Origin of the sequence: Streptomyces sp. NPDC058086 (genome assembly GCF_042885015.1) — a bacterium.
Classification (GTDB): domain Bacteria; phylum Actinomycetota; class Actinomycetes; order Streptomycetales; family Streptomycetaceae; genus Streptomyces.
Genome location: NZ_JBHVST010000062.1, coordinates 1 through 57,271, shown reverse-complemented (window position 1 = coordinate 57,271; position 57,271 = coordinate 1). Strand labels below are relative to the sequence as shown.

The 57,271-nt window shown below is 70.6% G+C and carries 48 protein-coding genes and 1 pseudogene; 19 read left to right on the top strand and 30 right to left on the bottom strand.

What is annotated here, in order from left to right:
• Window positions 1–665: 665 nt before the first annotated feature.
• From ACFVWD_RS36440 to ACFVWD_RS36430, 3 genes are all read left to right on the top strand, one after another.
• Window positions 666–1,631 (top strand): zinc-binding dehydrogenase, encoded by a 966-nt coding sequence (locus ACFVWD_RS36440; protein ID WP_168511106.1) that lies wholly within the window; start codon window positions 666–668, stop codon window positions 1,629–1,631.
• Between the two features lie 169 nt (window positions 1,632–1,800).
• Window positions 1,801–2,010: a helix-turn-helix domain-containing protein gene (locus ACFVWD_RS36435; protein WP_389602339.1), complete on the top strand. Its 210-nt coding sequence runs from the start codon at window positions 1,801–1,803 to the stop codon at window positions 2,008–2,010.
• Window positions 2,010–2,576, top strand: coding sequence for a Clp protease N-terminal domain-containing protein (locus ACFVWD_RS36430; protein ID WP_389602338.1), 567 nt, complete (start codon window positions 2,010–2,012; stop codon window positions 2,574–2,576). The genes ACFVWD_RS36435 and ACFVWD_RS36430 overlap by 1 nt, the downstream gene beginning before the upstream one ends.
• Before the next feature lie 92 nt (window positions 2,577–2,668).
• On the opposite strand, the gene ACFVWD_RS36425 is transcribed toward ACFVWD_RS36430, so the two are convergent.
• Window positions 2,669–3,718: a helix-turn-helix transcriptional regulator gene (locus tag ACFVWD_RS36425; protein ID WP_389602337.1), complete on the bottom strand. Its 1,050-nt coding sequence runs from the start codon at window positions 3,716–3,718 to the stop codon at window positions 2,669–2,671.
• Between the two features lies 1 nt (window position 3,719).
• Window positions 3,720–4,595, bottom strand: coding sequence for a DUF4097 domain-containing protein (locus ACFVWD_RS36420; protein ID WP_389602336.1), 876 nt, complete (start codon window positions 4,593–4,595; stop codon window positions 3,720–3,722).
• 231 nt (window positions 4,596–4,826) lie between these two features.
• Here ACFVWD_RS36420 and ACFVWD_RS36415 point away from each other — a divergent pair, with 231 nt between their 5' ends.
• A complete protein-coding gene (locus ACFVWD_RS36415) occupies window positions 4,827–5,654 on the top strand; it encodes a hypothetical protein (RefSeq protein WP_389602335.1) in 828 nt (275 codons plus the stop codon).
• Between the two features lie 27 nt (window positions 5,655–5,681).
• Here ACFVWD_RS36415 and ACFVWD_RS36410 read toward each other — a convergent pair whose 3' ends face one another.
• The 6 genes from ACFVWD_RS36410 to ACFVWD_RS36385 all read right to left on the bottom strand — a co-directional run bounded on the left by ACFVWD_RS36410 (window position 5,682) and on the right by ACFVWD_RS36385 (window position 13,276).
• A complete protein-coding gene (locus tag ACFVWD_RS36410) occupies window positions 5,682–5,864 on the bottom strand; it encodes a DUF6104 family protein (protein ID WP_005312030.1) in 183 nt (60 codons plus the stop codon).
• Between the two features lie 177 nt (window positions 5,865–6,041).
• On the bottom strand, window positions 6,042–9,878 hold the full coding sequence (locus ACFVWD_RS36405) for a multifunctional oxoglutarate decarboxylase/oxoglutarate dehydrogenase thiamine pyrophosphate-binding subunit/dihydrolipoyllysine-residue succinyltransferase subunit (RefSeq protein WP_389602334.1): 3,837 nt from the start codon (window positions 9,876–9,878) through the stop codon (window positions 6,042–6,044).
• A gap of 282 nt (window positions 9,879–10,160) precedes the next feature.
• The gene (locus ACFVWD_RS36400) at window positions 10,161–11,303 is read right to left on the bottom strand and encodes an ATP-binding protein (RefSeq protein ID WP_389602333.1); all 1,143 of its coding nucleotides are present in this window, start codon (window positions 11,301–11,303) and stop codon (window positions 10,161–10,163) included.
• 47 nt (window positions 11,304–11,350) lie between these two features.
• Complete coding sequence (locus ACFVWD_RS36395) at window positions 11,351–12,088, bottom strand: response regulator transcription factor (protein ID WP_266431556.1); 738 nt, start codon at window positions 12,086–12,088, stop codon at window positions 11,351–11,353.
• Between the two features lie 113 nt (window positions 12,089–12,201).
• Window positions 12,202–12,879, bottom strand: a complete 678-nt coding sequence (locus ACFVWD_RS36390) for a spermidine synthase (protein WP_389602352.1) — start codon at window positions 12,877–12,879, stop codon at window positions 12,202–12,204.
• A gap of 55 nt (window positions 12,880–12,934) precedes the next feature.
• On the bottom strand, window positions 12,935–13,276 hold the full coding sequence (locus tag ACFVWD_RS36385) for a glycoside hydrolase family 3 C-terminal domain-containing protein (protein ID WP_389602332.1): 342 nt from the start codon (window positions 13,274–13,276) through the stop codon (window positions 12,935–12,937).
• A 201-nt stretch (window positions 13,277–13,477) separates the two neighbouring features.
• Between ACFVWD_RS36385 and ACFVWD_RS36380 the strand changes: the two are divergent.
• The 3 genes and pseudogenes from ACFVWD_RS36380 to ACFVWD_RS36370 form a co-directional block, all read left to right on the top strand.
• A pseudogene (locus ACFVWD_RS36380) lies at window positions 13,478–13,858 on the top strand (IS200/IS605 family accessory protein TnpB-related protein); the annotation flags it as partial.
• 266 nt (window positions 13,859–14,124) lie between these two features.
• A complete protein-coding gene (locus ACFVWD_RS36375; RefSeq protein ID WP_389602331.1) occupies window positions 14,125–14,781 on the top strand; it encodes a TetR family transcriptional regulator C-terminal domain-containing protein in 657 nt (218 codons plus the stop codon).
• A 144-nt stretch (window positions 14,782–14,925) separates the two neighbouring features.
• Window positions 14,926–15,852 (top strand): rhomboid-like protein, encoded by a 927-nt coding sequence (locus ACFVWD_RS36370; RefSeq protein WP_389602330.1) that lies wholly within the window; start codon window positions 14,926–14,928, stop codon window positions 15,850–15,852.
• 37 nt (window positions 15,853–15,889) lie between these two features.
• Here ACFVWD_RS36370 and ACFVWD_RS36365 read toward each other — a convergent pair whose 3' ends face one another.
• Window positions 15,890–16,702 carry a sulfatase-like hydrolase/transferase gene (locus ACFVWD_RS36365; protein ID WP_389602329.1) on the bottom strand — a complete coding sequence of 271 codons (813 nt, stop codon included), beginning with the start codon at window positions 16,700–16,702 and terminating at the stop codon, window positions 15,890–15,892.
• Window positions 16,703–17,075: 373 nt separating this feature from the next.
• On the opposite strand from ACFVWD_RS36365, the gene lon reads away from it, so the two are divergent.
• Complete coding sequence (gene lon / locus ACFVWD_RS36360) at window positions 17,076–19,493, top strand: endopeptidase La (protein WP_389602328.1); 2,418 nt, start codon at window positions 17,076–17,078, stop codon at window positions 19,491–19,493.
• A gap of 82 nt (window positions 19,494–19,575) precedes the next feature.
• On the opposite strand, the gene ACFVWD_RS36355 is transcribed toward lon, so the two are convergent.
• Window positions 19,576–19,740, bottom strand: coding sequence for a hypothetical protein (locus tag ACFVWD_RS36355; RefSeq protein WP_389602327.1), 165 nt, complete (start codon window positions 19,738–19,740; stop codon window positions 19,576–19,578).
• A 264-nt stretch (window positions 19,741–20,004) separates the two neighbouring features.
• Between ACFVWD_RS36355 and ACFVWD_RS36350 the strand changes: the two genes are divergently transcribed.
• Together ACFVWD_RS36350 and ACFVWD_RS36345 are read left to right on the top strand one after the other, a co-directional pair.
• Window positions 20,005–20,523 (top strand): MarR family winged helix-turn-helix transcriptional regulator, encoded by a 519-nt coding sequence (locus tag ACFVWD_RS36350; RefSeq protein ID WP_168495465.1) that lies wholly within the window; start codon window positions 20,005–20,007, stop codon window positions 20,521–20,523.
• 12 nt (window positions 20,524–20,535) lie between these two features.
• The gene (locus ACFVWD_RS36345; RefSeq protein WP_389602326.1) at window positions 20,536–20,967 is read left to right on the top strand and encodes a MarR family winged helix-turn-helix transcriptional regulator; all 432 of its coding nucleotides are present in this window, start codon (window positions 20,536–20,538) and stop codon (window positions 20,965–20,967) included.
• A gap of 18 nt (window positions 20,968–20,985) precedes the next feature.
• Here the strand turns inward: ACFVWD_RS36345 and ACFVWD_RS36340 are convergent, their stop codons facing one another.
• On the bottom strand, window positions 20,986–21,774 hold the full coding sequence (locus ACFVWD_RS36340) for a protein phosphatase 2C domain-containing protein (protein ID WP_389602325.1): 789 nt from the start codon (window positions 21,772–21,774) through the stop codon (window positions 20,986–20,988).
• Window positions 21,775–22,166: 392 nt separating this feature from the next.
• Between ACFVWD_RS36340 and ACFVWD_RS36335 the strand changes: the two genes are divergently transcribed.
• Genes ACFVWD_RS36335 through ACFVWD_RS36315 form a run of 5 tightly spaced genes read left to right on the top strand, consistent with a single transcriptional unit; the run spans window position 22,167 to window position 27,880 of the window.
• Window positions 22,167–25,043, top strand: coding sequence for a nitrate- and nitrite sensing domain-containing protein (locus ACFVWD_RS36335; RefSeq protein WP_389602324.1), 2,877 nt, complete (start codon window positions 22,167–22,169; stop codon window positions 25,041–25,043).
• Window positions 25,040–25,543: a roadblock/LC7 domain-containing protein gene (locus ACFVWD_RS36330; protein ID WP_054236699.1), complete on the top strand. Its 504-nt coding sequence runs from the start codon at window positions 25,040–25,042 to the stop codon at window positions 25,541–25,543. Before ACFVWD_RS36335 ends, ACFVWD_RS36330 begins: the two co-directional genes overlap by 4 nt.
• Entirely contained in the window at window positions 25,540–25,947 is a 408-nt protein-coding gene (locus ACFVWD_RS36325) for a DUF742 domain-containing protein (protein ID WP_075028888.1), read from the top strand. The genes ACFVWD_RS36330 and ACFVWD_RS36325 overlap by 4 nt, the downstream gene beginning before the upstream one ends.
• Window positions 25,928–26,602, top strand: a complete 675-nt coding sequence (locus ACFVWD_RS36320; protein ID WP_389602323.1) for an ATP/GTP-binding protein — start codon at window positions 25,928–25,930, stop codon at window positions 26,600–26,602. Before ACFVWD_RS36325 ends, ACFVWD_RS36320 begins: the two co-directional genes overlap by 20 nt.
• A 24-nt stretch (window positions 26,603–26,626) precedes the next feature.
• Entirely contained in the window at window positions 26,627–27,880 is a 1,254-nt protein-coding gene (locus tag ACFVWD_RS36315) for a styrene monooxygenase/indole monooxygenase family protein (protein ID WP_389602322.1), read from the top strand.
• Window positions 27,881–27,885: 5 nt separating this feature from the next.
• Here the strand turns inward: ACFVWD_RS36315 and ACFVWD_RS36310 are convergent, their stop codons facing one another.
• From ACFVWD_RS36310 to ACFVWD_RS36295, 4 genes are all read right to left on the bottom strand, one after another.
• Entirely contained in the window at window positions 27,886–29,040 is a 1,155-nt protein-coding gene (locus ACFVWD_RS36310) for an NlpC/P60 family protein (protein WP_389602321.1), read from the bottom strand.
• 103 nt (window positions 29,041–29,143) lie between these two features.
• Window positions 29,144–29,452, bottom strand: coding sequence for a hypothetical protein (locus ACFVWD_RS36305; RefSeq protein WP_385381637.1), 309 nt, complete (start codon window positions 29,450–29,452; stop codon window positions 29,144–29,146).
• A gap of 25 nt (window positions 29,453–29,477) precedes the next feature.
• A complete protein-coding gene (locus ACFVWD_RS36300; RefSeq protein WP_168511145.1) occupies window positions 29,478–30,203 on the bottom strand; it encodes a TetR/AcrR family transcriptional regulator in 726 nt (241 codons plus the stop codon).
• 206 nt (window positions 30,204–30,409) lie between these two features.
• The gene (locus ACFVWD_RS36295) at window positions 30,410–31,339 is read right to left on the bottom strand and encodes a diiron oxygenase (protein ID WP_389602320.1); all 930 of its coding nucleotides are present in this window, start codon (window positions 31,337–31,339) and stop codon (window positions 30,410–30,412) included.
• Between the two features lie 140 nt (window positions 31,340–31,479).
• Between ACFVWD_RS36295 and ACFVWD_RS36290 the strand changes: the two genes are divergently transcribed.
• Together ACFVWD_RS36290 and ACFVWD_RS36285 are read left to right on the top strand one after the other, a co-directional pair.
• Window positions 31,480–32,586: a ferritin-like domain-containing protein gene (locus ACFVWD_RS36290; RefSeq protein WP_389602319.1), complete on the top strand. Its 1,107-nt coding sequence runs from the start codon at window positions 31,480–31,482 to the stop codon at window positions 32,584–32,586.
• Between the two features lie 69 nt (window positions 32,587–32,655).
• Entirely contained in the window at window positions 32,656–33,564 is a 909-nt protein-coding gene (locus ACFVWD_RS36285; RefSeq protein WP_389602318.1) for an ADP-ribosylglycohydrolase family protein, read from the top strand.
• Window positions 33,565–33,576: 12 nt separating this feature from the next.
• Here ACFVWD_RS36285 and ACFVWD_RS36280 read toward each other — a convergent pair whose 3' ends face one another.
• The 8 genes from ACFVWD_RS36280 to ACFVWD_RS36245 form a co-directional block, all read right to left on the bottom strand.
• Window positions 33,577–34,302, bottom strand: coding sequence for a TIGR03943 family putative permease subunit (locus ACFVWD_RS36280; protein WP_389602317.1), 726 nt, complete (start codon window positions 34,300–34,302; stop codon window positions 33,577–33,579).
• On the bottom strand, window positions 34,299–35,369 hold the full coding sequence (locus ACFVWD_RS36275) for a permease (RefSeq protein WP_389602316.1): 1,071 nt from the start codon (window positions 35,367–35,369) through the stop codon (window positions 34,299–34,301). Before ACFVWD_RS36275 ends, ACFVWD_RS36280 begins: the two co-directional genes overlap by 4 nt.
• Window positions 35,370–35,513: 144 nt before the next feature.
• On the bottom strand, window positions 35,514–36,968 hold the full coding sequence (locus ACFVWD_RS36270) for a penicillin-binding transpeptidase domain-containing protein (protein ID WP_389602315.1): 1,455 nt from the start codon (window positions 36,966–36,968) through the stop codon (window positions 35,514–35,516).
• Window positions 36,965–38,359 (bottom strand): FtsW/RodA/SpoVE family cell cycle protein, encoded by a 1,395-nt coding sequence (locus tag ACFVWD_RS36265; RefSeq protein ID WP_389602314.1) that lies wholly within the window; start codon window positions 38,357–38,359, stop codon window positions 36,965–36,967. The genes ACFVWD_RS36270 and ACFVWD_RS36265 overlap by 4 nt, the downstream gene beginning before the upstream one ends.
• A gap of 80 nt (window positions 38,360–38,439) precedes the next feature.
• Window positions 38,440–38,976, bottom strand: a complete 537-nt coding sequence (locus ACFVWD_RS36260; protein WP_389602313.1) for an SH3 domain-containing protein — start codon at window positions 38,974–38,976, stop codon at window positions 38,440–38,442.
• 101 nt (window positions 38,977–39,077) lie between these two features.
• The gene (locus ACFVWD_RS36255) at window positions 39,078–40,415 is read right to left on the bottom strand and encodes an ATP-binding protein (RefSeq protein WP_389602312.1); all 1,338 of its coding nucleotides are present in this window, start codon (window positions 40,413–40,415) and stop codon (window positions 39,078–39,080) included.
• Window positions 40,412–41,230, bottom strand: a complete 819-nt coding sequence (locus ACFVWD_RS36250) for a hypothetical protein (protein WP_389602311.1) — start codon at window positions 41,228–41,230, stop codon at window positions 40,412–40,414. The genes ACFVWD_RS36255 and ACFVWD_RS36250 overlap by 4 nt, the downstream gene beginning before the upstream one ends.
• 198 nt (window positions 41,231–41,428) lie before the next feature.
• A complete protein-coding gene (locus ACFVWD_RS36245) occupies window positions 41,429–41,935 on the bottom strand; it encodes a dual specificity protein phosphatase family protein (RefSeq protein ID WP_101403744.1) in 507 nt (168 codons plus the stop codon).
• 98 nt (window positions 41,936–42,033) lie between these two features.
• Here ACFVWD_RS36245 and ACFVWD_RS36240 point away from each other — a divergent pair, with 98 nt between their 5' ends.
• Window positions 42,034–42,837: a nuclease-related domain-containing protein gene (locus ACFVWD_RS36240; protein WP_389602310.1), complete on the top strand. Its 804-nt coding sequence runs from the start codon at window positions 42,034–42,036 to the stop codon at window positions 42,835–42,837.
• Window positions 42,838–43,029: 192 nt separating this feature from the next.
• On the opposite strand, the gene ligD is transcribed toward ACFVWD_RS36240, so the two are convergent.
• Window positions 43,030–43,896, bottom strand: a complete 867-nt coding sequence (gene ligD / locus ACFVWD_RS36235; RefSeq protein WP_389602309.1) for a non-homologous end-joining DNA ligase — start codon at window positions 43,894–43,896, stop codon at window positions 43,030–43,032.
• A 157-nt stretch (window positions 43,897–44,053) separates the two neighbouring features.
• On the opposite strand from ligD, the gene ACFVWD_RS36230 reads away from it, so the two are divergent.
• A complete protein-coding gene (locus ACFVWD_RS36230) occupies window positions 44,054–45,157 on the top strand; it encodes a Ku protein (protein ID WP_389602308.1) in 1,104 nt (367 codons plus the stop codon).
• 63 nt (window positions 45,158–45,220) lie between these two features.
• Here ACFVWD_RS36230 and ACFVWD_RS36225 read toward each other — a convergent pair whose 3' ends face one another.
• From ACFVWD_RS36225 to ACFVWD_RS36200, 6 genes are all read right to left on the bottom strand, one after another.
• Window positions 45,221–46,981: a beta-ketoacyl-[acyl-carrier-protein] synthase family protein gene (locus ACFVWD_RS36225; protein ID WP_389602307.1), complete on the bottom strand. Its 1,761-nt coding sequence runs from the start codon at window positions 46,979–46,981 to the stop codon at window positions 45,221–45,223.
• Between the two features lie 286 nt (window positions 46,982–47,267).
• Window positions 47,268–48,353, bottom strand: a complete 1,086-nt coding sequence (sbnA, locus tag ACFVWD_RS36220) for a 2,3-diaminopropionate biosynthesis protein SbnA (RefSeq protein WP_389602306.1) — start codon at window positions 48,351–48,353, stop codon at window positions 47,268–47,270.
• A gap of 157 nt (window positions 48,354–48,510) precedes the next feature.
• Window positions 48,511–49,581, bottom strand: a complete 1,071-nt coding sequence (sbnB, locus tag ACFVWD_RS36215; RefSeq protein ID WP_389602305.1) for a 2,3-diaminopropionate biosynthesis protein SbnB — start codon at window positions 49,579–49,581, stop codon at window positions 48,511–48,513.
• Window positions 49,578–50,582: a TauD/TfdA family dioxygenase gene (locus tag ACFVWD_RS36210; protein ID WP_168495512.1), complete on the bottom strand. Its 1,005-nt coding sequence runs from the start codon at window positions 50,580–50,582 to the stop codon at window positions 49,578–49,580. Before ACFVWD_RS36210 ends, sbnB begins: the two co-directional genes overlap by 4 nt.
• A 108-nt stretch (window positions 50,583–50,690) precedes the next feature.
• Window positions 50,691–53,939, bottom strand: coding sequence for an amino acid adenylation domain-containing protein (locus ACFVWD_RS36205; protein ID WP_389602304.1), 3,249 nt, complete (start codon window positions 53,937–53,939; stop codon window positions 50,691–50,693).
• 17 nt (window positions 53,940–53,956) lie between these two features.
• Entirely contained in the window at window positions 53,957–56,521 is a 2,565-nt protein-coding gene (locus ACFVWD_RS36200) for a Pls/PosA family non-ribosomal peptide synthetase (RefSeq protein ID WP_389602303.1), read from the bottom strand.
• Window positions 56,522–57,271 lie beyond the last annotated feature (750 nt).

The window sequence follows — 57,271 nt, the reverse complement described above, 5'->3', positions numbered from 1 at the left end:
GGGCTCCGCCCCTTCGACCCCGCAGGGGCAGAGCCCCTGGACCCCGGGCGGGGGGGGCCTGCGGGGGGAGGGGGGCTGCGCCCCGCCTCGGACCCCCGCCAGGGGCTGCGCCGCTGGGACCCCCGCGGGGCTGTGCCCCTGACCCTGGCGGGGCTGCGCGCCCGGATCTCTCCGGTGGGGCTGCGCGCCTGGGCCTCTGTGGGGCTGCGTCCTGGTCCTCCGGTGGGGCTTCGCCCCCGGACCTCCGCAGGGCCGCGCCCGCGCTCCGGTAAGGCTTCGCCCCTTGGCCTCTGCGGGACTTCGCCCTCGAGCCGCGCCAGGGGCTGCGCCCCCGCTCACCCCGCGGGCCTCCGCCCCTGCTCACCCCGGGCCTTCGCCCCCATCACCCCCGCGGGCCTCCGCCCCCCATCACCCCCGAGGGCCTCCGCCCTCATCACCCCCGAGGGGCCCGCCCCTGGGCCCTCGGCGGGGCTCCGCTTCCCGCCGCCCTTGGCGGGGCTCCGCCCTGGGCCCCCGGCAGGGCTCCGCCCCGGTCCGGAAGTCGGCGGTTGCTTCTGGGGGTGGGTGGGGTGGGGTCGGTGTGACGTGGGGCGTGAGGGTGGCGGGACGTGTGTCACAGGGGGACGTGGTTCCGCCGGGCGGGGGCGGAGCCTATCGTCAAGGTCATGTTCGCTGCCTACGCCGCCCGCATTGACCGTGACCAGCCGCTCACCGGCCTGGAGTTGGGGGAGCGCCCGGCCCCCGAGCAGAGGCCGGGCTGGACCACCGTGAACGTCAGGGCCGCGTCCCTGAACCACCATGACCTCTGGTCCCTGCGCGGCGTCGGTCTCTCCGAGGACAAGCTGCCGATGATCCTCGGATGCGACGCGGCCGGCGTCGACGAGGACGGCAACGAAGTCGTGCTGCACTCGGTCATCGGACAGACGGGGCACGGGGTCGGCCCGAAGGAGCCCCGTTCCATCCTCACCGAGCGCTACCAGGGCACGTTCGCCGAACAGGTCTCCGTCCCGACGTGGAACGTCATTCCCAAGCCCAAGGAACTCTCCTTCGAGGAGGCCGCCTGTCTGCCGACCGCGTGGCTGACGGCCTACCGCATGCTGTTCACCAACGCCGGAGTACGGCCCGGCGACTCCGTCCTCGTCCAGGGCGCCGGCGGCGGCGTGGCGACCGCCGCGATCGTGCTCGGCAAGGCCGCTGGCCTTCGGGTCTTCGCCACCAGTCGCGACGAGGCCAAGCGCAAGCGGGCCGTCGAGCTGGGGGCCGTGGAGGCCCTGGAGTCCGGCGCACGGCTGCCGCAGCGCGTGGACGCGGTCATCGAGACGGTCGGCGCGGCCACCTGGTCGCACAGCATCAAGTCGCTGCGGCCCGGCGGCACACTGGTCATCTCGGGCGCGACGAGCGGCGACCGCCCCTCGCACGCCGAGCTCACCCGCGTCTTCTTCCTGGAACTCAAGATCGTCGGTTCCACGATGGGCACCAAGGACGAGCTGGAGGATCTGCTGTCCTTCTGCGCCGCCACGGGTGTGCGACCCGTCATCGACGAGGTGCTTCCGCTGGACCGGGCCCGGGAAGGGTTCGAGCGACTGGCGGCGGGCGATCAGTTCGGGAAGATCGTTCTCACGGTGGGATGAGCGTGAGGGTGAGTATGAGGGTGGGGGATTGAGGGATTCCTCGGCCGTTCGGGCCGGGGTGCAGTGCGGGGCGGTCGCGGCGGGCTCGGGAGATTTCGGGCCCGCCGTTTCGCGTACCGGATGTCAACTGGGGTTGACAGGCGCCCTGATGTCAACTTAGATTGACAGCATGACCGAAGCAACGGATCTCGCCGAGCGTGCGGGTGATCGCGATCCGCGGATCGGACTGCGGGCGGTCTCCGCGCTGCGGAGGCTGCTGGAGCAGTTGGAAGCGGTGCAGGTGTGCAGCGCGCGCAATCAGGGCTGGTCGTGGCAGGAGATCGCCGCGGAACTCGGAGTGAGCAGGCAGGCCGTGCACAAGAAGTACGGGAGGCAGTGATGTTCGAGCGATTCACGAAGGACGCCCGGGCCGTGGTCGAGGGAGCGGTCGGACACGCCGAACGCACGGGTGCCGAGGCGGTGGACGAGGAGCACATGCTTCTCGCCCTCCTCGACCGGGAGGGCAGCCGTGGCTCGTTCGCGCTGGCCTCGCTCGGTGCGGCCGGTCGTCGCGACTCGATGGAACGGGCGCTTGCCGAGGCGCGCCGGCGGGGTGGGCTCTCCCGCGCTGACACGGAGGCGCTCTCCGGGCTCGGGATCGACCTCTCGGAGATCGTCTTCCGGGTGGAAGAGGCCCACGGGGTCGGGGTGCTGGGATCGGGGAACCGCGGTGGTGGCGGGCGACGGTCCTGGCGTCGGCCGTTCGCCCCGGGGGCCAAGGACGTGCTGACGCGGTCCCTTCGTGCGGCGCTCGCCCGTCATGACCGGCACATCGGCGACGAGCATCTGCTGATGGCCCTGACCGCTCGGCCCGGTGTGCCGGCGGAGGTGCTGGCCGACCACGGGGTCACCTATGAGGCGGTCACGCGCGTGCTGTACGGCGGCGGGGAGGCCAAGGCGGGGTGAGCGGTCGGAGCCGGGGGCTTCTATCGGGAGCCCCCGGCCGAAGCCCAGGGGATCCGCCACGGACCTCGAAGAGCCCCGGGCGACGCTGGGCGTCAGCTCCTCGGCGTGCGCAACGCGGCCCCGATGTGCGCCGCCGCCGTCGACAAGTGACCGCGGGCCGCACGGAGTTGGTCCTCCGTCACCCCGTGGTCGCGGGCCGCGTCGCGGATGTCGTCGCGGAAGCGGTCCAGGAGACGTTCGAGGTCACGGGCGGGGTCGCCGGTGGAGTCCTCGTGGGCCCAGGAGGGTGCGTAGTCGGCGGGGAAGTCCTCCGGGGTGTCCGTGTACTCGGCGTACTCGGGCTTCGCCGACCCGGTGGCCGCCGCGCCCGCGCGGCCGAAGCCGAAGTCCTTACCGAAGTCCTTGCCGAAGGTCTTCCCGAAGTCGCCGAATTCCTTGGCCAGTTCGCTGAGGCCCTCACGGACCCCGTTCGGCCAGTCGCCGCGCGCGAAGCGGTCCTGGACCTGCTCCTGGACCCGCTTGGCCATGCGCTGCATCTCGTCCTGCGCTTCCTTGGCCTGGCGCCGCGCGCGCTGCGCCTCGTCGCGGGCCCGGCGGCTCTCGTCCTTCGCGCGCCGGTTCTGTTCCTTCCACTCCTGCTTGACCCGCCGCATCTCCTCCTTCGCGACCCGCCACGACTCCTTGTCGTGGGAGTCCCCGAAGTCGCCCGCGGGACCTTCGTGCTCTCCGGCGCCGGTGCCGCTCTTGCCGCTGCGCCTCGCCTCGGAGGCCGCCGCCCGCATCTCTCGGCGCAGATCGCCCGCCGCGCCCCGCACATCGGCGCGGATCTCCGCGGCGAGCTCCGCGACCGACTCGCGGATCTCCAGCTCCAGGTCGGCCAGTTCGCCACTGCGGTCGGCCAGTTCGGCGCGGCCCGCGTCCGTGATCGCGTACACCTTGCGGCCGCCCTCGGTCGTGTGGGTGACCAGCCCTTCCGCCTCCAGCTTCGCCAGCCGGGGGTAGACGGTGCCCGCCGAGGGTGCGTACAACCCCTGGAAGCGCTCCTCCAGGAGCCGGATCACCTCGTACCCGTGGCGTGGGGCCTCGTCCAGCAGCTTCAGCAGGTAGAGGCGCAGGCGGCCGTGGGCGAAGACGGGAGGCATGTCAGAGCACCTTCTTGTCGGTCGGGGTCTCCGGGGAGGCGGACGACCCGTCCTCGTGGGGCTCGTCCTCCGTCGTCGGCCTGCGGAGCATGGCGATGGAACCGGAGACGGTCACCGCCTTCAACTTGCCGTTGCCCGCGCCCAGTCGGCCGGTGATCTTCTTGGCACCCCACTGGCCGCTGACCCGGAGGTCCTCGAAGGCGCTGGAGACCGTGCCGCTGGCGGTGTTGGCCTCCACCTCGGCGTCCGCGGGGTGCGGGAGGCGGATCGCGATCTCCCCCGAGACGTTCGACAGTTGGACGTCGGTGGGGGTGCCCGTGGGGTCGAGATCCACGATCATCGAGCCGCTCACCGATTCGGCGCGCACGGAGCAGCCCGAGGCCTCGACCACGGTCAGATCGCCGGAGACGGAGTGGAAACGGAGGTCGCCGGCGACGGCCTGGGCCTCCAGGCTCCCGGAGACGGTGTCCACGCGGACGGGGCCGGCGATCCGTACGAGAGTCGTGTCGCCCGTGACGCCCTTGACCTCCACCCGGCTCTCCATCCCGGAGACCACGGCGGCGGCGCCGACGACGCCCACCTCGACGGGGGTGTCGGCCGGGACGGCCAGTGTGACGACGGCGCTGCGGCGCCAGCCCTTGCGGTCGAGCCACTTGAGGAAGCCCTTCCAGGGCAGGTCCTCATACGCCACGGTGAGAGTGCCGTCCTGCTGCGTCACGAGCAGTGGGGGGCCCTCCAGCTCGGAAACCTCGAGGCGGGCGGAACCCTCGTCGGTCCCCACGACGTTCACCGTTCCGTTGACGACACGCACATGAAGTGCCGTCACGGGGTCGTCGAAGGTGAGCTTCCTCGGCTCTGCGACGGACCACTCGGACATGGTGCAGACCTCCCAACGACCCGACCAGACCGGACGCGTCTGGACTCGACGTAATCTGGACTCGACGCGCCATATCGCGTCTTGCGCTATTCACGATATATCGCGGATGCGGAAAGTCAAGGCACTCGTTTGGGGGAAGTGGGGCCCTCGCGATCGGGGCTTGCGGGTGAGTAGCGGGGACTTGACGGGCAAAACAGGCAATTCGAGTCGTGGTCGATCTACGGTGTGCCCATGCCCACGACGCCCGACTCGTCCCAGGCCAAGGCCGCCGGCGCCCTGCTGCTCTGCCGGGCAGGGCACGAGTCCGTCGGCCTGGCCGCCCAGCTGTTGCGGGAGCGGATGCTGCTCACCGGGGCGGGCCCCGAGTGGAGCGTGCTCGTTCCCGAGGGGGAGCCCTGGCTGCACGGCGCCGAGCCCGTCGACCGCGTGGTCGCGGGGTGGGCCACCGCCCTGGCCGTCAGCGCCCCCTGGCCCGTACTGGCCCTGTGGTGGGACGCGGACCGCAGCGGGCTCACCCTCGCGGCGGGCTTCCGGCGCAGTGTGGGCTACGAATGGCTGGCGAACGGCACCCCGGTCGGTGAGGACGAGGCGATGCGCACCTTCGCCACGCGGCTCGGCCTCGACCCGGTCCTCGACATGCAGGCGCTCGACCCGCTGACCAGGCCGGTGTCCGGGGCGGACGCCCGCGCGCGCCTGCGGGGACTGCTCGCCGTCCTCACGCGCGCGGGGGTGCTGCTGCCGGCCGGGCTCGGCCCCGGGGAGCCGGCCGACCGGCTCCTCGAGGTGGCCCGGATCCAGCCCGGTGCCGAGCAGATCGAGTGGAACGGGTGGCGTGCGGCGGTCCGGGCGGAGCTGGAGGCGGTGGAAGGCGCCGGGGCGGGTTCCTGGCTGCGCGGGCGCCGGGCCCGTGTCCTCGCGACCGGGCAGCTGGCCGCCGGGCTGCCGCTCACCGTGTGGGGCGTACGGCGCCACAGTGCCGGCTGGATCGTCGCGGGGACGCTCCTGATGCTCCACGGGGCGCTCGGCCTCGCGTACGACCGGCTGCGCGCCTTCGACTGACGCCCACCCGCTCTCGACGCCGGGGGCCTACTCCTCGTCGTCCTCGTCGTCCAGCCGCGCCAGCCACGTCGCCAGCCGCTCCACCGGCACCTCGAAGTCCGGATTGAGGTCGACGAACGTACGCAGCTGCTCGGCGAGCCACTCGAAGGTGACCTCCTCCTCGCCGCGCCGCTTCTCCAGTTCCTCGATGCCACGGTCGGTGAAGTACATGGATGGTGCTCCGTCGCTGAAAGTGAAGGGGAACGCTGAGAAAAGGATAAGTGGGCCCACGGGGCGCCCGGAGGGCCTCGAACCCCGTATCACCGCCGGAACGGTGGCACAGGGAAGGGCCCGGCCTCCGGTGTTCTCGGAGGCCGGGCCCTTCACCGGACTTGAGTGGATCGAGGGCTACGCCTCGAACACCTCACGCACCAGCTGCTCCTGCTCGGCCTGGTGCCGCTTCGCGGAGCCCACGGCCGGGGACGAGCCGGCCGGGCGGGAGATGCGGCGCAGCCGCTCGGCACCCGGGATGTCGGCGCCGACGGCCAGGTCCAGGTGGTCGATCAGGTTGAGCGCGATGAAGGGCCACGCGCCCTGGTTCGCCGGCTCCTCCTGGGCCCACAGGTACTTCTCGGCGTTCGGGTACTTGGCGATCTCCGCCTGGAGCTCGGCACCCGCGAGCGGGTACAGGCGCTCGATGCGGATGATCGCCGTGTCCGTGACGCCGCGCTTCTGCCGCTCGGCCTCGAGGTCGTAGTACAGCTTGCCGGCGCAGAAGACGACCTTGCGGACCGCCGTGGCCTCGACCGAGTCGTCGCCGATGACGGGGCGGAAGGCACCCGTGGTGAACTCCTCCGTCTTCGACGCGGCGGCCTTGAGTCGCAGCATCGACTTCGGGGTGAAGACCACCAGCGGCTTGTGGTGCGGGTTGTGCACCTGCCACCGCAGGAGGTGGAAGTAGTTCGACGGGAGCGTCGGCTGGGCGACCGTCATGTTGTTCTGCGCGCACAGCTGGAGGAAGCGCTCGATGCGGGCCGAGGAGTGGTCCGGGCCCTGGCCCTCGTAGCCGTGGGGGAGGAGGAGCGTGACGCCGGACGTCTGGCCCCACTTCTGCTCCGCGGCCGAGATGTACTCGTCGACGACCGTCTGCGCGCCGTTGACGAAGTCGCCGAACTGCGCCTCCCACATCACGAGGGCGTCCGGGCGGGCCAGCGAGTAGCCGTACTCGAAGCCCATGACCGCGTACTCGGAGAGCAGGGAGTCGTAGACGTTGTAGCGCGCCTGGTCGTCGGAGAGGTACTGGAGCGGGGTGAAGTCCTCGCCCGTGACCCGGTCGATCAGGACCGCGTGGCGCTGGCCGAAGGTGCCGCGGCGGGAGTCCTGACCCGACAGCCGGACCGGGGTGCCCTCCAGGAGGAGGGAGCCGATGGCGAGGGTCTCGCCCATGCCCCAGTCGATCGTGCCGTCCTCGATCATCGCCGCCCGGCGCTGCAGCTGCGGCAGCAGACGCGGGTGGACGGTGACGTTGTCGGGGATGTTGACCTGGGACTCGGCGATCCGCTTGACGACCTCCTGGGAGACCGCGGTCTGCACGGCCACCGGGAACTGCGCCTGCGGGTCCGAGATCTGCACCTCGGCCCCCTGCGAGACGGCCTCGCGGACCTCGGTGAAGACCTTCTCCAGCTGGCCCTGGAAGTCCTGCAGCGCCTGCTCGGCCTCTTCGAGGGTGATGTCGCCGCGGCCGATCAGGGACTCGGTGTAGAGCTTGCGCACCGAGCGCTTCTTGTCGATCAGGTCGTACATGAGCGGCTGCGTGAACGCCGGGTTGTCCGACTCGTTGTGCCCGCGACGGCGGTAGCAGATGAGGTCGATCACGACGTCCTTGTTGAACGCCTGGCGGAACTCGAAGGCCAGACGAGCGACGCGGACGACGGCCTCGGGGTCGTCGCCGTTCACGTGGAAGATCGGCGCCTCGATCATGCGGGCCACGTCGGTGGCGTACATGGAGGAGCGCGAGGACTCCGGGGCGGCGGTGAAGCCGACCTGGTTGTTGATGACGATGTGGACCGTGCCGCCGGTGCGGTAGCCGCGCAACTGCGACATGTTCAGCGTCTCGGCGACCACACCCTGGCCCGCGAAGGCCGCGTCACCGTGCAGGGCGACCGGCAGGACGGTGAAGTCCGTGCCGCCCTTGTTGATGATGTCCTGCTTGGCGCGGGCGATGCCCTCGATGACCGGGTCGACCGTCTCCAGGTGGGAGGGGTTGGCGGCCAGCGAGACCTTGATCTGCTCGCCGTCCAGGCCGGTGAAGGTGCCCTGGGCGCCCAGGTGGTACTTCACGTCGCCGGAGCCGTGCATCGACTTCGGGTCGAGGTTGCCCTCGAACTCGCGGAAGATCTGCGCGTACGACTTGCCGACGATGTTGGCGAGGACGTTCAGGCGGCCGCGGTGGGCCATGCCGATGACGACCTCGTCCAGGCGGGACTCCGCGGCGCTGTCGATGACGGCGTCGAGGAGCGGGATGACGGACTCGCCGCCCTCCAGGGAGAAGCGCTTCTGGCCGACGTACTTCGTCTGCAGGAAGGTCTCGAAGGCCTCCGCCGCGTTCAGGCGGCGCAGGATGCGCAGCTGCTCCTCGCGCTCCGGCTTGGAGTGCGGGCGCTCGACGCGGTCCTGGATCCACTTGCGCTGCTTCGGGTCCTGGATGTGCATGAACTCGATGCCGGTGGTGCGGCAGTACGAGTCGCGCAGTACGCCGAGGATGTCGCGCAGCTTCATCATCGACTTGCCGGAGAAGCCGCCGACCGCGAACTCGCGCTCCAGGTCCCACAGGGTGAGGCCGTGCTCGGTGATGTCGAGGTCGGGGTGCTTGCGCTGGCGGTACTCCAGCGGGTCGGTGTCGGCCATGACGTGGCCGCGGACCCGGTAGGAGTGGATCAGCTCGAAGACACGGGCGGCCTTCGTGACGTCGTCATCGTGGCTGGCGTCGATGTCCTTGAGCCAGCGGACCGGCTCGTAGGGGATGCGCAGGGCCTCGAAGATCTCGTCGAAGAAGCCGTTCTCGCCGAGGAGGAGGTTCGCGACGATGCGGAGGAACTCGCCGGAGGCGGCGCCCTGGATCACCCGGTGGTCGTAGGTCGACGTGAGCGTCATGACCTTCGAGATGCCGAGCTTGTTCAGGGTGTCCTGGGAGGTGCCCTGGAACTCCGCCGGGTAGTCCATGGAGCCGACGCCCATGATGACCGACTGGCCGGGCATCAGGCGGGGGACGGAGTGGACGGTGCCGAGGCCGCCGGGGTTGGTCAGGGAGACCGTGACACCGGTGAAGTCGTCCATCGTCAGCTTGCCGTCGCGGGCGCGGCGGACGATGTCCTCGTAGGCCTGCCAGAACTCGAAGAAGTTCAGCGTCTCGGCCTTCTTGATGCCGGCGACGACGAGCTGGCGGTCGCCGTTCGGCTTCACCAGGTCGATGGCGAGGCCGAAGTTGACGTGCGCGGGCTTGACGAGGGTCGGCTTCCCGTCCTTCTCCGCGTAGTGCCAGTTCATCGACGGCATGGCCTTGATGGCCTGCACCATCGCGTAGCCGATGAGGTGGGTGAAGGAGATCTTCCCGCCCCGGGCGCGCTTCAGGTGGTTGTTGATGACGATGCGGTTGTCGAAGAGCAGCTTCACCGGGACCGCGCGCACGGACGTGGCCGTGGGCAGCTCCAGGGAGGCGTTCATGTTCTTCGCGACGGCACCGGCGGGACCACGCAGCGTCACGTACTCGGGACCCGCGGGGGCCTCGGTCGCGGGCTCGGCCTTCGGCTTCGCGGCGGCCGGAGCGGCCTTCACGGGAGCCGGGGCGGCGGCAGCGGGCTTCGGCGCCGCCGGAGCGGCCGCGGGAGCGGCGGCCTGGGCGGGCGCAGGAGCCGCAGGAGCGGCCTGGGCCGGGGCCGCGGGCGCCGAGGGCGCGGCAGGGGCTGCCGGAGCGGCAGGCGCGGCCTGAGGCGTTGCTGACGGGGTGGTGGTCCCTGCGGCCCCCGCGGCCGCAGTACCCGCCGAAGCCGAGGCGGCAGGGGCCCCCGGCTTGTAGTCGGCGAAGAAGTCCCACCAGGCTCGGTCTACCGAATTCGGGTCCTGGAGGTACTGCTGATAGATCTCGTCGACGAGCCACTCGTTCGCACCGAACGCGGCCGCGGGGTTCTTCCCGGCGGCTTGGTCATCGGTCGAGATGCTCGAGTTACTGGGGGACTGTGGCGACACGGCGGCAACCGCCCTCTTCCGCTTCACAAGGTGATGGACAGCGGGAATTAAGGCTACGCCCCCATGGCCGAGAAGGTCAGGCCGGGCCGGTCCAACGTCGTGTAAGTCACATCGGAAAGCGTGTTTCGGGGAGGGAAATGGCGGGAAACAAGCGGGGTTTCGGTCCGGAATGGGTACGTCGACTCAGGGTCGCGGTACGACTCACACGGCCCTGTGCCTGATCACACGTGTCCACGAGCACGGGACGACGGTGGATCTTGTGGCTCCGGTTCGAACTTTACGTCAACTTGGCAGAGAAGGAAGCCCTGGAAGGGTGACCTGGATCCGGCAGCCCCGCTGGGATTCGGCCACGCCGATCCGGCCGCCGTGCAGATCGACCGCCCAGCGGGCGATGGCGAGCCCGAGGCCCGTACCGCCGTCGCTGCCCGGGCCGTGCGGCGAGGGCACCCCGCCGCGGTTGAAGCGCTCGAAGACCCGGTGCCACTCCGACTGCGGAATCCCGGGGCCCTCGTCCAGGACCTCCAGGGCCAGTGACTCGGGGTAGTCGCCCCGCCGTGCCTTGACCGTCACCCGGCCGTGCGGCGGGCTGTGCTTGACCGCGTTGTCGATGAGGTTCGACACGACCTGGTGGATCCGCTCCGGGTCCGCGTGCGCGGTCAGCTCCGGCGGGGACACGTCGAGGTGCAGATGGACGTCGGTGCGGGTGTGGCTGCCGGAGCCCGAGGCGATGCCCGCGCGCGCGGAGGCGACCATGTTGGCCTCCTTGAGCACGCCGGACAGGTACGGCCACACCTCGAAACGGCGCCTGCGCAGGGGTACGACGCCGTTGTCCAGCCTGGAGAGGTCCAGCAGCGTCTCGACCAGCCGGCCCAGCCGCTCCGTCTGCTTCAGGGCCGTACGCATCGTTTCGGGGTCGGCGGCGGAGACGCCGTCCACGACGTTCTCCAGGACCGCGCGCAGGCCCGCGATGGGGGTGCGCAGCTCGTGCGAGACATTCGCCACGAGTTCCTTGCGCTGGCGGTCCTGGGCCTCCAGCTCGTCGGCCATGAGGTTGATCGTCTGGGCCAGGTCGCCCAGTTCGTCCCGCCGGTCGTCACGCACCCGGCGGGTGTAGTCGCCGTGCGAGATGGAGCGGGCGACCGTGTTCATCTCGTCCAGCGGCGCGGTGAGCGAATGGGCCACGAACTGCGTTATCAGCAGTGTGGCGATCATCGAGAAGACCGTGATGAAGCGGAGCTCCGTCTTGGTGTGCACCGCGATCATCGACAGACCCGTGGTGATGAGCACGGAGATGACGACCAGCGCGCCCAGCTTGGTCTTGATCGAGAAGGGGCGTACGGAGCCCCAGGACCCCTCGCCGCGGCCCGGCTCGCCGGGACCGCTCGCGACGTCCGTGGTTCTGCCCGATTCACCGAGCCCGCTCATGACATCAGCCCCCTACATGAGGTTCCTGGTCCCTGCGGAGACCCGGCTCAGGGAGTCGGGGTCTCCAGCGCGTAGCCCACGCCGTGGACGGTACGGATCCGCTCGGCACCGATCTTCCGGCGCAGTGCCTTGATGTGGCTGTCCACGGTCCGTGTGCCCGAGGCGTCCGCCCAGTCCCAGACCTCGGCCAGCAACTGCTCGCGGGAGAGTACCGCGCGCGGAGTGTTGGCGAGGCACACCAGGAGGTCGAATTCGGTGGGCGTGAGGTGCACGTCCTCCGAGCGCACCCGTACCCGGCGCTGTGCGTGGTCGATCTCCAGCTCGCCGAGGCGCAGGATCCCGCTGCGCGGTGTCGAGGCGGCCACCACGGCCCGCTCGACCCGGCGCAGCAGGACGTGCACGCGCGCGGCCAGCTCGCGCATCGAGAACGGCTTGGTCATGTAGTCGTCGGCGCCGACGCCGAGCCCGACCAGCATGTCGGTCTCGTCGTCGCGCGCGGTGAGCATCAGCACCGGCACCGGGCGCTGGGCCTGCACGCGCCGGCAGACCTCCAGGCCGTCGAAGCCGGGCAGCATGATGTCGAGGATCAGCAGGTCGGGCTGCCAGGCCTGTGCTGTGTCGACGGCGGCCGGTCCGTCGCCCGCGGTTTGCACGAGGAATCCCTCGGCTCGCAGGCGGGCCGCGATGGCGTCGACGATCGTCGGGTCGTCCTCGACCACCAGCACCCGGCGCTGAGCGCCTGGCGTGGCCGCCGTGCCGTTGTGCGAGGTGTGTGTCTGCTCCATCGCCCGCCCCTGAGGTGTGCTTTCCGGAATCCGTGGGGTGATCCCATGACTGCGCTTGACGCTTGAATGATCTGCGCCAGGGAAGCAGGGTACGGGCAGTCACCTTCGCTCGGCTATCCAGGCCCGACCGCGAGATGGACGACGTCCGGAACGCCCCGGGCAACGGGGATCTCTTCGGTACGCACCTGGCGGAATCCGGCATTCCGCAGCGTTCCTTCAAATTCCGGAGAGGGCTGCGCCGACCACACGGCGAGTACCCCGCCCGGCTTCAACACCCTTGCGCAGCTTGCCAGTCCGGCCGGTCCGTACAGCCCGGTGTTGTCCTCGGTGACGGTCCAGTCGGGCCCGTTGTCGATGTCGAGGCACAGTGCGTCGTACGTGTCGGAAGTCTCATTGACGTGAGCGAGCAGGTCGGATCTCACGATCTCGGTCCGGGGGTCGGCGAGCGCCGCCGCGGAGAGTTCGGCCAGCGGTCCGTCGCGGTGCCAGTCGATGACGGCCCCTTCGCGCTCGACGACGGTGATGTGGCCCCAGCGCGGGTCGGCGGCGGCGTGTGCCAGAGAGAACCCGACACCGAGCCCCCCGATCAGCACCTTCGGCTCCGCCCGTCCGTCCAGGGCGTCCAGCGCGGCGTCGACGAGCAGCCGCTCCGAGCGGCCGTCGGAGGTGTCCATCAGGAAGCACCCGTTGGCGATGATCTGGAGCAGTGCGCCGTGGCGCCGCAACACGACCTCGCCGTAGGGGCCTTCCCGGCGATCGATGACTACAGGGATGTCGTACGAGGCAGTCATGGCGCCCATCCTGGCACTTTCACCAGGATGGGCAGCCGAATTAACCCTCATGGGGTCAGAGGTTCAGGCCGTGCCCGTAAGGGAACACGGGGCCTTCGGTGTCGTCGGGGACGTCCGGCCGTGACGCCTCCACCACCGCCATGGAGCGCGGCAGTTCGACCGGCAGTCGCCCCTGGGCCCGCGCCCGTCCGAAGGCGACGTCCAGGAGCGCCGTGTCGCTCGCGCCGTAGTCGGCGACCAGCGCGGCCGCCCTCGCGGCGATCTCGGGCAGGACGGCGGGCCGTTCGAGGTTGACGCACACCAGCGTGGGCACCGCGTCCAGCAGCCGCAGGATCTCTTTGAGTTCGTCCTCCGGGAAGGCCGAATCGGGGACGACATTGCCGTACGTGGCGGCCACTTGCTCGGAGATCCCCCGCACGTACAGGTTCGGGCGGCCGTCGAGGGGCAGCAGTCCGTGGTTGGTCAGGACGGTCAGCGAGCGGCGCTGGGGGCCTCGCCGAGCGCGGTGAACTCGCTCGCCCCGACGGTCTCCTCCGCCCGGTCGGGGTCCACGTGAGGTCTGGGGCTGCTGCCGCTGCGGCCGGGCGGGGGGTGGATGGTGGGCGGGCTGAGGGAGTTGGCGGAGTCGTTCGTCGTATCCGGTCCGGCCGGTGCAGCGGTCCGTCCCCGGCTCAAGCACCTGACGCCCGGGGACGAAGAGGTGCTGCGGCTGGTCGGCGCGCACCTGGGCACGCTGGCCTCCCGTGATCTCAAGGCACGCTGCCAGGGCGGCCTTGAGCACTCCACGGACACGTGGGCGGCCCGCAAGCGCGAGCTGACGCCGCTCTCGTCGTCCCGCTGGGCGGGCAGCATCACCAAGGCGTCGCACGACCAGTGGGCGCTGGCCCGCCGCAGCCGGCTTGCGCGCGTCCGGAACCTGGAAGCGGGCATCAGGACCATCACGCACCGACTGTCCCTGCCCATCGGAGAGAAGGGGTCAGTCCCGAGCCTTAAGGCACTGGGGGAGGACGGCACCGCCCCCGTATGACCAGAGCGAGCACGGGGACATCCCGGTTGAAGCCGAAACTGACCTCATTCCCGCTCGGTGCCGATCGGCTGCCCGCAGCGCTCCGCGCGACCGGCGTGGCTCGGTGGAGAGGGCGCCCGGGATGCCCAGACGGGTGCTCGCGGCCGGCTCGGGAGTGGGAACGTGCATGAAGGGTCGTCGGTGGTGAAGGTGCCGTCCGCGTTCATGGAGAGCACGGAGTGGAACAGCTTGCCCCGCCTTCTCCTCCAGCGTCATACGCGAGAGCACCCCTCGACGCGCTCGTCGAGGGGGTGGTGCGGAGCGCGGTGACGGGCTTCTTCAAAGGGGGGCTACTGGACGGAGCGGACGTACTGGACGGCTGGTGCATCCAGTACGGCGGCGATCGCGCGGAAGAGGAGCAGTGCACCGTAGTTGCCCCCGTCTGCGTACTGCGGCGCAGCGAGGGGCACGACGTCGAGCGGTTCTTCGCCGTCGAGGCGCACTCGGCCGCCGAGTTCTTCGCCGCGCTGGTGGGACTCGCCGACTACAACAGCCGGCGCCCTGGACGCACCAAGATGTTCAACGTCCTGCTCGCCGAGGCGGGCGATCCCGGCCACCCCGCCCACGCGTTCTTCGTGAAGCGCTGCGCCGATCTCGTCGAGGTCAGCGCGGGTGCGCTGCGCGAGGCGGTCGCGAGCGGCGAACTGAAGCCCGACACAGACTGCGAGGCGCTCGCCGAGGAGTTCGCCGCCGTCATGGACGGCATCCAGTTGCAGTGGGCCCTCGACCCCGCGGGCGTCGACATGGCCGCCCGGATGCGGGCCTACCTCGACCGGTCGCTGCGCTCGATCACCGTCTCGGGCGCGGGGCTGCCGTCGGACGCGCATACGGGCTGACTCGCACGCGTGTGCGGACACGGCGACCGCGGGCGCCGTACGCGCTTATCAGGTTGCTATGAATCGCCTCCCACGTGGCGTCGGTCATAGACAGCGGCGCCGCGAGCCCCCAAGGGTGGGGCGGGACGGAAGGAGCCCCTCACCTTGGACCGGAGCACGACCGCGACGGCGACGGCAGTGGCGACGACCACGGCCCCGACGGCCTCCTCGGCCGATGCCGCGCTCAAGGACCCACAGACGGGCTCGCTTCTCCTGGACGGGGTGCCGCGACAACGCGGCGCCACGGCCGTGTTGCCCGCCCCCCGCCCGGCGACGACGCCCCCTGTACTCGCCCCACCCGCCCCATCGGCTCCACCCGTCTCCCGCGCCCTCGCCCGGCTCCGGTCGCTCCGTCCCTGGCGGCTGCTGCCCACCCCCACAGGAACGCCCTTCACCTTCGGGTACGCGGCCGTACTCACCGTCACCGCGATGGTCACCGACTACGCGGACCCCTCCCTCGTGCACGCCTTGCAGCAGGGGTCCAGCACCGACGTCGCGCACCTCATACACGAACCGGTGCTGGTGCTGCTGGCCAGCGCGCTGTGGATGGCGGGCGGGATCACCTCGCCGTACGCCATCGGGTTCGTGCTGGTGCTGACCGCGCTGGAGCGGCGGATAGGCGGCCTGCGGGCCGCCGGAGTCTTCCTGCTCGGGCATGTCGTGGCCACCCTGGCCACCGAGGTGCCCGTCGGCCTTTCCGTGCTGGCGGGAGACCTTCCCGACAGCTCCCTGCACCGCCTCGACTACGGCATCAGTTTCGGCGTCGCAACGAGCGTCGGCGCGCTCGCCGGGCTGCTGAGGCCCTGGCTGCGCTGGCCGCTGCTGGTGGTCTTCGGCTCGATGGTCGTCGGGGACCTGCTCGAATTCGCCGACCCGATGACGGACTGGGGGCATCTGATGTCCCTGGCGATCGGGGTGTCCACCTGGCCGCTGGTCCGGGGCTGGCGCCGCGCCCGTACGCCGGCGGCCTACAGCCCCGGCGCCCCCGCCGCCGTACACACCGCTCAGACGCCCGGCACCGTCGCCGCCTAGCATCCGTGGCGGTTGCGGCGGGTCCGGTCCGGTCGGGTCAGGTCGCGCGGGCCGCCGTCAGCCGTCGGGCCAGCTCCGGGACACCGAGGCGGCGCTCCTGTTCCGCACTCGCCCCGTGGAGCTTGTTGGTGAGCTGGTACGGGTCGGCGCGCAGGTCGTAGTACTCGCGGAAGAGGACCTCGCCGCCGTTCACCCCGTCGGGCAGCCGGCCCTGCCGGTCCAGGCGGAGGCCGTAGTACTCCGTGTACTGCTCGGTCTTGCCGATGTACGTCGCCCAACTGTGGATCGGCTGCTTGTCCTGGCGGTTCCACCACCACTCGGCGAGCACATGGTCGCGGTCCCGGGTGCCGAACAGCCCCGTCCGGTAGCCGGCGTCATGGAGCTGCCGCTGCACGGTGGTGTGCTGGTCGAGGCGGTACGGGTGCCGGGTGTCGAGGACGCCGTGGTGGTGGGCGTACCGGCCCGACATGATCGAGGCGCGGGACGGGGCGCACAGGGGTGTGTTGGAGTGCGCCCGCTCGAAGGTCACACCGTGTCCGCCGAGCCAGTCGATGGTCTCGGGTGTTGCCCACTCCGTCTCCTTGGGCTGGTCGTCGGTGACGACGACGAGGATGAGGATGTTGGGCCGTCCGGAACGATTGCCGCCGGGAGCGGCGGTCGCGGTGGCGGCGGGGGCCCGCCCGACGGCCGGCGCCGCGGGCGCCCGTCTTTCGGCCGCCTCCTCGGACCCGTCCCCGTCCGTCGCCGCCCGCACCGCCGCCGCCCCGAGCGCCGCCACGGCCGCCGCCCCGGCGCCCACGACCGCCCGGCGCCGAGTCGGCCCCCGTCCCTGTTCCTGCCCCTCGCCCACGTCGTGCCCCGTTTCCCCGTGCGTGGTTCCACAGCCTGTGAATGAGCCTGCAGTGTGAAGGAGCCGGCTGTGAATGCGATTGCGGTGGTGTGGCGGTGCTCTTGCACTCTCGCGACCGCGTCGACCGCGTCGACCGGGCGCGGTCGCACGGGAAGGGACGGCGGGCCGACGGCGTTGACCGCACCACAGGCGTTCGCCGCGGGTTTGCGGCGGAGTGGCGCCGGCCAAGAGGGAAGCGTGGCGGATACCCAGCTGACCTGCACGGATGTCTCCGTGGAGAGCGATCGCTCACAGCGAACGGACTCCGGGGAACAATCCGGGGCTCACGTGCATTGAGTCGGCATAGCTCAACTTGACTGCCTAGGGAGAGATAATGGCTTCGACGTCCACACCGCTCACCCTGCCCGTGTTGCCGCTCGACGACGAGGTCGTGCTTCCCGGGATGGTGGTTCCGCTGGACCTCAACGACGCCGATGTACGCGCCGCGGTGGAGGCCGCCCAGGCCGCCGCGCGGTCGGAGCCCGGCAAGCCGAAGGTGCTGCTGGTGCCACGCATCGACGGGGCGTACCCGAGCACGGGCGTGCTCGGCACCGTCGAGCAGGTCGGCCGACTGGCCGACGGCGACCCGGGCGCGCTGATCCGCGGCCGTGGGCGCGTGAAGATCGGCGCCGGGACGACCGGTCCTGGTGCCGCCCTGTGGGTCGAGGGCACCCGGGTCGACGAGACCGTGCCGGACCCGCTGCCCGGCCACGTCGCCGAACTGGTCAAGGAGTACAAGGCCCTCGCCACCAGCTGGCTGCGCAAGCGCGGCGCCTGGCAGGTCGTGGACCGCGTACAGGCCATCGACGACGTGTCCGCCCTTGCCGACAATTCCGGTTACTCCCCGTTCCTGAGCACCGAGCAGAAGGTCACGCTGCTGGAGACCGCCGACCCGGTCGCCCGGCTGAAGCTCGCCACCGAGCAGCTGCGTGAGCACCTCGCCGAGCAGGATGTCGCCGAGTCCATCGCGAAGGACGTCCAGGAGGGCGTCGACAAGCAGCAGCGCGAGTTCCTGCTGCGGCGCCAGCTCGAAGCCGTCCGCAAGGAACTGCGCGAGCTGAACGGCGACGCCAAGGAGGGCGAGGAGTCCGACGACTACCGGACCCGCGTCGAGGCCGCCGACCTCCCCGAGAACGTCCGTGAGGCCGCGCTCAAGGAAGTCGACAAGCTGGAGCGGTCCAGCGACCAGTCGCCCGAGGGCGGCTGGATCCGGACCTGGCTCGACACCGTCCTGGAACTGCCGTGGAACGAGCGCACCGAGGACGAGTACGACATCCAGGGCGCCAAGGGCATCCTGGACGCCGAGCACGCCGGTCTGGAAGACGTGAAGGAGCGCATCACCGAGTACCTGGCCGTGCGCAAGCGGCGTTCTGAGCGTGGTCTCGGCGTCGTCGGCGGGCGGCGCGGCGGCGCAGTGCTCGCACTCGTCGGTCCGCCCGGTGTCGGCAAGACCTCGCTCGGCGAATCCGTCGCGCACGCGATGGGCCGCAAGTTCGTCAGGGTCGCGCTCGGCGGCGTACGGGACGAGGCCGAGATCCGTGGCCACCGGCGTACGTACGTCGGCGCGCTGCCCGGCCGTATCGTCCGCGCCATCAAGGAGGCCGGGTCCATGAACCCGGTGGTCCTGCTGGACGAGATCGACAAGGTCGGCTCCGACTTCCGCGGCGACCCCGCCGCGGCGTTGCTGGAAGTCCTCGACCCCGCCCAGAACCACACCTTCCGGGACCACTACCTGGAGGTCGAGCTCGACCTCAGCGACGTGGTGTTCCTGGCGACGGCCAACGTGCTCGAAGCCATCCCGGAGGCGCTGCTCGACCGTATGGAACTGGTCCGGCTCGACGGGTACACCGAGGACGAGAAGGTCGTCATCGCCCGTGACCACCTGCTGCCGCGTCAGCTGGAGCGGGCCGGTCTGGAGAAGGAGGAGGTCGCGCTCGACGAGAGCGCGCTGCGCAAGCTCGCCGGGGAGTACACCCGGGAAGCGGGCGTACGCAACCTGGAGCGGGCCGTCGCACGCCTGCTCCGCAAGGTCGCGGCGCAGCACGAACTCGGAGAGCGGAAGCTGCCCTTCACGGTGACCGACGCCGATCTGCGCGGACTCATCGGACGGCCGCACCATGTGCCCGAGTCCGCCCAGGACCCGGCCGAGCGCCGTACCGCGGTGCCCGGTGTCGCCACCGGTCTGGCCGTGACGGGCGCCGGCGGTGACGTCCTCTTCGTGGAGGCGTCGCTGGCCGACCCGGAGACGGGCGCGGCCGGTCTGACCCTGACCGGTCAGCTGGGTGACGTGATGAAGGAGTCGGCGCAGATCGCGCTCTCCTTCCTCCGCTCGCACGGCGCCGAGCTGGAACTGCCGGTCGGCGACCTGAAGGACCGGGGCGTGCACATCCACTTCCCGGCGGGCGCGGTCCCCAAGGACGGTCCGAGCGCGGGCGTCACCATGACGACGGCGCTGGCCTCGCTCCTGTCCGGCCGACTGGTCCGCACGGACGTGGCGATGACGGGTGAGGTCTCACTGACCGGCCGTGTTCTGCCCATCGGCGGGGTGAAGCAGAAGCTGCTCGCCGCGCACCGGGCGGGTGTCACCACGGTCATCATCCCGAAGCGCAACGAGGCCGACTTGGACGACGTCCCGGCCGAGGTGCTGGAGAAGCTGGACGTCCACGCCGTCACGGACGTCCGCCAGGTCCTGGAACTGGCGCTGTCGCCGGCCACGAACGGCGTGACGCCGGAGGTTCCGGTAGCGGCGTGACGGACGCTGCCGGAAGGGAAGGCCCGGGTCCCGTGAGGGAGGCCCGGGCCTTCGCCGTGCCGTCAGCCGTCTCTGTCGACTGTCAGCCGACATCGGTCGCCTGAAATCCCATGCGGGCGGAGCCCCGGGCGGGTGTGTCGGCGGCGGAGGAGGAAGGCGGGGCGCAGAGCAGGGAGAAGGCGGCGAGCAGGGTTCCCGGCGCGAGCAGGCGCAGGCGGTGGGGCGTTCCGGATCTGTGCACGGGCATGACGTGCCTCCGAAGGGCTCGATGGAGCCAGGTGGGGGGAATGGTGCGGGCATGCGTGCCGTGAGTGGGGGCAGGTCCTCGTCGACCTGGCGGCGTGGGCATGCCATTGGGTGCCTGTTCACGAAGCTACGCACGGGGAGAACGTGCTGGGAAGAGGGGCCGTGGGCTGCCGTTGGTCTACGCCTGAGAAATACTTACGGAGCTGTGGCTATGGCCACCTTTGGCGGAAACTTTCAGAGTCGGGAAACCGGGTGAGGGGCAGACGTGCGCGAGGACAGGAACGGAGGCCGGTATCCGGCCGGCCTCGACGGGTCGGGCAGGGGTGTGGACCAGCCCGCCGCGCACGGCGGCGCGGACCCCGAGTTCCTCTCCCTGGAGCGCGAGTTGACCGTGTTCCTGCGCCGTGCCCGCGCCAACCAGGGCGAGATGGCCCGCGAGGTCCATCCGGACCTGGAGTCCGCCGCGTACGGACTCCTCGTACGCCTCGACGAGTGCGGCCGCCAGCGCGCCACCAAGCTGGCCGGCTACATCGGCGTGGGCAAGGCCACGATGTCCCGCCAGCTGCGCGCCCTGGAGGAGCTCGGCCTCATCGCCCGTGAGCCCGACCCCGCCGACGGCCGTGCCTGGCTCGTCCACCTCACCGAGGAGGGCCGCAGCCGGGTCGGCCAGGTGCGCGAGGCGCGGCGCGCCCGGTACGTGAGCGAGCTCGCCCACTGGGATCCTCGCGAGGTCGCGGAGCTGGCGCGGCTGCTGCACCAGTTGAACCTCGGCATGGAGAAGTAGGAGGAGGCGGGCATGGACCAGGAATTCCCCGCGCTGGAGCGGGAGCTGACCGTGCTGCTGCGGCGCGCCAGGGCCAGTTCCGGCGAGATGGCCCGCGAGGTCCACCCCGACCTGGAGTCCTCCGCGTACGGGCTCCTCTTCCGCCTCGACGAGTGCGGCCGGCAGCGCGCCACCGAGCTCGCCGCGTACATCGGCGTCGGCAAGGCCACGATGTCCCGTCAGCTCCATGCCCTGGAGGAGCTCGGTCTGGTCGCCCGTGAGCCGGACCCCGCCGACGGCCGTGCCTGGCTCGTCCGTCTCACGGACGAGGGCCGGCACCGGTTCCGCGCGGTGCGGGAGGCGCGCCGGGCACGGTACGTCCGCGAACTCGAGGGCTGGGACCCGCGTGAGGTCGCCGAACTGGCCCGGCTGCTCAATCAGCTGAACCGGGGCATGGAGAAGTAGCACTCCGATCCGCCCGACTCACCAGTCCACGAACACCACCGTCGCGTCGTCGTGCGTCTTGCTCCGCCCCAGCCGCGTCCGCGCCTCGGCGTCGGCCCGCTCCAGCGTCCGTACGCGGTCCACGAGGGCCTGGGCGCCCTCCTTGCGGACGACGGTGAACAGGCCGCCCCAGTCGCCCTCCCCGAACTTCTCCAGCCAGCGGGTCGCGCCGTCCGTCAGGGCTGCCAGGGCACGGACCTCGGCCCGGGGCACGGTCCCCGTCACCGCCCGGGCCGCGACCGACGGATCGGCGGCGGCCGTGAAGAAGCCCCCCTCCTTGTTGCGGACGGTCGCGTCGGCGATCGCGTCCGAGGCGAGGGAGGCGCGGGGGACACGGGTGAGGCGGTCGTCCAGGAGCGGTGTCACCGCGCCCGCGGGGGACTCCAGCAAAAGGGCCGAGTCGGAGAGGACCAGGTACTCGACGAGGTCGGCCGACCAGCGGGCGAGGACCACGGTTGCCTGGGGCGTACGCGGGTGAGAAAGGTCACAGGTGTCGGAGTGGGCCTCGGAAGTGCGCCGGATGGACCGGGAAAGGATCTCCACCAAGGTCAGATCCCGGCGGGAAACGGACAGTTCGGTCAGGGCTCCGCCGAGGCGTGCGGAGAACCAGTGGACGGAATGCAGACAGCCGTCGTCGCCCGGCGGGGGAGTCACGCCGTCGAGGACGACCAGTGATCCCCCTTGTCCTGACGCCGGAAGGCCGACCGATGCGAAGTCCTCATTGGGGCGGGCCGGATCGCCCGGCTCGGAGACGAGTTCGATGCGCATCCAGCCAGTCTGCACGAGCCCTTCACAAGGTCCACGAAAGGCTGGCAACGGTCGCGGGACCGGTGCGGACCAGCAGCTCAGCCGCCGGGTTTGGCATGGAATGATCGACTCCGGCAAGGCGTGGCGGCGAATACTGCCAAAGCGCGCCGCAGACGTCCAACCGGCCCGCCGCACAGGGGGGTCGCACGCGCCAGAGGAACTTGCCCGCCAACTCCCGTCCGGGGTTCACTCCTTCGGGTGGCGGGCCGGACGATGCGGGACCACTGCCCACCGGCACTGGGAGGGTCGGGAGCCGATGGGACACCCCCTGCTCGAGCGAAGTCGAGAGCTTGGGGAGGGCGGACGCCCAGTTGACGGAACGTCACCCGGGCCCTTGGGTACACGAGTCAGGAATGCGAGCACCGGTGCAGAAAATGCGGCCTCGGCGCACAGGCAAGCAGTCGGCCTCCGACGGGGGTGCGGAACGCACGCGGGGTGCCGCGGGGCACACCCCCGCGGGCAAGGGCCGCTCCGCTCACGTGCGCAATCGGCTGATCGTCGCCGTGGCGGTCGTCGCGGCCGCCATCGCAGGTGCCGGAGCCCCCACGGTCCTCGCGGCCTCCGAGCAGCTGAACGACTCCCAGAACCTGGTGACGCTCGCCGGGCGGACCCAGCAGGCGCTGACGCTCGCCCACTCGCTGGCCGACGAGCGCGACGAGGTCACCTCGTACATCGCCGCGGGCCGGCCGAAGTCCAAGGCGCCCTCCGAGCAGCGCAGCGCCCGGGTCGACCGGCAGGTCGACGAGGTGCGGGCGGACGAGGACGCGCCCGCCGTCCTCCTGAAGGACCTGGACGGCATCGGCACCGCCCGCAGAGCGGCGCTCACCGGCAAGAGCACCGCTCTCGAAGCGCACGAGGCGTACTCCGACGTCATCACCGAACTCCACGCCCTCGCCGAGGACCTGGCCGAGCAGCTGCCGCCCCGCGCGGGCTCCGGCGCGCACGCCCTCGCCGAGCTGGACTCCGCGGTCCAGCAGTCCGCCGCCGCCCGCGGACTGCTCCTCGCGGCCCTCAACATCCCGCGCACCACCCAGACGGTCATCAACCCCGTCACCGGCCTGGCGTCCACCACCAGCAGCTCGTCCTCGGCCGACACCAAGCAGCGCGACGCGCTCAGCGCCGCCGCTCAGCAGGCCCGGCTCCGCTCGGACGCGGCCCTCGCGGACTTCCGCGAGACGGCCCCCAAGGACGCCAAGGCCTCGTACGACTCCACGGTCACCGGACCCGACGTCACGACCGCGGACAAGTACCTCACCGACCTCACCGACCAGCCGACGCTCTCCGACTCCGAGCTCGACTCCAGTACGAACAAGGTGGACGCGGCGCTCTCCGCCCGCGTCGAGCTGATGCGCGGCAGTGAGGCCTCGCTCAACGACCACCGCACCAAGGACCTGGAGCGGCTGCGGGACGACGACGTCACCGCGCTGGAGGTCCGGATCGCCCTCATCGGCACCCTGCTGCTGGTCGCGGTCGGCGTCTCGATGGCCATGGCCCGTACGCTCACCCGTCCGCTGGCCGTGCTGCGCCTGGGCTCGGCCCGCCTGGCCGCGGACCCGGGAGCGCAGGAGCCGGTGAAGTTCACCGGCCGCAACGACGAGTTCGCCCAGGTGGTCCGCTCCGTCAACGCGCTGCACGCGCACGCCGCCGCGCTCCATGAGCGGCTGACCACCCTCGAAGCGGACCGCAAGCACCTCATCGGGCAGCGCCAGCTGATGGCCGACGAGCGCGACAGGCTGCGCGCGGAACTCGCCGACGCGGCGGCCCACCTGGAGCAGGTGCGCGGCACCATCCACGGCACCTTCGTCAACCTCGCGCTGCGCACCCTGGGCCTGGTCGAGCGACAGCTCGGGGTCATCGAGGGCCTGGAGGAGCGCGAGCAGGACCCGGACCGCCTCGGCACGCTCTTCAAGCTGGACCACTTCGCGACCGTCATGCGGCGCCACAGCGAGAACCTGCTCGTCCTCGCCGGCCACGAGCACGTCCAGCACCACGCGGGCCCCGTCCCGCTGGTCGACGTCGTACGGGCCGCGGTCAGTGAGATCGAGCGGTACGAGCGCGTCCGTATCGCCGTGTTGCCGCCGCACGCGCATCTCGCCGGGTTCGCCGCGGACGACCTCTCGCACCTGGTGGCCGAACTCCTGGAGAACGCCTCCTCGTTCTCGCCGCCGGACCTGCCCGTCGAGGTCTCCGGCTGGCTGCTGGAGAACGGCGAGGTGATGCTCTCCGTGCAGGACGAGGGCATCGGCATGGCCGCCGACCGGATGGCCCAGCTCAACGCCCGCCTCTCCGAGTTCGACCCGGAGGACGCCTACGACCAGGAGAGCGGCGAGGGACTCGGGCTCGGCCTGTACGTGGTGGCCCGCCTCGCCCACCGGCACGGCGTCCGCGTACAGCTGCGGGAGCAGAAGCAGGGCGGTACCGCAGCCGTGGTCGTCCTCCCCAAGACCCTGTTCGCGACCGCCCCCGCCGTCACGGTCCCCTCGGCCTCCCCGGTCGCCGGTGCCGCCCCCTCGGTCGTCCTCCCGGGCGCCGACGCGGAGGCCAACTCGAACGTGCTGCGCGGCCGTTCGGCCCTCACGGCACGGGGCCATGCGAGCCCCGCCGTTCCCACCGCTCCCGCCGGTGACGAGGACCCGCTGATCGCCGCCGCGCAGGAGGCCGTACGGGCGGACGCCGCCGCGCAGGAGGCGGCATACGCCCCCGAGCCGACGCTCTCCGAGACCACCATGGAGCTGCTGGCACCGCTGGCACCGCTGGTTCCGCCGGACGAGCCGGTGGCCCTGGCGGACGAGCCCGCAGTGTCCGGGCCGGCCCCCGCCCCGGACGTCGCCCTCCCCGCGCAGGCCATCACCGACCCCTACGCCGGCACTCCCGACCCCTACGCCATCGGCCCCGACTCCCACGAACGGGTGTCGGACGAGGAGCCGGAGCGGGTCACCGACAAGGGACTGCCCAAGCGGACGCCGAAGATCTCGGCGCCCGCACCGGTTCCCCGGCCGCGCGTAGGGGGTGTGGACGCCGAGGCGCTGCGGCGCAGGCTCGGCGGCTTCCACCGGGGCGCGACGGAGGGCCGCCGCGACGTGGAGGCCGAGATCGCCGAACAGACGGCCCAGACGCCCACCCCGCACCACCCCGCACAAAACACCGCGCCGGACCAAGCGCAGGACGCGGTGCGACAGCAGGACGCAGTAGACGCATCGGGGGGCACAGTCGAGGAGGCAAGCAGTTGACCGCGCCCAGTACCTTCGGCCTGAGCAGTGAAGCCCGCAATCTGCACTGGCTGCTGACGAACCTCGTCGAGGAGGTGCCAGGCCTCCAGTCGGTCGCGGTCGTCTCCTCCGACGGTCTGCTGCTGCTGTCCTCCGACCCCGGGAGGAACGCGGAGGCCCGCACCGGGGCGGAGGCGCGCCCCACCGGCCCCAAGGGATCCTCCGCCGACCTCGCCACCATCGTCTCCGGCATCGGCAGCCTCACCATCGGCGCCGCCAAGCTGATGGACGCGGGCGGGGTGAAACAGACGATGGTCGCGATGGACGAGGGCAGCCTCTTCGTCATGTCGATCAGCGACGGCTCGCTGCTCGGGGTGCACGGCGCCCCGGACTGCGACATGAGCGTGGTGGCGTACCACATGGCGCTCTTCGTCGGCCGCGCCGGACACGTCCTGACGCCCGAACTCCGCAGCGAGCTACGCCAGTCACTCGAAGCCAAGCCGACGGGGAGTGCCCAGTGAGTTCTTCCTCCGCGCCCAAGCTCCCCATACGTGGCGGGGACCGCAAACCGGCCCGCGTGCGCCCGTACTCGCTCACCGGCGGCCGTACCCGCTTCGGGCACGTGCTGCTGGTCGAGACGTTCGTGGCGGCGCTCGAGGCCCCCGAGGAGCGCAAGGAGCTGACCAACGGCTCCCTCGCGACCCGGGTGATGCCCGAGATGCAGGCCATCGTCGAACTCTGCCGCCGGATGCGTACGGTGGCCGAGATCGCCGCCCTGCTCAGGATGCCGCTGGGCGTGGTCCGCGTCCTCCTGAGCGACCTGGCGGACCAGGGAAAGATCCGTGTGTACGGAACAGGTCACGGCCCGGGACAGCCGGACCGCGCTCTGCTGGAAAGGGTGCTGAATGGACTCCGTCGTCTCTGAGGGTGCGCCGAGAACGGCCTCCCCCGCCTCGGCTCCGATGCCTCTGGCCCCAGTGCCGCTGTCCGAGTCCGACGAGAACCTCCAGGCCTGGCAGACCGACCGCACCCGCGCCCCGATCGCGACGAAGATCGTGGTGGCGGGTGGTTTCGGCGTGGGCAAGACCACGCTGGTGACCGCGGTCTCCGAGATCACGCCCCTCCAGACGGAGGCGCTGATGACCCAGGCCAGCGAGGAGACGGACGACCTCACCGGCACCCCGGACAAAGTGACCACGACCGTGGCCATGGACTTCGGCCGCATCACACTCGCCGACGACCTGGTCCTGTACCTCTTCGGGACGCCGGGCCAGCAGCGGTTCTGGTTCATGTGGGACGACCTGGTGCGCGGCGCGATAGGCGCCGTGGTCCTCGCCGACACCCGCCGCCTCAAGGACTGCTTCCCGGCGCTCGACTACTTCGAGAGCTGCGGACTGCCGTACGTCGTCGCGGTCAACCACTTCGACGGCAGCGAGAACTTCGACGCCGACGACGTGCGCGAGGCCCTCACGGTGCCTTCACACATACCTGTCATGATCATGGACGCCAGGCGCCGGATCTCGGTCGTCGAGACCCTGCTCGCGCTGGTGGGGCACGCGCTCGACGCGAGCCCCGAATAAGACGTACACGGAGTTAGGACGCGCATGCGGAAGATACTCGTCGTCGGAGCCGGTCAGTCCGGACTCCAGCTTGCCCTCGGCCTCCAGTCGCACGGGTACGAGGTCACCCTGATGTCGAACCGGACGGCGGACGAGATCCGCACCGGCCGCGTCATGTCGACGCAGTGCATGTTCCACACGGCACTCCAGCACGAGCGCGATCTCCAGCTGAACTTCTGGGAGTCCCAGGCCCCGAAGATCGAAGGACTCGGCGTCTCGGTCGCCGCCCCCGGCTCGCACGACCCCGGTCCGACCCAGCGGGCGATCGACTGGGTGGGCAGGCTCGACGGCTACGCGCAGTCGGTCGACCAGCGGGTGAAGATGGCCGGCTGGATGGAGACCTTCGCCCAGCGCGGCGGCCAACTGGTCATCCATGGCGCGGCGGTCTCCGACCTGGACTACTTCTCCCGTACGTACGACCTGGTCCTGGTGTCGGCGGGCAAGGGCGAGCTGGTCTCCATGTTCGGCCGGGACACCGCCCGTTCCCCCTACGCGCAGCCGCAGCGCGCCCTCGCCGTCGCCTACGTCCACGGTCTGGGCCCGCGCCCCGAGCACCCCGACTACGACGCGGTCCGCTGCAACCTGGTCCCCGGCGTCGGCGAGCTCTTCGTCATGCCGACCCTCACCACCTCCGGCCGTGCGGACATCCTCTTCTGGGAGGGCATACCCGGTGGCCCGGTCGACGCCTTCAACGGCATCAAGGACCCCGCCGAACACCTCTCCCTGACCCTGGAACTCATGGAGAAGTTCGTGCCGTGGGAGTACGCCCGGGCCACCAAGGTCGAACTCACCGACGCCAACGGAACACTGTCCGGACGCTACGCCCCCACCGTCCGCAACCCGATCGGCCGCCTCCCCGGCGGCGGCCTGGTCCTGGGCGTCGCCGACGTGGTCGTCGCCAACGACCCGATCACCGGCCAGGGCTCCAACTCCGCCTCCAAGTGCGCGGCGGCGTACCTCGGCGCGATCCTCGAGCACGAGGACAAGGAGTTCGACGAGGCGTGGATGCGGTCCGCGTTCGACCGGTACTGGGACACGGCCCAGCACGTGACGAAGTGGACGAACGCCATGCTGGGCGTGCCGCCGGAGCACGTGCTCAACCTGATCGGGGCCGGGGGACAGATTCCGGCGGTGGCGCATCGTTTCGCCAACGGGTTCAACGACCCGGCGGACTTCGAGAACTTCTTCTATGAGCCCGAGAAGACGGAGGCGTACCTGGCCTCCGTGGCCGGGGCCTGAACCTGTCACTTCGGGTGCGGGGAGTCCGCGGCCGGTCGCGCGGTTCCCCGCGCCCTTGACGGGGCGCTCACCTTGGACCCCTCCCGAATGCTCGGGGGTGTGTAGCGGCGAAGGGGTTTGCCGTCCGGGTCCGGGCGGACCGCGCCCAACAGCGGGTTGGTGGCAAGCGGGGAGACCTTGATCTTCGTCCCCGGCCTCGGGGCCTGCACGACCAGCCCGTCCCCCACATACAGGGCGACATGCGTGGCCTTGGGGAAGTAGATGACCAGGTCCCCGGGGCGCAGCTTGCTCAGCGGAATGCGGGGCAGCTGGGCCCACTGTTCCTGGCTGGTGCGGGGGATGGGCCGTCCGGCGTGATCCCAGGCTTGCGAAGTGAGCCCCGAGCAGTCGTACGACATCGGCCCCACGGCCCCCCACTCGTACGGTTTTCCGAGCTGATCCACGGCGTACCGCACCGCCTCCTCGCCCTCCCGCGACGGCGGCCGCGCACTGCTGAGAGCTCCCGAGGTCACGAGCTCCCGCTGTGCCGTGCTCACGCCCGACTTCTCCAGCCGGGCCATCTCGGCAAGCTGATCGGTGCTGAGCGAGGCGAGCAGTTCCTCGGCGCCCCTCAGTCGCCCCCGTACCTCGTCGCGCTCCCTCTTCTGCCGCTCGGCGAGGCCGAGTTGACCGTCGAGTGCCCTCCGCGCCTCCCGCGCCAGCTCATCGGCCCTCTTCTCCGTGCGCATCAGCCGGTCCTCGGTCTCGACCCGCTGCCGCGCCAGCTGGCCGATCACATGACCCTCGTCCAACGCGTGCTGCGGATCACGGGCGAGCAGCAGCCGTACGTACGACGAGATCTCGCTGCTGTTCTGGTACTGCTGCCGGGCGAGCCGCCCCGCCGCATCGCGGCTGTCGAGCAGCGAGAGGCGGGCCTTGGTGAGGCCCCCGTCGAGCCGGGCGACCTCGGTCTTCTGCTTCTTCAGCTGTTCCGCCGTGGCGTTGTACGTCTCGCTGGCGCGCGCGGCGTCCCGGTACAGCCGCTGAAGATCCGTCAGCAATTGAGCCACGGGCCGCCCTTGGGTCCCGGGATCCGGTACGGCCATCGCGGGCGCGGCCACAAACAACGCCCCCGTCGCCATCGCGGCCGTACAAGCCAGACGCAGAAGACTTCCTGACACGTCATCACCTCCGGTGCCGGGGTGGTGCCTCCACCTCGTATCGGAAGGATCGGGTCGGTGCATTCCGAGCGCGCGCTCGCCTGACCGGTTCGGCCCAAGAACCTCACTCGTCGGCGTGGGACTCCGGCGTGGCTCCCGCACTCTTGCCGCCGGGCTTGGACCAGGGCCACTTGGGCCCGCTTCTCGGGTCGCCGGAGGGGTCGTACTCGTACTTCCACGCCTGATGCAGCCCCAGTCGCTTGCTCACCCGCGCCTGGACCCGTCGGTAGACGAGCACGGTCGGCGGGCCGCCGTCGGCATCCGGAACCGGAACCCGGTACACCTTCGGCGGGTGTCCGGTCAGACCGAGCAGGACGGGCAGTACACGCCCGTCCAGCGGGCCGCCCTCGAAGGGGGTGTCTTCGCTCTTCACGGCACCAGTGTCACAAACGCACCCGTCACAGCAGCCGAGCGGCATCACCGATCACCGGAAGAACCGCTCGGGCCAGCCCGCCCAGGGCCCCTTCCCGCTCCTCCAGGACGAGCGCGGCCCGCACCACTGCGGCGGTCTGCGGATCACGTCCGGCACTGACCACGAGCATCGCCACGAACTGCTCCACGAGCCAGTCCCGCAGCTCGTCCAACGGCGGCTCCTTGCCCCCGTCCAGCCAGCTCAGCGAGGCACCCTCCACCGCCGTGATCCACATTCGCACGGTCATCCGCAGCCGTCGCCCCGGATCCTTCACGCCCAGATGATCCAGAATGTGCTCTGCCGCCGCACGCCGCACGCCGTCCACTATGGCCGTCGTCCTGGAGGTCTCGACGACGCTGCCACCCTGAAGCAACGCGGTGAACCCGGCGTCGTGCTGGTCCACGAACGCCAGGTACCGATCCAGTGCCCGGGCAAGCCGCTCGCTCAGCGGCCCCTCGGGGGGCTCCGCGAAACAGTGCTCCAGATCCTCCGCGGCGGACCGCAGGGCAGCCTCGTACAGCTGCTGCTTGCCGCCCGGGAAGTACCGGTACACAAGAGGCCGCGACACGCCCGCCGCCTCCGCCACGTCATCGAGCGAGACCTCCTCGGGCGCCCGGTGCGCGAAGAGGGACAGCGCCGCTTCGAGGAGCTGCGAGCGCCGCTCCTCGACACTCAGCCGGCGGTATGCGGGGGTGGGAGCCTGCGAGGTCATATCGGCAGCGTAACGGCCAGGACACGAGCCCCTTCCCAGCCGCGGCCGCGCATGCACGGAAGGGGCCGTGGCGGTGCGTCGCAAGCCCGTCGCTTACGTTCGGATCGAGCAGCGGCTCCCTTGCCCGGCCCACGTCTGATCCGGCGGCGACGGGCTCGACGCACCGCCACGGCCCCGACCCACCACGGCCATCAGGCGCCCCGCCCTCAGGCCAGCAACCCCGACGCCTTCCACAGCCGCCGCCCGACCCCCCGCAGCACCCCGATGTCGTCCAGGAAGTCGGTCAGCCGCTTGGCCCCGGTCTGCATGACCTCCCGCCGGTGCCCGCTCGCCCGCACCTGCGCCACGGCCTCCCGCTGGTCGAGGCCGACGTTCGTGTAGACCTCGGGATTGACGAAGGCGACGGAGAAGACCCGGGCGAACTCCCCCGACGTCACCCGCGTGAACTCCTGCGACCACCGCGGCGCCGTCACCATCTGCCGCCGCAGCTCCTCCCGCGCGTACCGCACGTGCCGCGCCTCCTCCACCACGTGGATGCGCGTGACCCCCCGTATCAGGCTCTGCACCCGCTCGTCCGGAAAGGTCAGCCGCTGCATCCAGTCGAGGATCTCCTCGCCGAGCAGGGTCGCCGTGAAGGACCCGGGCGTGGTCGAGATGGTCTTGAAGACCCGCCCCAGGTTCATATGCGTCCGGCTCACCGGGTAGTACGGCGTTCCTCCGTGCGAGATCAGCCGGGCGAACATCTTCGAGTGCCGGCACTCGTCCTCGATCTCGGTCAGCGCATAACGCACATGGGCGCTCGTCGCCGCCTTGTCGTAAATGTGCCGCACCAGCAACTGCATCAGAATGATCTCGAACCAGATCCCCAGCGAAGCCAGCGCGGCGGCCTCGTGCTGTGAGAGCAGAACCCGCTGCTCCTCGCCCATCCGCTTCCACAACGGGGTGTCGTACAGCGACACCAGCTCCGGCGGCCAGAACCACTTGCCCTCCTCGAAGGGCGCGTCCCAGTCCAGCTCCTTGTCCGGGTCGAAGGAGTGCTTGGCGGAGGAGTCGAGCAGCCGCTCGGCGACCTGCTCCCGGTCCTTGAGCAGACCGAGCGCATCGCGCAGCACATCCACTTCTGTCACGGTCGTCATGGCTGTTCCCACCTCGTCGTACGGGATTACTCCAGGAGTTACCGACGGTCACGACTTATGAGACTGCTTGTCAGCAAGCTCGTCAATCCCTTGCGCGCGACTTGTTGACGACACGTCTACCTCGTGTGAGCCTGCGATGTATGCCGACGCACGAGCTGTACGCCAAGGACCCGGGAGACCCCCTCTGGCAGGTACCGGCCTCAGGGGCGGCACGCTTCAGCTGGGAGTACGACGACGGCCGCGACCGTCTCCTCGCCCTGTACCAGAAGGGCAAGGACAAACAGTGGGACGGCCAGAAGAGAATCGACTGGGACCTGGAGGTCGACCCCCACGACGCTCTCGGTACCCCCGACGAGTCGCTGACCCTCTACGGGACCCCGTACTGGGCGAAGATGACCGACCGGGACAAGGGCGAGCTGCGCAAGCACTACGCGTCCTGGCAGTTCAGCCAGTTCCTGCACGGTGAGCAGGGGGCCATGGTCTGTGCGGCGCGCATCGTCGAGTCGGTCCCCGACCTCGACGCCAAGTTCTACTCGGCCACGCAGACGATGGACGAGGCCCGTCACGCCGAGATCTACGCCCGCTTCCTGCAGGAGAAGATCGGGATGCTCTACCCGATCAACGACAACCTGCAGTCCCTCCTCGGCGACACCCTCCGGGACTCCCGCTGGGACATGCCGTACCTCGGGATGCAGGTCCTCATAGAGGGCCTGGCCCTGGCGGCCTTCGGCATGATCAGGGACACCACCGACAAGCCCCTCCCCAAGCAGATCCTCGCGTACGTGATGCAGGACGAGGCCCGCCATGTCGCCTTCGGTCGGATGGCGCTGCGCGACTACTACACGCAACTCTCCGACGCCGAACTCCGCGAACGCGAGGAATTCGTCATCGAGGGCTGCTACTTGATGCGGGACCGGCTGCGCGGCGTCGAGGTCCTGGAGAACTTCGGCATCCCGAAGGCCGAGGCGGAGGAATACAGCGAACAGTCCGAATTCCTGCGCCTCTTCCGCCAGTTGCTCTTCAGCCGCATCGTCCCGTGCGTCAAGGACATCGGCCTGTGGGGCGAACGCCTCCAGCGGGCGTACGTCGACATGGGCGTCTTCGAGATGGGCGACTCCAACCTCGATCTGCTGATGGCCCAGGACGAGGAGGTGGCCGAGCGGATGGACGCGGAGCGGTTCGCGACGGAGGAGAGGGAACGGGTGGCGGAGGTGGAGGAGATGATCGAGAAGGGTGGGGACTCGTAGGACGAACCGCCAGAAACGGCCTGCCCCAACACGCGTGCGCCGGCCCACTCGGACCGGCATGCTCACATCATGACATCCGCCCCGAACCCCCATTTCACACCACGCGCCCTGGCCCGCCGCAGCCTGGAGGGTCTGGCCCTGGGTGACGCCTTCGGCGAACGCTGGTTCCCCCTCTTCCGGGACCGCCCCCAGGCGTACGAGGAGATCCGCGCCCGGCGCACCCCCGAGGAACCGGAGTGGCACTGGACGGATGACACGGCGATGGCGCTCGGAATCGTCCGTGTCCTCGACGAACACGGAGAGATCCGGCAACCGGAACTGGCCCAGGCCTTCGCCCTCGGCTACGACGCCGACCCGGCCCGGGGCTATGGCTACGGCATGCACCAACTTCTCCCGCGCCTTCTCCAGGAGCCGGACCGCTGGGCGGAACTGGCACGCGGACTCTTCGACGGCGAGGGCAGCCTCGGCAACGGCGCGGCCATGCGGGTGGCTCCGCTGGGCGCCTGGTTCCGGCGTGATCTGCGCCTGGTGATCGCACAGGCGACGCTGTCGGCGGAGGTGACCCACGCCCACCCGGAGGGCATCGCGGGCGCGGTGGCGGTGGCCGTCGCGGCGGCGTTGTCGACTCGGTGGGACCTGAATATCGGCGCGGTCGTCGAGGCCACGCCCGACAGCGCCGTCCGCGAGGGGCTGCGGCGTGCCGCGAGCCTTCCCTTCACCACCGAGCCCTGGAAGGCCGCGGACATCCTCGGCAACGGCCAACACGTTCGCGCAGACGACACCGTCTCCTTCGCCGTCTGGTGCGCCGCCCGCCACCCCGACGACCTGACCTCGGCCCTGTGGACCACGGCGGAGGGCTTCGGCGACGTCGACACGACCTGCGCCATCACGGGCGGCATCGTGGGCGCCCGTACGGGAGTGAAGCACGTGCCCGAGGACTGGCTGAGCCGCCGCGAGGCGGTACCCGGCGCCTCCTAGGTCCTGTCGCCCTCAGTTGTTCCAGCTCTCGTCGTACGGGTCGTGCGGGGTCGGGACCGGCTTGGCCGTGGTGACGTCGAGGAACGGGATGCGGCCGTCGTTGACGGGGTCCTTGGTCTGCTTGGCGGTGTAGGTACCGGTGACCTGGAGCCAGGTGTCGGGCTGGAGGACGGGCGGGATGTGGCCGGTCAGGCCGATCTTGACCGGCTGGGCGTCGGCGGCACAGCAGTTGAGGGCCATCCGGACCAGGTACGGGGTGCCGTCCTCGGCGAGGGCGACAAAGCCGGTGACTTCGACCCGCCGGTGGGCCAGGGTGCGGCCGTGGTCGTAGGCGGCGCGGCCCGCGTAGTCGACGACGCCGAGCGGGAGCGGGTCGGTGGCCGGAAGGGACGGGTAGGCGAGGGGCGCCTGCAGGGCCGTACCGGCGTGCATGGCGCTGTAGGAGCCCAGCGCGGGCGGGGAGACCAGGATCAGGGCGAGGAGGGGGAGGACGAGGAGCCAGGCGACACGGGGTTCGCGGTGGACGTGCCCGTGCCCGCCGCCGCCTTCACTCCCGCTCCCACCCCGCCGCTCGTACCAGACCGTCGCCACCGCCGCCACGATCAGCACGACCCCGGCCGCCAGCAGCAACGGCCGCAACCCCGCCTTGACGTATCGCAGGTAGAGGTCGGTGAGCCCGGCATGCAGGACCGCCGCGCCGACGAGGAACAGGACCGCCGCCTGTGCCTGCCGGTTCACAGCAGCACCGTCCCGACGAGGACCGAGCCGACGATGGCCAGGGCGAAGGTGGCGGGCGCGAACCGCAGGGCGAACCCGCGGCCGAACGTGCCCGCCTGCATGGCGAAGAGTTTCAGGTCGATCATCGGTCCCACCACGAGGAAGGCCAGCCGCGCGGTCAGCGAGAACTGGGTCAGCGAGGAGACGACGAACGCGTCGGCCTCGGAGCAGATGGAGAGCAGCACGGCGAGGACCGCGAGGGCGAGGATCGCCACCACCGGGTTGGCGGCCGCGGCGTGCAGCCAGGTCGCCGGCACGACGGCCTTCAGCGTGGCCGCCGCCATCGCCCCGATGACGAGGAACCCGCCGGCGTGCATCACGTCGTGCCGTACGGAATCCCAGAACGCGGCACCCTTGTCGAGCCCCTCGTGCGAGGGCCGGGCCGGCGGACGCATCCAGTCCGCCCGCCCCAGCCGCTGCCACAGCCACCCCATCACGCAGGCCACGAGCAGACTCGCCACGAACCGGGCGACGACCATCTCGGGGTTGCGGGGGAACGCGACGGCGGTGGCCGTCAGCACGATCGGGTTGATCGCGGGCGCCGACAGCAGGAACGCCAGCGCCGCCGCGGGCGTGACACCCCGCCGTACCAGCGCCCCCGCCACCGGCACCGACGCGCACTCGCAGCCGGGCAGCACCGCGCCGGCCATCCCGGCGACCGGCACGGCCAGCGCGGGCCGCTTCGGCAGCGCCCGGGCGAAGAACGCCGGCGGCACGAACACCGCGATGGCCGCCGACAGCAGCACACCGAGGACGAGGAAGGGCAGCGCCTGGCAGACCACCGCGACGAACACGGTCATCCAGCTCTGCATCACCGGCGCCGACAGCGCCCGGCGGATCGGCCCCTGCGCCACCACCAGGACGAGCAGCAGCATGACCAGGACGAGCGGCGAGTTGAACTGCCAGCCCTGGGAAGCGCCCGCCTGTTCCCTCGGGCCGCCCGGTGCGGCCGCCTGGTTTTGTGGACCGTCCGGTGCGTCCGCGTCGCGGTGGTCGGCCCCGGGCGGGGCCGCTTTGGTGATGCTCACGGGCGAGGTACCTCCGGCAGGGCACGGGCTGGAATCTCGTGGGTGGGTTCCCCTCCCCATAAATACGCCCGTATCGGTACGGCCGTTCAGGCGGGGCCGCTCATTCCCGACGGCTCCTTCCCGACAGGCGCCCCGGCTCCCGTGTCAGAACCCGAGTACCGCCTCCATCACCGCCTTCGCGATCGGCGCCGCGTCCCCGCCCCCGCTGATGTCCCCGCGGTCGGCCGCCGCGTCCTCGACGACGACCGCGACCGCCACCGCGGGCTCCATCGCGCCGTCCGCCTGGGCCCAGGAGATGAACCAGGCGTACGGCATCCCCAGGTTGTCGATGCCGTGCTGGGCGGTCCCGGTCTTGCCGCCGACCGTCGCACCGGGAATCGCGGCGTTGGCGCCGGTGCCCTCCGTCACCACGTCCGTCATCAGCTCGCGCATCCGCATGGCCGTCGCCGGGTTCATCGCCTGGTGGAGCGTGCGGGGACCGGTCGTCGACACCGTGCTGTCGCTCCGGGTGGTCGTCTTCTCCACCAGATAGGGCGTTTTGACGGACCCGCCGCCCGCGACGGCCGCCGAGATCATCGCCATCTGGAGGGGAGTGGCCCGGGTGTTGAACTGACCGATGGAGGAGAGCGCGAGCTGCGCCTTGTCGAGTGTCGTGTCGAAGTTGCTGGGGGCGACGGAGAAGGGGATCCGCAGACGGTCGTTGAAACCGAAGTCCCCCGCCGTGCGGGTCATGTCGCTCAGCCCCACGTCCACGCCCAGCTTGGCGAAGACCGTGTTGCAGGACCACTCGAAGGCGTACCGCAGCGAGGCGTCCTCGCAGCCCTCGAGCTCGTTCGTCAGCCGGGTCGTGGTGCCGGGCAGCCGGTACGGGTCCGGGGAGGTGGTCGACGTGTCGAGGTCCGTCACCACCCCCGCGTCGAGGGCCGCAGCGGCCGTCACCACCTTGAACGTCGACCCGGGCGGATAGGTCTGCCGGATCGCCCGGTTGAGCATCGGCTTGTCCGCCGCCCCGTTCAGCCGCTCCCAGGCGTGCTTGACCGCCGTGCCCGTCCCGGACAGCTCCCCGGGGTCGTACGACGGGGTGGAGACCAGCGCGAGGATCCTGCCGGTGGACGGCTCGACGGCGGCCACCGCCCCGCGCCGGGAACCGAGACCCCGGTACGCCGCGCGCTGTGCGGCGGGGTCGATCGTCGTGACCACCTTGCCGGCGGGGTTCTGGGCGCGGGTGGCGTCGTTCCACAGGGGGAACGGCGAGAGCAGCGGGTCGCTGCCGGAGAGGATGCCGTCCTCGGAGTTCTCCAGGAACGTCGTCCCGTACACCTGCGAGGCGAAGCCGGTCACGGGTGCGTACAACGGGCCGTCCTTGTAGGTCCGTTCGTAGCGGAGCTGCTGGCCGCTGTCCCTGGAGCCGGTGACCGGCCGGCCGCCGACGAGGATGTCACCGCGCGGCTGGCCGTAACGGGCGATCGTCTGACGGCGGTTGGCCGGGTTGTCGTCGTACGCCCCGGCCTGGAAGACCTGGATGCGGGTGGCGTTGACGAAGAGGGCCACCAGCAGCACGGCGCAGAGAGCGGCGGCCCGGCGGATGTACTTGGTCATGGCGCCGCCGTCCCGTCGTACTGGCTGCGTGCCGAGTCACTGACGTGGATCAGCAGCGCGACGATGATCCAGTTGGTGACGACCGAGGAGCCGCCCTGGGCGAGGAACGGCATCGCCATCCCCGTCAGCGGGATCAGACCGGTCACACCGCCCGCGATCACGAAGACCTGGAGCGCCACGATCGAGGCGAGGCCGATGGCGAGGAGCCGTCCGAAGGGGTCGCGCAGGGCGAGGCCGGCGCGGTAGCCGCGTTCCACGAGGAGGCCGTAGAGCAGGAAGATCGCGCAGAGTCCGAAGAGGCCCAGTTCCTCGCCCGCGGTGGCCAGGATGAAGTCCGACTTGGCGGCGAATCCGATGAGGATGGAGTGGCCGAGCCCGAGGCCGGTGCCCAGCATCCCGCCCGCGGCGAACGCGAACAGGGACTGGGCGAGCTGGTTCGGCCCCTGGCCCGCCTCGATCGTCGCGAAGGGATGCAGCCAGTCCTGCACCCGGCTGTGGACGTGCGGTTCCAGCCGGCCGACGGCCATCGCGCCCACACAGGCGAGCAGCAGGCCCACGGCGATCCAGCCGGTGCGGCCGGTGGCGACGTACAGCATGATCACGAAGAGTCCGAAGAACAGCAGCGAGGTGCCGAGGTCCCGCTCCAGGACCAGGACCAGCACGCTCAGCAGCCAGATCGCGACGATCGGGCCGAGGACCCGGCCGGTGGGGAGCTGGAGCCGTTTGAACCGCCAGACGGGGCGGCCCGCGTAGGCGAGCGCGTTGCGGTTGGCCGCGAGGTAGCCGGCGAAGAAGACAGCGAGCAGCATCTTCGCGAACTCGCCCGGCTGGATGGAGAACCCGGCGATCCGGATCCAGATCCGGGCGCCGTTCACGGCGGGGAAGAGGATGGGCAGGACCAGCAGGCCCAGCGCCGTGACGACCGAGACGTAGGTGTAGCGCTGCAGGACGCGATGGTCGCGCAGGAAGAGGACGACGGCGATGAAGAGCGCGACGCCGAGCGTCGACCAGATGAGCTGGATGGGGGCGGCCCGGTCGCCCGGGGTCTCCAGGTCCAGGCGGTAGATCAGCACCAGGCCCAGGCCGTTGAGCAGGACGGCGATGGGCAGCAGCAGCGGATCGGCGTACGGAGCCCGCAGCCGTACCGCGAGATGCGCGAGGAGTGCGAGCACGCCGAGCCCGGCGCCGTAGACCGCGGCGCCGGGCGGGAGGGTGTCGTGCCGTGCGTATCCGACCGCGCAGTAGCCGAACACGGACAGCAGTACGGCCATGACGATCAGGGTGAACTCGATGCCACGGCGCCGGGGCAGGCGGACAGCGGGGGTGGGCGGGTCCGCTGCCACGGTCGTTCCCCGCGTACCGGGAATTCCGGGCATTCCGGGCTGAATCATGTCCGGAACGTAGCAAGCGGTGAACCTGATGTCCTGTTAGGTGGTGACGAACAGGCCGATCCGGTGGACGCGACCCGGCGTCAGCACCAGCGTGGGGACGGGCCGATGTTGTCGATGTGCTGCGCCGGGCCCCAGGACCAGGTGCCGTCGGTGATCAGGTACCAGATCGGGTTGCCGCCGACGCGCTCGCCCCTGGTCTTGCAGAAGATGTGGACCCGCTCGCGGAACGGCGCGATACGGATGATCCGGCTGCGACGGTCGGGCCGGTTGTGCAGCGCGAGGCCGTTGCGGGAGATGATCTGGCCCTCGAAGCGGCGGTGGTCGTCGAACCGCCCGTCGTCGAACCGTCCGTCGTCGAACGGGTCGTCGAAGCGGTCGTCGCCCAGACCGTCGTCGTCGAAGTAGGGGTCGTCGCCGTTGTCCCAGTCGAGGTAGTCCCACTCGCGGCTGTCCCAGTCGCGGACGGAGCTCCCGAAGTCGTCGGCGATACCGGGTCCGGTGCCCGCGATCGCGGCGGGCTTGCCGGCGGCGAGGGCGGGTCCGGCGCCCGCGGCCGCGATGAGCGTGCCGGTGGCGAGCACCATCCCGGTGCGGGCAAGGGTGTGGCGCAGGGACATGGGGGCTCCTCCGGAAACGTGACTTATCTGACTGATCGCCACATTAGAAGCGGGCTGGGATACGCGCAGGCCGCACTGCGCCATCGGGGACGCGAGGACGCTCAGCGTGCCCCGGTCGGCCCTTCCCCGGCGCTCGGTCCGGGCGCGTCCCGCTCGTCCTGAGGAAGCGTCAACGTCGCGATCGCACCGCCCTCGGGAGCGTTGGCGAAGACCAGCCGCGCGCCCAGCACCTCCGCCTGGCCGAGCGCGATCGTCAGCCCCAGCCCATGTCCCTTCGAACCGCCCTCCGTACGGAACCGCTGCGGCCCGTGCTCCAGTAGGTACTCCGGGTAGCCGTCGCCGTGGTCCCGCACCGTCACCACCGGGCCGTCGACGGTCAACACCACCGGGCCCGCCCCATGCTTGTGCGCGTTGGCCACCAGATTGCCGAGCACCCGCTCCAGACGGCGCCGGTCGGTCTCCACCCGGGCGTCACGCACGACCCGCACCTCGGTCTCGGTGCCCGACGCCCGCACCACCCGCTCGGCCAGCGGGGTCAGCGGCTCCGAGTCCAGCTCCAGCAGCTCCCGCCCGGCGTCCAGCCGGGAGATCTCCAGCAGGTCCTCGGTGAGCGTCCGCAGCGTGGCCACCCGGTCGCGGACCAGCTCCGTCGGCCGGCCCGGCGGCAGCAGCTCCGCCGCCGCGTGCAGCCCGGTCAGCGGGGTGCGCAGCTCGTGCGCCACGTCCGCGGTGAAGCGCTGCTCGCTCATCAGCTTGCTCTGCAGCGAGGACGCCATCGTGTCGAGGGCCCCGGCGACCGCGGCCACCTCGTCCTGGGGGCCCGCCGGGTACCGCGTACGGCGGTCCACGGCCGTACGGGGATCGTTGACGCGCGCGTCCAGGTCGCCCGCGCTGATCCGCCGGGCCACCTGTGCCGTCGCGTGCAGCCGACGGGTCACCCGCGTCACCGCGAACACCCCCACCAGCAGCGTCGCGCCGATCGCCAGCGCCGAGGACCACACGATCGACCGGTCCAGGGCGTCGATGGCGTGTGCGCCCTGCGAGTAGTCGAACTGCACGGCGAGCGCCCGGCCGCCGCTCGCGGGTCCGGCCGCCCACATGGTGGGGTGCGGGTCGTTGTCCCCGACCATCGTGCCGCGGTGCCCGTCCGTCGCCAGCTCGCGCAGCGGCGCCGGCAGCCCCGGGAGATCCACCCCCGCGCCCGGCGGCAGCCGGTCACCCGCCTCGTAGTCCGCCGTCACCTCCGCCAGCCGGTCCAGGGCCCGGCCGCGGGCCTCGCCGACGGTCTGGTTGGTCACCGAGACATGCACGAGCACGCCGAGCAGAGCGGCGAGACCGCAGCACATCACCGTGATGAAGGCGGCGGCCTTCCAGGTGAGGGTGGCGGCCCAGTGGGGGAGACGGCGGGGCGGCCGGAGGCGGCTCGGGGGCAGCCTCATGGGGCGCTCGCGGCGGCCGACGGTGTGGGGGAGGCGGAGGGGGAGGCCGACCCAGAGGCCGCGGGAGAGGCTGAGGGCGAGACCGGCGGGGCGGGCGGTGCCGAGGGGACGGGTGCGACGGTGCCGCGCCTGGTGGGCCTGGGCGTGCCCACGCGGAGGATCTCGTCCCGGGTCGCCAGCATCGCGTGCTGGTGCGGGTCCCACGTCCACACCGTGCGGTACTCGTAGCCCGGCAGGGTCGAGGGCGAGCGGATGATCACGTCACGGCCCGCGACCTCGACGCTGATCGTGCTGTCCGCGGTGCCCATGATCTGGACCAGCTTGTGGTGCTCGAAGGTGTACACGCGCACCGCCAGCTGATTCTGCGGAAAGCGGATGCCGAGCACCAGGTCGTCCTTCCGGTCACCCGTGAGATCACGGTAGTACGCGTGGAGGATCGGGCACTTCCCGCCGAGCGTGTCCTTGCCGGTGCAGTACTTGAGCTGCTGGGCCGTCTCACGGTACGGGGCGTGGACGGCGCTGTACTCGTCCGGGTGGCGGCCGACCTCGGCACGGAACACGGCGATCGGGTCCACCTTGTGGATGTCGTCGCCCGGCGCCGTGATGCCCGTGACCGTCTCGGTGTCCGCCTCGCCGTAGTCGAGGGCGGCCGTCGACGCGGGCGGCAGCTCGGGCCAGAGCCGGGCCGGGCCGACGGCGGTGGGCGTCGCCCCCGCGCCCCGCAGGGTACCGGAGTCGCCACAGCCCGCCACGGCCGCCGCGAGCAGGGCGACGAGGGCTGCGAGCACGAGGCGGCTGGGCCGGATGGGGGTCACTGCTCTCCTGCGTCCGGGCCGGCCTCGATCCGGGGCCAGGGGGACGGCTCGGTGCGCGAGGTCGGCGTGAAATCGACGAAACCGACGGCCTACACCATATTCGTAGGGAAGTCCTTTTTGTTCGCGGGTGGGGTCGGTGGGGTTGGTGAGGGTGTGAGGCCGTGGGGTACCGGACGTGTGGGCGACGCAAGAGTGGGGCTACTCCGCCAGCTCCTCCAGGAGGCGGGCCGTGGGCAGACCGGCGCGCAGGTACTCCACGAACAGTTCGTTGTGCAGGGCCCAGGGCGAGCGGCGGCTCCGGATCAGCCGGATCGCCTCGTCGGAGCTGTGTCCCGCGAGGACCAGCGCGTGCGCGATCACGAGCCCCGAGCGGTTGTAGCCGTGATAGCAGCGGACCAGGACCCGGCGCCCGTCCTCCAGCGCGTCGTCCGCGGCCCGCGCGAGCCGGATCACCCCCGCGAGCTGTGTCCCGTCCAGGGGACCGTCCGGAATCGGCCACACATGGTGCTCGACGCCCGGGTCGGGGCCGTGCCCCGGCAGCCGCAGCAGCGTCAGGACCAGGTCGAACTCATCCCTCACGACCGCGAATTCCGGCTCGCCGGTACGCCCCGCGAACGCGTGCCCACCCATCCACAGGCCAGGCACGATCTCGCTCCACGGGCTGTCCGGAGCCGGCACATCGGGTTGTTTTCTGCGAGTCCGCAACAGCGCCTCCCACAACTCCCCCAACTGCTCACAAAGGTAACCGGGTTCTTGCCCCTGGAGCACCCCGCCTGTTCCCATGGTCAATGGGGTGATGGTGCATGAACGGACTGCGCGTCATACCGACCTGGCGCCACGGGCAGGAGCGCCTGTACGTGTGCCTGACCGACGGGAGGAACGTCGCCTGGTACGACCGTGAGGCAGCCCGCGTCAATCTGCTCAGCGAGGAGCGGCGGGAGGATGTGCTCGACGCGCTCGGCCCGTTCCTGACGGGCCCCGTGACGGTGGGGCCCCCACCGGTCCCGACCCCCGCGGAACTGGCCCGGCTGACCCTCCACCCGGACGACGACCTCGCGCCGAACCGGCCCGGCGAGGCGCTGATGATCGACCTCGACCGCGACCCGGGACCGGCGCGCCGTCTGCGGCCCGACCCGCGACGCCGAGCGCTCGCCGCCGAGCAGGCGGTCGGGGAGGCACTGGACCATCTGGAGGGCGCGGGCTGGCACACCCTCCACTCCATCCCGCTCCCCGGCGGCGACCGCGTCCACCACTTGCTGATCGGCCCCGGCGGCATCTTCGCCCTGCGCTCCCTGTACGCCCGCAAACAGCGGGTTCTCGTCGCCGACCCCATGGTCACCGTCGGCCGCCGGGAGCCGTATCCGCTTCTGCGCCGGGTTCGTGCCGACGCCGACCGGGCCTCGTACGCGCTGACCGCCGAGGTCCACGCCGTCCTGGCCGTGGCCGGCCCCGCCGACCTCGATGTTCTCGCCTCCCTCCGCGAGGTCCGCATCCTCCAGGACACCGACCTGTCCTCGTTGGCCGGCTTCGGGGGTGTTCTGAAGCCGGCGGACGTGGAGGCGCTCCACGCGATGGCACGCGACCGCCACACATGGCTACGAACGTGACCCCGTAGCCCCGGATCCCTGTCTGCCGGTATGCGTTCGGCTGCGGGTGGGTGGGGGCTGGTCGCGCAGTTCCCCGCGCCCCTGAAGACCCGCTGCGGGGGTCCAGGGGGCGCAGCGCCCCCTGGCGGGGCCGAAGGGGCGGAGCCCCTGGGAGGGGACGGGTAGGGGCGGCGGGGGCGAGGGACCGGTCGGTCAGGGGGACGGGGTGAGGAGGGGGGAGAGCAGGTCGCCGTGCCGGCGCAGGCGCGGAGCGATGTCGTCGGCGTGGAACACGAGCCGGGACGGGTCGCCGCAGGACACGACCTCGTCCCAGGTGACGGGGGCGGACACGGTGGGCGCGGACCGCGCACGCAACGTGTACGGCGTGGCCGTGGTCTTCCGCGCGGCGTTCTGACTGTGGTCGACGAACACCTTCCCGGGCCGCAGACTCTTGGTCATCCGGTGTGTGACGAGCGCCGGCAACGCCCGCTCCGCCTCCACGGCCAGCTCCTTCGCATAGGCGCTGACATCCGACGACGGCATCCGCACCACCGTCGCCAGCAGATGCAGCCCCTTCGACCCGGACGTCTTCGCGTACGCCTCGATCCCGTCCGCAGCCAGCCGCTCCCGCAGCCACAACGCGACCTCGCAGCACTCGACGACCGTCGCCGGCGCCCCCGGGTCGAGGTCGAACACGAGCCGGTCGGCCAGACCGGGCGCGTCCACCTGCCACTGCGGCGTGTGGAACTCGGTGACGAGGTTCGCCGCCCACATCAGCGAGGGGAGGTCCTGGACCAGGACCATCCGGGCGGGGCCCTCCGTCCGGGGGACCTCGGCGGTCCGGACCCAGTCGGGGGTGCCGGGCGGCACGTTCTTGGTGAAGAAGACCTGTCCGTCCGGCCCGTCGGGGTAGCGGAGGAAGGAGACCGGCCGGTCGTGGAGGTGCGCCAGAAGGGGTTCCGCGACCGTCGCGTAGTAGTGCAGGACCTCACCCTTGGTGAAACCCGTCGCGGGGTACAGCACCTTGTCCAGATTGGTGAGCGCGAGCCGCCGTCCCTCCACTTCCGTGATCGGCGTCATACGACGAGAGTCGCATGAAACAGCCATCAAGGCGCCCAGATCGCCCTGCCGCTCGCGTGCGGATGTGAGGTCGCGCACACCCGTCTAGCCTGGCTTTCAACCGCACCCCGCGAGCCCGTGTCAGCAAGATCCCGCGCCAGCAGGAACCACCAGGAAGGTGCCGCACGTGCGATCCATCTGGAACGGCGCCATCTCCTTCGGCCTGGTCAGCATCCCGATCAAGGTCGTGAACGCGACGGAGAGCCACTCGATCTCCTTCCGCCAGATCCACCTGGACGACGGCGGCCGCATCCGGTACCGCAAGTTCTGCGAACTGGAGGACCGCGAGGTCACCACCGGTGAGATCGGCAAGGCGTACGAGGACGCGGACGGCACGCTGATCCCGATCACGGACGAGGACCTGGCCGGGCTGCCGATCCCCACCGCGAGGACGATCGAGATCGTGGCCTTCGTGCCGGCCGAGCGGATCGACCCGCTCCAGATGGACACGGCGTACTACCTGGCCGCGAACGGCGTCCCCGCCACCAAGCCGTACGTCCTGCTGCGCGAGGCGCTCAAACGCAGCCAGAAGGTCGCCGTCGCGAAGTTCGCACTGCGCGGCCGGGAGCGGCTCGGCATGCTGCGTGTGGTGGACGACGTGATCGCCATGCACGGGCTGCTGTGGCCGGACGAGATCCGGTCCACCCAGGAGGTCGCCCCGGACGCGACCGTGACCGTACGGGACAAGGAACTCGACCTGGCCGACGCCCTCATGGACACCCTCGGTGAGGTCGAGCTCACCGAACTGCACGACGACTACCGCGAGGCTGTCGAGGAACTCGTCGCCGCCAAGGCCTCCGGCGAACTCCCGGCCGCGCCCCCCGCCGGGGAGCGGGCCGGCGGCAAGGTGCTCGACCTGATGGCCGCCCTGGAGAAGAGCGTGCGCGCGGCCAGGGTGTCCCGGGGTGAGGAGACGGGCGAGGAGACCGGGGCGCGGACCGGCGGATCCGCCGAGGTCACCCCGCTGCCCTCCCGCAGGTCGGCCCGTACGGCGCCCAAGGAGGTCGGCGGGAAGAAGTCCACGTCGACCGCGAAGAAGACGGCGCCGAAGAAGACGGCCGCGAAGTCCACGGCGAAGTCGACGGGCCGGGCGGCCGGCAAGACGGCGGCCACCAAGTCCACCGCGAAGAAGACGGCGGCCAAGAAGACGACCGCCAAGAAGGCGACGGGAAAGAAGACGGCCGCGAAGAAGGCCACCCCGCGGGGGCGCGCCTCGGCCTGACGGCCCCCGGGGCACCCAGGGGCCCCGGAGCCCCGTCACCTCGTACAAGTCACCCTGTACGGCTCACCCCGTACGCCGCAGGGCGAGCACCGCGTTGTGCCCGCCGAACCCGAACGAGTTGCTCAGGGCGAGGTCGCCGAGCGCGGGCAGCCGGCGGGGGCTCTTGGTCACCACGTCCAGGTCGATCGCGTCGTCCTGGACGTCGCAGCCGATGGTGGGCGGGATGAGGCCGTGGTGGAGGGTGAGCACCGTGGCGACGGCCTCCACACCGCCGGCGGCTCCCTGGAGATGGCCGAGGTGGCCCTTCAGCGCGGTCACGGGCACGCTCCCGCCGAGCACGGCGCGCAGCGCGCTCGCCTCGGCGAGGTCGCCGTCGACGGTGGCGGTGGCATGGGCGTTGACGTGGACGACGTCCACGACATGGGCACCGGCGTCGTGGACGGCCCGGCGCAGGGCCAGCGCCACGCCGCTGCCGGACGGGTCGGGCGCGGCCATGTGGTGGGCGTCGGCGGACAGTCCCCAGCCCGCGGCCTCGCAGTAGATGCGCGCGCCGCGTGCCCGGGCGTGCTCCTCGGCCTCCAGGAGCAGGAAGCCCGCGCCCTCGCCGTTCACGAAGCCGTCGCGGTCGCTGGCGAACGGCCGGGAGGGGCTGGTGGATCCGAGCTCATGGGTGGAGAGCGCGCGCATGGCGGCGAACGAGGCCATGATCGCGGGGGTGATGACGGCTTCGGCGCCCCCGGCGAGGGCGACGTCCACGCGGCCGTACCGGATGCGGTCGATGGCCTGTCCGATGGCCTCGGTGCCGGAGGCGCACGCGCTGGTCACGGTGCGGGCCTCGCCGGTGATGTGCAGCGCCAGCGACACCTGGGAGGCGGCCTGCGAGGGCACGGTCATCGGTGTGGTGAGCGGGGAGACCGCGCGCGGGCCCTTGTCCCGCAGCTTGCGGTCGCCGCCGACGAGCACGGAGGCGTCACCGAGGATGGCCCCGACCGAGACGCCGACCCGCTCGGGCGCCAGCCCGCTCTCCGTGGTGCCGGCCGGGTCCAACCCGGCGTCCTGCCAGGCCTCCCGGGCGGCGAGCACCGCGAACTGGGCGGACCGGTTCATCCGCCGTGCCTGCGGCCGGGGCAGCAGCCCGACGGGGTCCACGGGCACGCTGCCCGCGATCCGCACGGGCAGTTCGGCGAACTCCTCGCCCTCCAACTCGCTTATCCCGCACCGGCCCTCGACCAGGCCCCGCCACAGCTCCTCGACCCCGACACCGAGCGGCGTCACGGCACCGAGCCCGGTGACGACGACCCGGCGGGGTGCGTACACCTCGGCGGCCCGCCGCGGGCGCGGGTAATGTCGTACGACATGCCCCTTTTGAGCGACTTGTTCGGCCAGGTTCCGCAGTTCCTCGTCGGGGACGGGAGCCTCGGTCCGGCGGTCCAGGTCCCGGTGCCAGTGACCCCACCTGCGGGTGTACGACTCCTCGACGGCCCGGGGGTCCACGGCGCGCAGTGAGGTGATGCGGTCGCCGTCCCGGAATTCCACAGGACCGAGGTCGGTGGAGGTGATCTCGGGAATTGCCCCGACATTCATTCGGTGGCAGGCCGTGGTCACTTGATGACCGCGTTCGAATACCTCGTCGTGATCAATTCCGCCGAGCGGCGGTCGCAATGTCAGGCGAATGGTGTGGGGAGTCTCGGGCAGGGTGTGCATCACCACGTACCAGGTGTTCTCCGCCACATCCTGTTCGGAGAGGGCGATTAGATCACCGGGGATCACTTCGGCGACGGTGACGGCGTGGGGCTGTACGGGAACGTCGGACGAACGGTGCATGGGGAGCGATTGCTTTCTGTGGGGATTTCAGTCCCCAACTTTCGGTGACAAATCAGGAATTGCCTAGATGTCCCCACCGCATAGTGGGCAACGTCACCGAAAACAGTGATCAGTATTTCGCTCCCGTACCTCCAATACCGCCCCTGGTCGGACAACCGGATCCCCTGGCCGCCGAGTTCGTCGAAGTACCGCCCCGGTGTGGGCGGCCCGGGCCGCGAAGCCCGGTGCCGCCCACCGGTACCGATCGGACGCCCCATCGCGAGGCGACCCGACCCGGAAGACGGGCCTAGGTCTTACGGTCCTGGAGCTGAGGGCGTTGGTTTTTGCTGCGCTCGCCGTTCTCGAGGTCGACCGCCCGGCCCCACCGTGTCGGTGGCGTGGGGGAGGGCGCCCAGGAATCGGCGGCGATCTCGCGGGAGTCGAGCACGTCGTCGCCGTAGAGATCCCGCAGCCAGCTGGCCTGGTAGATGGTGTCGAGGTAGCGCTCGCCGAGGTCCGGACCGATGGCCACCGCGGTGAGTTCGCGTGCGTCGTGCCGGTTCAACCAGTCCGTCGCGCCGCTGACCACCGTGCCGGTGGAGCCGCCGAACACGAATCCGCGTCTGGCCAGCCGGTGGCAGGTACGGACGGTGTCTCTCTCCTCGACCCGTATCACTTCGTCCACGTAGGACTCGTCGAGCAACGGCGGGCGCATGCTCATCCCGAGGCCGGGAATCATCCGGCGGCCGGGCGGCCCACCGAAGGACACCGAGCCCACGCTGTCCACCGCGACGACCCGCACCGGCCGGTGCCACTCCCGGAAGAAGCGCGCGCAGCCCATCAGGGTGCCGGTGGTGCCGGCCCCGACGAACAGCACGTCCAGCTGCGGGAACTGACGGGCGATCTCCGGCGCCGTCCTGCGGTAGTGCGCCTTCCAGTTGCTCGGGTTGGTGTACTGACTGAGCCACACATACCGGTCGTCGGAGGCGCACAGCGCACGTACGTACTCGATCCGCGCGCCGAGATAGCCGCCGTTGCTCTCCTGCTGACCGGCGATCATGTGCACCTGGCTGCCCAGGGCCTCCATCATCATCCTGGTCGACAGGTTGCCGCGGGAGTCCGTCACGCACAGGAACCGGTAACCCTTGCTCGCCGCGATCATGCTCAACGCCACGCCGAGGTTCCCGGACGAGGACTCGACCAGGATCGAATCCGGCTTCAGAACTCCGTCCCGCTCGGCGGCCTCCACCATCTCGAGGGCGGCCTTCATCTTGATGGAGCCGGCGAAGTTGAAGCCCTCGCACTTCAGGAAGAGCGGATGCCCGATGATCGCCCGGAGGTCGACATAGAGATCCTCTTCGTTGAAGGCCTGGGGAACGGAAATGACGGGCACGACGGTCTCCTCAATCTGGAGCAGAGCACTTTCGGAATGTCCGTCCGACCGTGGGCGGGCTTCTCGGTTTTTTTGGGCGGGAGCCCGTGTCCATCCGAGTCGGACAGGGCCCTGCGTCAGGGGTCGCTGTCTTCTGCGGCCCGGGTTCGCGGCCGGCTCATCCGTACCGGTTCAATTCGTGGAAGAAGTCGTCGACGACGTGCAGCTCTCCGCAGCGGGTCACTTCGTCGTAGACGTACTTGCCGACCGCGAGGTCGAGCACCCCGAGGCCGAAGGGCGAGAACACCACCGGCCGGTCCGCCGGCACGGTCACCCGCCCGGCCAGCACGTCGTCCAACGTGCCGTGCACGAAGTCCCGGTTGCCCGTGAGCTGCTCGGCCAGATGCGGCGAGGTGTCGGCCTTCAGGCAGTGCTCGACGTCGTCGACGATGTTGGTCGAGGCGAGCAGGATCTCCGGCGCGAGGTCGCGCAGCGACACATGCAGTACCACCGGATTGTGATCGAACCAAGACAAATCGCCGACGTGCGGCTGCCCGGCGACCGTGGCGAAGACCACCAGGTCGCTGTTGCGGATCAACTGCTCGGCGTTGTCGTGCACGGTGACCCGGCCGGTGGCGCCCGACTGCTCCAGGTAGCACCGGAAACCCGCCGCGCTGTCGGTGGACAGGTCGTGCACACCGATCTCGTCGAACGACCAGCCGGTGCCGACCAGGAACGTGTGGATGTACCGGGCGATCAGGCCCACCCCGAAGAAGCCGACCCGCGTCGGTCGCGACCGGTCGCGGCTGAGCCGGTCGGCGGCCGCGGCGGCCGACGCGGCCGTCCTGGTGGCGCTGATGATCGAGCTCTCCAGACAGGCGAACGGGTAGCCGGTGTCATGGTCGTTGAGGATCAGTACGGCCGAGGCCCTCGGGACACCGGCCTTCACGTTCTCCGGGAAGCTGGAGACCCACTTCAGGCCGTCCACCTGCACCTCCCCGCCGATCGACGCGGGCAGCGCGATGATTCGGGAGGACGGGCGGTCGGGGAACCGCAGGAAGTACGACGGCGGGTTCACCGAGTCACCGGCACCGTGCACCCGGTAGGTCGCCTCGACCAACTCCACGATCTGCTTCTCGCGTCCGCGCAGCGCGCGCTGGACCTGGGCGCCGGTGATCACCGCGAACGGCGGCACGGTGATCGGCGCGGTCGGCGCGGGCTCCGATGCGGTGGAACGGATGGTGGTCATGACGCGGTCACCTCGACAGTCGGAGAGCAGTCGGTCAGACGCACCGGGTCGGCCAGGGCGACGAGCACTTCGCGTGGTCCCTCGAAGGGCTCCCTGCTGTGCGCGGTGCGGATGTTGTCGACGAGCATCAGGTCGCCCGCCTGCCACGGCTCACGTGCGGTGTGGGCCTCGTAGACGCTGTTGAGCAGTTCCACGACGTCCTCGCCGATCGGGTCCCCGTTGCCGAAGCGGGTGTTGAACGGCAGCCCGTCGGCCCCGTAGACGTCCATCAGGTACTCACGCACCTCGGGGGCCATCGTCCACTCGTTGAGGAACGCGATCTGGTTGAACCAGCAGCGGCGGCCGGTGACCGGGTGACGCACCACGGCGCTACGGCGCTGTCGGGTGCGCAGCCCACCGTCCGGCTGCCACTCGAACGCGATCGCGTTGGCGCGGCAGTAGCTCTCGACGGCACCACGGTCCTCGGTGCCGAACGCCTCGGCCACGGACGCCCCGATCTCGTCGTTGTAGCTGCGGGTGAGCAGCCAGCCCTCGCGCTCGAAGCGTTCGGTCAACTCGGCGGGCAGCGCGTCGAGCACGGTCGGCGAGTCGGCGACCGCGGTCGCCCCTCCGTCGGTGGGCGCGCTCAGACAGGCGAACATCATCAGGCCGGGGAACTCGAGCGTGTAGCTCAGTTCGTGGTGCATGCACATCGGCTGGTTCGGCGGCCACTTCGTCGAGGAGTACACGCCGTCGGAGTAGGTCCGCCGGGGCGCGAAGACCTCCTTCTCGGTCATCAGACCGGTGGCGAGCTTCGAGAAGACGGCACCGGTCTCGGCCGCGTCGCGCAGCCCGAGGCCGCGGACCAGGACGCAGCCGTGCTCGGCGACGACGGCGCGCAGTGCGTCCCGGTGCCCGGCTGCCCAGCTCGCCGCGCCACCGGTGGCCTCGGCCCGCAGGAGCGGAGGTCTGCCGGACTGCAGTTCCACGTCGACCATCGACGCCGTGGAAGTGGACGACATCTCGATTTCCTTTCCGTAGCCACTCAGTCGGTTGTCACTCGGTCAGTCACTCGTCGGTCAGTCATTCGTCGGTCGGTCACTCGTCGGTTGTCACGAGTCAGTTGTCACTCAGGAAGGAGCGAACAGTTCGGCGGCGCGCAGAACGGCCTGTGCCGCTTCGACCGGACGGGTGCGCGGAAAGTAGTGGCCGCCGTCGGCGAGCTCGTGCAGGTCGACCTGTTCGGCCAGGAGCTGCCAGTCGCGGTAGCGGTGCGGGTGGTCCGCCGTGCTCGGGTCGTCGGCGGCGACGACCACGGTGATCGGAGCGGACAGCTTCGGCGTCGGAGGGTTGTCCAGGAGGTCGGCGAAACAGCGGTGTGCGGACACGCAGTCGTGCCGGTAGGCGGCACCCACGTGCTCGGCGTGCCGCGGGTCCAGCTCGCCGAGTTCGGTGTACCCGCCGGCCGCGCTCAGCTTCGCGGCGATCTCGGCGTCGCTCAGTTCCGTCAGCTCGTCGATCGCGGCGCGCCGCCGGGCGGCGTCGCCGAGCAGTTGCGCGCCGAGGAACACCCGCTGGACGTCCACCCCGCGCTCCTGGAGCCTTCTGGCCGTCTCCACGGCCGGCGCGGCGCCCGAGGAGTGGCCCCACAGCAGGACCCTGGTCAGGCCTCGTCGGACGATCTCGTCGACGACCTGTTCGACCACCTCCGTCATCGGTACGAACGGTTCACTGCCGGCTGCCATGTCGTGACCGGGCAGCTCGACGGCGTAGACGGCGGGCCCGTCGGCCTGCAGTGCCCTGGCCAGCGGCTGGAAGTTCACCGCGTTGCCGCCGGCGTACGGGAAGCACACCAGGGCCCCGGCCTGCGCATCGTCCGATTCCGACAGCGGGTGCAGCAGCCCTGGGCGCCGCTCGGACCTGCCGTCGACCAGCCCGGCCAGGTCGGCGAGGACCGGGTGACGGGTGACGTCCTTGAGGGACACCGCACGGTCCAGGGTGATCGCCAGCTTCACCGCCGACAGCGAGGTGCCGCCCCGGTCGAAGAAGTGGTCCCGCCGTCCGATCTGGTGCTGCGGGATGCCGAGCACCGTCGCCCACGCGGCTGCCAGCCGGTGTTCCGTCGGTGTGTTCGGCGCGTGGTAGTCGTCCTGGACGACGCCGAGTTCTCCGGCGAGCGTCTGCAGGGTCTTCCTGTCGATCTTGCTGTTGGCGGTCAGCGGCAGGCTTTCGCGCCAGTGGAAGGCCGACGGGACCATGTACTCGGGCAGCGACTCGCCGAGCCGGGCCGGCAGGACGTCGCCGTCGAGGGCCCGGGGGCCCGAGTAGAACGCCACCAGGTGCTTGCTCTGATCGGCCCGCTCGGCGACGACCACCGCGCCGTCACGCACCCCCGGCACCCGCAACAGGGTGTTCTCGATCTCGCCGATCTCGATCCGGAAGCCACGGATCTTGACCTGGGTGTCCCGGCGGCCCAGGAACTCCAGCTTGCCCCCGGGCTGCCAGCGGCCGTAGTCGCCGCCCCGGTAGAGCCGGGCCCCCTCACGGTGCGGATCGGCCAGATAGGCCTGCCGGGTGCGCTCGGGGTCGTTGATGTAGCCGCGGCCGACGCAGACGCCGGAGAACACGATCAGGCCGGGGGCGCCGAGCGGCACCGGGGTGAGGTGTTCGTCGACGACGTAGACGCATACGTTGTTGACCGCGCGGCCGAGCAGGATGCGCTCCGGCGCCCGGTCCATGACCTCGTGGTTGGTGTCGTCCGAGGTCTCGGTCAGCCCGTAGGCGTTGACCAGCTTGATCCCGGGCTGGACGGCGAACCAGCGCTCCGTGAGCTCCTTCTTCAGCGCCTCGCCGGTGACCGACACGCATCGCAGGTCCGGCAGTTCGCGGGGGTGCTGCCGCAGACAGGACACGACGACGTCCAGGTACGAGGGCACGACCTGGAGGGCGGCGACCCGGCCTTCGACGATCTTGTCGACGAACCGCTGGACGTCCAGGATCACCTCCTGCTCCACCAGCAGGGTCCGCCCGCCGACCAGGAGTCCGGACACCAGTTGCCACAGCGAGATGTCGAAGCACTGGGGCGCGGTCTGCGCGACCACCTGTCCCTCGCCGAGCCCCAGGTCGTCGATCTTGGCGTAGAGGTGGTTGAGCATCCCCGCGTGCTCGCACATCGCGCCCTTCGGCTCACCCGTGGAGCCGGAGGTGAAGTAGATGTAGGCGAGTTGGTCCGGGGCGACGGGCACGCCCGGATCGTCGTCGGCGTGGTCCTCCGCGTAGGCCGCGTCGATGAAGACCTTCCCGATCCCGGGCAGGGACTCCAGGGCCTGGTCGAGGGTGGTGGTGCTGCCGTGTTCGGTCAGCACGAAGGCGCACTCGGCGCGAGTGAGCGTGGTGGCGATGCGGCCGGCCGGGAAATGCGGCTCGATGGGCAGGTACACGCCCCCGGCCTTGAAGACCGCCAGCACGGCGGCCGGCCAGTCCAGGTTGCGTTCGGTCACCACCGCGACCACGCCCTCCCGGCGCAGCCCCCGCGCCAGCAGCGCGTGTGCCAGCCGGTTGGCCCGGGCGTTGAGCTCGCGGTAGGTCCACCGCCGTTCGCCGTGTACGGCCGCGACGGCGTCCGGGTGTTCCCGCACCCTCTGTTCGAACAGCTCGTGCATCCGGCGGTCCGGCAGGTCCCGGTGGGGTCCGGCGAGCCCTTCGAGCTGGAAGTGGAGTTCCTCGGCGGAGAGCAGGATCTGCCGTCCGTGCTCGGCATCCGGACCGACGGCGATCCGGGCGAGCGCGGTGACGTGGTAACCGGCGATCCGGGCAGCGCAGTCCGCATCGAGTACGTCGGTCCGGTACCGCAGCCGCAGCACGAGCCGGCCGTCCCGCCACGAGAAGCCGACCCACAACACGGTGTCCTCGGCCAGGTCACCGCCCACACCGCCCGGATCGAACACGGCCTCGAAGGGCGGTTCGGTCAGGCCCAGTTCGCGCCTGAGGTCGTCGACCGGGAAGTCCTTGTGCGACAGCAGCTCCGACGCGGCCCGATGGGCGTTCAGCAGCAGCGTCCGCCACGTCGAGGGTTCGGTCGTCAGCCGGCAGGGCAACGGCCGGCCGCCGTCGGCGGGGACGTAGCCGGACACCACCTCGCGCTCACCGGACAGCGCGGCGAGCACCTTGGCGTGCGCGGCCAGCAGCACCGAGTCGAGCGGTACCGCCAGGTCCTGCGCCAGCCCGCGCAACGGTCCCGCGACGTCCTCCGGGACCGTCGTCTCGTGGTCGGCGACGCCCGCCACCGGATGGGGCGTCCACCGCGGCAGCGCGGTGAACCCACCGGCCACGAGCTGACCGCGCCAGAACTCCCGATCGGCTTCCACTTGCACTCTCATCGCATCTTCCCGTTCACTCACTGGACCTGCCGGCCGGGGCGGTCACGCTGTGCCTCGTACGCCAGTGCGGCAGGCTGATAGGGGGTGTCGCGCATCTCCGCCGCGGGATTTCCGCCCCACCGGGCGTGCTCCGGGACTTCCTCGCCCTTCATGAGGAAGGAGTCGGAGGCGAGTTCCGCGCCGTCGCCCATCGTCACGCCGTAGTGGACGTGGGCGCCGACACCGAGCGTGGAGCCGGCGCCGATCGTGCTGCGGTCGGACTTGAAGGTGCCGTCCTCCTGCGAGTGGCACTGGATCTTGCTTCCCGCATTGAGCGTGCAGTCGCTCCCGATGGTGGTGAGCATCCGCTCAGTCAGGTGGCAGCCGTCGTCGAAGACCCTGCTGCCGATCCGAACGCCCAGCATGCGCCAGATCAGGTTCTTGAAAGGGGTTCCGTTGAAGATGTTGAGGTAATTCTCGGGCACCTTCCAGAGGCGCTCATGCCACCAGAAGTACGGTTCGTAGATGGAACACAACTGCGGTTGCAGCCCGCGGAATGCCATGATGCAGCGCTCCACCAGTACGAAGTAGACAGGCGTGAAAGCAAGGCTGAACATCAGGAACACGGCGATCAGTACCTGCCCGTAGGAGTCGTACAGATCGACGTCGGCGAGAGCGACCACCGTGAGGACGAAGAAGTAGATCCACCGCACCATCAGGAAGAGGACCATCGAGCGCATGTTGTAACGGTTCTTCGCGGCGAGACTGCGACGGAACTCTTCGCCGTTGCGGAGATGGTCGAACCGGGAGTCGCGCTCGACCGACCGGGGAATCTCGAAGCACGGCGAGCCCAGCAGGCCCACCCCCTCGCGTACCTCGCCCTCGAGCGGAATCATCACCTTCGTCGCGAGGAGACAGTTCTCGCCCGTCCTGGCCCCCGAGGGATAGGCGATGTTGTTCCCGATGAAGTTGCGTGGTCCGATCGAGGCCCTGGACACCCGGAAAGAGGAGCTCGAGTAGTCCGCGTTGACGATGGAGAGCCCGTCGGCGACCATCGTGCCGCTGCCGACGGAGCACAGATACGGGGTCTCGTGCTGTACTTCCGTGCCGAAATTCGACCCGGTCTGTTCGATCCGGGACAAGTCGTATCCGAGGCCGCGCAGATAGTAGACGATGTAGGAGCTGTCACCGAGCAGCCATTTGAAGAACTTGATGTTGGTCATGCGCCCGATCGCACGGAACGTCGAGTAGTGAAAGCCGTACAGCGGGTAGACCTTGTCCGGCTTGATGACCAGGTTCAGCAGGCGCGGAACGGTGAACAGCACGGCCACACCGAAGACGACGAAGCCGAAGAACAGCATGAAGGACAGGACCAGCGCGTCGCCGTAGAGACTCGGTGAGGTGAACCCCACCGAACCCGGGCCCAGCCGGTCGTGCAGCGCCGGGATCAGGTCCAACAGCAAGTACGCGCCCCCGACCATCAGCGGCACGTAGAGGAAGAACACCTGAAGCAGGGTGACGAAACCGAAGCCGGCCCGGCGCAGTGTGCCGCACGCGGTCGGTTCGACCCTCACGTAGTCGTGCTCGGTGGGCTGTGCCGGGGATCCGTGCCACTGCTGGCCGTCCGGAACAGCCTGGCCGCTGTACAGCGTGGACGTGTGGCCGAGCTGCGCCCCGTCGCCCATCGACGTGTCGATGTCGAGCACGGTCTTCTCACCGATGAACACGTCCCGGCCCAGGGTGACCCGGCCGGTCTGGATACGGCCGGCGTGCGCGCGGTAGCAGTGGAAGAACGAGTCCTTGCGGATCACCGTTCCGGCGCCGATCGTGAGCAGGTCGGGGCAGGCCGGAGTCTGGCGGGAGAGGATCGTGACCCCCTTGCCGATCCGGGCGCCCAGGGCGCGCAGATACAGCACGTACAGGGGATTTCCGATGAAGAAAATCATCGGGTTGGCGTGGATCAGCGCCTTGACGGTCCAGAAGCGCAGATATGTAAGTCCCCAGATCGGGAACTCGCGCGGTTTCCACCGGCCGACGAGAATCCATTTTGCCACGATCGGGAAGGTGCACAGAGCGACGAATCCGATGGAGCCGAAGACGAGCGAGCGCAGATAGATGCCGATCGCGTTCGAGCCAGTGGACACCCATCCGTAGCCCCGGTCGGCGACAATTCCGGCGAGGAATGAATATCCCAGGAAGAACAAGAACTGAAGCGCTCCGCAGAGGACGTACCGCGCCGTCCCGGCCCGGGTCACCACCGTGGCCGGCACCGGAACCGACGACTCGGAGGGAAGCGGTTCGGCGTCCCCGAGCCCCGTCGCCAGGCTTCGGATCGTCGGGTGCCGGTAGATGTCCTTCATCGACGCCGAGGGGAGATCCGGCCGCTTCCTGACCCGTGCGCAGAATTGGGCCATCACCAATGAATTGGCGCCGAGGTCGTCGAAGAAGTGACTCTCGACCGATACTCGTTCGACGTGGATGACGCCGGCCAACACCTCGGCGAGGTCTCTCTCGATGTCGCTCTTCGGCCCGGTGTACCCACGCTTGTCGGGTGCGGATTCACCCGGACCAGGCGTCAGGACTTCGACGGACTTCTCCTCCATACGAGCTCCTTGAGGAACTTTCGAGCGCCGCCTGGAAATACGGTCGACGCCCTGCACTCGCGCTTTTTGATGGCCGGAGCGAGTAATCCGGAAGCCATGAGGTCGGAATCTGTTGTCCGGTCATAAAACAGGTCCGGTCGCAAGACCGTTGCCTCAGTCTTATCCGCCCACCCGGGGGGCTGCCACTCGAACCGGATCGTGTCGGTATGGCACTGTCCTTCGACGGCGTCAGGGGGCTCTCACTGCTGACGCCCGACGCCCGCGGCACAGAGCGCTCGCCACCCGTTTTCACTCCTCTTCCACCATCCCGCCCGACGGCACGGCGACGAGTTGCGCAGGGGATTCGCCTTACTGCGTACGAGTGACGTGTACCTGATACGGAAGGGCGGGTGGACGCCGCCGACGGAGTCGCGGACGCGGAGGAACGTGGGGCGGCGGAGGGCGTGGGGGCGTGGAGAGCTGTGGGGGCGTAGAGAGCTGTGGGGAGGCGGAGGGCTGTGGGGGCGTAGAGAGCTGTGGGGAGGCGGAGGGTTGTGGGGACGTAGAGAGGTGCGGGGAGGCGGAGGGTTGTGGGGACGTAGAGAGGTGCGGGGAGGCAGAGGACTGTGGGGACGCGGAGAGCTGCGGGGATGTAGAGGAGAGGCAGCGACGCGGCGGCCGGGCCTCCAGCCGCTCACGCGCGCCGAGGGGAGGCGCACAGGGGCGTCCACGAAGAGGACTGCCGCAGGCAACCCCCCGGCACGCCAGAGC

Coding starts and splice junctions, on each gene's coding strand:
- ACFVWD_RS36440 (WP_168511106.1), top strand. CDS start 666: ATGTTCGCTGCCTACGCCGCCCGCATTGACCGTGACCAGCCGCTCACC.
- ACFVWD_RS36435 (WP_389602339.1), top strand. CDS start 1,801: ATGACCGAAGCAACGGATCTCGCCGAGCGTGCGGGTGATCGCGATCCG.
- ACFVWD_RS36430 (WP_389602338.1), top strand. CDS start 2,010: ATGTTCGAGCGATTCACGAAGGACGCCCGGGCCGTGGTCGAGGGAGCG.
- ACFVWD_RS36425 (WP_389602337.1), bottom strand. CDS start 3,718: ATGCCTCCCGTCTTCGCCCACGGCCGCCTGCGCCTCTACCTGCTGAAG.
- ACFVWD_RS36420 (WP_389602336.1), bottom strand. CDS start 4,595: ATGTCCGAGTGGTCCGTCGCAGAGCCGAGGAAGCTCACCTTCGACGAC.
- ACFVWD_RS36415 (WP_389602335.1), top strand. CDS start 4,827: ATGCCCACGACGCCCGACTCGTCCCAGGCCAAGGCCGCCGGCGCCCTG.
- ACFVWD_RS36410 (WP_005312030.1), bottom strand. CDS start 5,864: ATGTACTTCACCGACCGTGGCATCGAGGAACTGGAGAAGCGGCGCGGC.
- ACFVWD_RS36400 (WP_389602333.1), bottom strand. CDS start 11,303: ATGAGCGGGCTCGGTGAATCGGGCAGAACCACGGACGTCGCGAGCGGT.
- ACFVWD_RS36395 (WP_266431556.1), bottom strand. CDS start 12,088: ATGGAGCAGACACACACCTCGCACAACGGCACGGCGGCCACGCCAGGC.
- ACFVWD_RS36390 (WP_389602352.1), bottom strand. CDS start 12,879: ATGACTGCCTCGTACGACATCCCTGTAGTCATCGATCGCCGGGAAGGC.
- lon (WP_389602328.1), top strand. CDS start 17,076: ATGGCTTCGACGTCCACACCGCTCACCCTGCCCGTGTTGCCGCTCGAC.
- ACFVWD_RS36355 (WP_389602327.1), bottom strand. CDS start 19,740: ATGCCCGTGCACAGATCCGGAACGCCCCACCGCCTGCGCCTGCTCGCG.
- ACFVWD_RS36345 (WP_389602326.1), top strand. CDS start 20,536: ATGGACCAGGAATTCCCCGCGCTGGAGCGGGAGCTGACCGTGCTGCTG.
- ACFVWD_RS36340 (WP_389602325.1), bottom strand. CDS start 21,774: ATGCGCATCGAACTCGTCTCCGAGCCGGGCGATCCGGCCCGCCCCAAT.
- ACFVWD_RS36335 (WP_389602324.1), top strand. CDS start 22,167: ATGCGAGCACCGGTGCAGAAAATGCGGCCTCGGCGCACAGGCAAGCAG.
- ACFVWD_RS36320 (WP_389602323.1), top strand. CDS start 25,928: ATGGACTCCGTCGTCTCTGAGGGTGCGCCGAGAACGGCCTCCCCCGCC.
- ACFVWD_RS36315 (WP_389602322.1), top strand. CDS start 26,627: ATGCGGAAGATACTCGTCGTCGGAGCCGGTCAGTCCGGACTCCAGCTT.
- ACFVWD_RS36300 (WP_168511145.1), bottom strand. CDS start 30,203: ATGACCTCGCAGGCTCCCACCCCCGCATACCGCCGGCTGAGTGTCGAG.
- ACFVWD_RS36295 (WP_389602320.1), bottom strand. CDS start 31,339: ATGACGACCGTGACAGAAGTGGATGTGCTGCGCGATGCGCTCGGTCTG.
- ACFVWD_RS36290 (WP_389602319.1), top strand. CDS start 31,480: ATGCCGACGCACGAGCTGTACGCCAAGGACCCGGGAGACCCCCTCTGG.
- ACFVWD_RS36285 (WP_389602318.1), top strand. CDS start 32,656: ATGACATCCGCCCCGAACCCCCATTTCACACCACGCGCCCTGGCCCGC.
- ACFVWD_RS36270 (WP_389602315.1), bottom strand. CDS start 36,968: ATGACCAAGTACATCCGCCGGGCCGCCGCTCTCTGCGCCGTGCTGCTG.
- ACFVWD_RS36265 (WP_389602314.1), bottom strand. CDS start 38,359: ATGATTCAGCCCGGAATGCCCGGAATTCCCGGTACGCGGGGAACGACC.
- ACFVWD_RS36260 (WP_389602313.1), bottom strand. CDS start 38,976: ATGTCCCTGCGCCACACCCTTGCCCGCACCGGGATGGTGCTCGCCACC.
- ACFVWD_RS36255 (WP_389602312.1), bottom strand. CDS start 40,415: ATGAGGCTGCCCCCGAGCCGCCTCCGGCCGCCCCGCCGTCTCCCCCAC.
- ACFVWD_RS36240 (WP_389602310.1), top strand. CDS start 42,034: ATGAACGGACTGCGCGTCATACCGACCTGGCGCCACGGGCAGGAGCGC.
- ligD (WP_389602309.1), bottom strand. CDS start 43,896: ATGACGCCGATCACGGAAGTGGAGGGACGGCGGCTCGCGCTCACCAAT.
- ACFVWD_RS36225 (WP_389602307.1), bottom strand. CDS start 46,981: ATGCACCGTTCGTCCGACGTTCCCGTACAGCCCCACGCCGTCACCGTC.
- sbnB (WP_389602305.1), bottom strand. CDS start 49,581: ATGACCACCATCCGTTCCACCGCATCGGAGCCCGCGCCGACCGCGCCG.
- ACFVWD_RS36210 (WP_168495512.1), bottom strand. CDS start 50,582: ATGTCGTCCACTTCCACGGCGTCGATGGTCGACGTGGAACTGCAGTCC.
- ACFVWD_RS36205 (WP_389602304.1), bottom strand. CDS start 53,939: ATGAGAGTGCAAGTGGAAGCCGATCGGGAGTTCTGGCGCGGTCAGCTC.
- ACFVWD_RS36200 (WP_389602303.1), bottom strand. CDS start 56,521: ATGGAGGAGAAGTCCGTCGAAGTCCTGACGCCTGGTCCGGGTGAATCC.